This window comes from Acinetobacter sp. BIGb0102 (genome assembly GCF_003815055.1).
Classification (GTDB): Bacteria; Pseudomonadota; Gammaproteobacteria; order Pseudomonadales; family Moraxellaceae; genus Acinetobacter; species Acinetobacter vivianii.
This window is the reverse complement of sequence record NZ_RKQE01000018.1, coordinates 115343-161308: the sequence shown is the minus strand read 5'-3', so window position 1 is coordinate 161308 and position 45966 is coordinate 115343. Positions and strand designations below refer to the sequence as shown.

43 protein-coding genes and 1 rRNA gene (1 of these 44 running past the window's edge) are annotated in these 45966 nt (G+C 40.5%); 16 read left to right on the top strand and 28 right to left on the bottom strand.

Translation table 11 applies throughout. The annotated features are described in order from the left end of the window. Positions 1 to 192 precede the first annotated feature (192 nt). Positions 193 to 307, top strand: a 5S ribosomal RNA gene (rrf, locus tag EC846_RS18220). 72 nt (positions 308 to 379) lie between these two features. On the opposite strand, the gene EC846_RS18215 is transcribed toward rrf, so the two are convergent. The 6 genes from EC846_RS18215 to ribF all read right to left on the bottom strand — a co-directional run bounded on the left by EC846_RS18215 (position 380) and on the right by ribF (position 6819). Beyond that, positions 380 to 925 carry a type 1 glutamine amidotransferase domain-containing protein gene (locus tag EC846_RS18215; RefSeq protein ID WP_123775998.1) on the bottom strand — a complete coding sequence of 182 codons (546 nt, stop codon included), beginning with the start codon at positions 923 to 925 and terminating at the stop codon, positions 380 to 382. A gap of 325 nt (positions 926 to 1250) precedes the next feature. Then, positions 1251 to 1793 (bottom strand): NADPH-dependent FMN reductase, encoded by a 543-nt coding sequence (locus tag EC846_RS18210; RefSeq protein ID WP_123775997.1) that lies wholly within the window; start codon positions 1791 to 1793, stop codon positions 1251 to 1253. Positions 1794 to 1898: 105 nt separating this feature from the next. Continuing rightward, positions 1899 to 2381, bottom strand: coding sequence for an FKBP-type peptidyl-prolyl cis-trans isomerase (locus EC846_RS18205; protein ID WP_005228218.1), 483 nt, complete (start codon positions 2379 to 2381; stop codon positions 1899 to 1901). A gap of 1 nt (position 2382) precedes the next feature. Continuing rightward, the gene (gene lspA / locus EC846_RS18200; RefSeq protein ID WP_171067036.1) at positions 2383 to 2913 is read right to left on the bottom strand and encodes a signal peptidase II; all 531 of its coding nucleotides are present in this window, start codon (positions 2911 to 2913) and stop codon (positions 2383 to 2385) included. A 4-nt stretch (positions 2914 to 2917) separates the two neighbouring features. Further along, positions 2918 to 5755, bottom strand: coding sequence for an isoleucine--tRNA ligase (gene ileS, locus EC846_RS18195; RefSeq protein ID WP_123775996.1), 2838 nt, complete (start codon positions 5753 to 5755; stop codon positions 2918 to 2920). Between the two features lie 62 nt (positions 5756 to 5817). Next, on the bottom strand, positions 5818 to 6819 hold the full coding sequence (ribF, locus tag EC846_RS18190; protein ID WP_123775995.1) for a riboflavin biosynthesis protein RibF: 1002 nt from the start codon (positions 6817 to 6819) through the stop codon (positions 5818 to 5820). Positions 6820 to 7026: 207 nt separating this feature from the next. Here ribF and EC846_RS18185 point away from each other — a divergent pair, with 207 nt between their 5' ends. Next, entirely contained in the window at positions 7027 to 8160 is a 1134-nt protein-coding gene (locus EC846_RS18185) for a TDT family transporter (RefSeq protein WP_123775994.1), read from the top strand. A gap of 62 nt (positions 8161 to 8222) precedes the next feature. Beyond that, the gene (locus EC846_RS18180; RefSeq protein WP_123775993.1) at positions 8223 to 8789 is read left to right on the top strand and encodes a 5'-nucleosidase; all 567 of its coding nucleotides are present in this window, start codon (positions 8223 to 8225) and stop codon (positions 8787 to 8789) included. 117 nt (positions 8790 to 8906) lie between these two features. On the opposite strand, the gene EC846_RS18535 is transcribed toward EC846_RS18180, so the two are convergent. From EC846_RS18535 to ubiG, 12 genes are all read right to left on the bottom strand, one after another. Then, positions 8907 to 9335, bottom strand: coding sequence for a hypothetical protein (locus EC846_RS18535; protein ID WP_228200692.1), 429 nt, complete (start codon positions 9333 to 9335; stop codon positions 8907 to 8909). 364 nt (positions 9336 to 9699) lie between these two features. Beyond that, positions 9700 to 10311 (bottom strand): TetR/AcrR family transcriptional regulator, encoded by a 612-nt coding sequence (locus tag EC846_RS18170; protein WP_123775992.1) that lies wholly within the window; start codon positions 10309 to 10311, stop codon positions 9700 to 9702. Positions 10312 to 10553: 242 nt separating this feature from the next. Next, positions 10554 to 11354, bottom strand: a complete 801-nt coding sequence (locus EC846_RS18165; protein WP_123775991.1) for an ATP-binding cassette domain-containing protein — start codon at positions 11352 to 11354, stop codon at positions 10554 to 10556. 13 nt (positions 11355 to 11367) lie between these two features. After that, the gene (gene ssuC, locus EC846_RS18160) at positions 11368 to 12171 is read right to left on the bottom strand and encodes an aliphatic sulfonate ABC transporter permease SsuC (RefSeq protein ID WP_005255857.1); all 804 of its coding nucleotides are present in this window, start codon (positions 12169 to 12171) and stop codon (positions 11368 to 11370) included. Next, positions 12168 to 13343, bottom strand: coding sequence for an FMNH2-dependent alkanesulfonate monooxygenase (gene ssuD, locus EC846_RS18155; protein WP_004773423.1), 1176 nt, complete (start codon positions 13341 to 13343; stop codon positions 12168 to 12170). The genes ssuC and ssuD overlap by 4 nt, the downstream gene beginning before the upstream one ends. A gap of 32 nt (positions 13344 to 13375) precedes the next feature. Next, positions 13376 to 14362: an aliphatic sulfonate ABC transporter substrate-binding protein gene (locus EC846_RS18150; RefSeq protein WP_123775990.1), complete on the bottom strand. Its 987-nt coding sequence runs from the start codon at positions 14360 to 14362 to the stop codon at positions 13376 to 13378. A 12-nt stretch (positions 14363 to 14374) separates the two neighbouring features. Further along, a complete protein-coding gene (locus tag EC846_RS18145) occupies positions 14375 to 15367 on the bottom strand; it encodes a sulfonate ABC transporter substrate-binding protein (RefSeq protein ID WP_123775989.1) in 993 nt (330 codons plus the stop codon). 306 nt (positions 15368 to 15673) lie between these two features. After that, positions 15674 to 17035 (bottom strand): amino-acid N-acetyltransferase, encoded by a 1362-nt coding sequence (argA, locus tag EC846_RS18140; RefSeq protein ID WP_004773417.1) that lies wholly within the window; start codon positions 17033 to 17035, stop codon positions 15674 to 15676. A gap of 112 nt (positions 17036 to 17147) precedes the next feature. Continuing rightward, a complete protein-coding gene (locus EC846_RS18135; RefSeq protein WP_004773416.1) occupies positions 17148 to 17531 on the bottom strand; it encodes an RcnB family protein in 384 nt (127 codons plus the stop codon). A gap of 181 nt (positions 17532 to 17712) precedes the next feature. Further along, positions 17713 to 18459, bottom strand: a complete 747-nt coding sequence (locus EC846_RS18130) for a YciK family oxidoreductase (protein ID WP_004773414.1) — start codon at positions 18457 to 18459, stop codon at positions 17713 to 17715. 30 nt (positions 18460 to 18489) lie between these two features. Then, a complete protein-coding gene (locus EC846_RS18125) occupies positions 18490 to 19191 on the bottom strand; it encodes an HAD family hydrolase (RefSeq protein ID WP_171410055.1) in 702 nt (233 codons plus the stop codon). After that, positions 19188 to 19901, bottom strand: a complete 714-nt coding sequence (ubiG, locus tag EC846_RS18120; RefSeq protein WP_004773410.1) for a bifunctional 2-polyprenyl-6-hydroxyphenol methylase/3-demethylubiquinol 3-O-methyltransferase UbiG — start codon at positions 19899 to 19901, stop codon at positions 19188 to 19190. The genes EC846_RS18125 and ubiG overlap by 4 nt, the downstream gene beginning before the upstream one ends. 492 nt (positions 19902 to 20393) lie before the next feature. On the opposite strand from ubiG, the gene EC846_RS18115 reads away from it, so the two are divergent. Next, positions 20394 to 21014 (top strand): thiol:disulfide interchange protein DsbA/DsbL, encoded by a 621-nt coding sequence (locus EC846_RS18115; RefSeq protein ID WP_004773408.1) that lies wholly within the window; start codon positions 20394 to 20396, stop codon positions 21012 to 21014. A 50-nt stretch (positions 21015 to 21064) separates the two neighbouring features. On the opposite strand, the gene EC846_RS18110 is transcribed toward EC846_RS18115, so the two are convergent. Both EC846_RS18110 and EC846_RS18105 read right to left on the bottom strand, forming a co-directional pair. Beyond that, a complete protein-coding gene (locus EC846_RS18110) occupies positions 21065 to 21700 on the bottom strand; it encodes a TetR/AcrR family transcriptional regulator (protein WP_004773406.1) in 636 nt (211 codons plus the stop codon). 107 nt (positions 21701 to 21807) lie between these two features. Beyond that, the gene (locus EC846_RS18105; RefSeq protein ID WP_004773404.1) at positions 21808 to 22458 is read right to left on the bottom strand and encodes a TetR family transcriptional regulator; all 651 of its coding nucleotides are present in this window, start codon (positions 22456 to 22458) and stop codon (positions 21808 to 21810) included. Positions 22459 to 22770: 312 nt separating this feature from the next. On the opposite strand from EC846_RS18105, the gene EC846_RS18100 reads away from it, so the two are divergent. From EC846_RS18100 to EC846_RS18085, 4 genes are all read left to right on the top strand, one after another. After that, positions 22771 to 23796: a flavin reductase family protein gene (locus EC846_RS18100; protein WP_123775988.1), complete on the top strand. Its 1026-nt coding sequence runs from the start codon at positions 22771 to 22773 to the stop codon at positions 23794 to 23796. A 33-nt stretch (positions 23797 to 23829) separates the two neighbouring features. Next, positions 23830 to 24972: a fatty acid desaturase family protein gene (locus EC846_RS18095; protein WP_171410058.1), complete on the top strand. Its 1143-nt coding sequence runs from the start codon at positions 23830 to 23832 to the stop codon at positions 24970 to 24972. Between the two features lie 97 nt (positions 24973 to 25069). After that, complete coding sequence (gene rph, locus EC846_RS18090; protein WP_123775986.1) at positions 25070 to 25786, top strand: ribonuclease PH; 717 nt, start codon at positions 25070 to 25072, stop codon at positions 25784 to 25786. A 318-nt stretch (positions 25787 to 26104) separates the two neighbouring features. Continuing rightward, on the top strand, positions 26105 to 28285 hold the full coding sequence (locus tag EC846_RS18085; RefSeq protein WP_123775985.1) for a phosphocholine-specific phospholipase C: 2181 nt from the start codon (positions 26105 to 26107) through the stop codon (positions 28283 to 28285). Positions 28286 to 28347: 62 nt separating this feature from the next. Here EC846_RS18085 and EC846_RS18580 read toward each other — a convergent pair whose 3' ends face one another. Beyond that, positions 28348 to 28584, bottom strand: a complete 237-nt coding sequence (locus tag EC846_RS18580; protein ID WP_062846421.1) for a hypothetical protein — start codon at positions 28582 to 28584, stop codon at positions 28348 to 28350. 191 nt (positions 28585 to 28775) lie between these two features. Here EC846_RS18580 and EC846_RS18075 point away from each other — a divergent pair, with 191 nt between their 5' ends. Beyond that, positions 28776 to 28964, top strand: a complete 189-nt coding sequence (locus EC846_RS18075; protein ID WP_004773394.1) for a hypothetical protein — start codon at positions 28776 to 28778, stop codon at positions 28962 to 28964. Here EC846_RS18075 and nadC read toward each other — a convergent pair. Beyond that, positions 28961 to 29806, bottom strand: a complete 846-nt coding sequence (nadC, locus tag EC846_RS18070; RefSeq protein WP_123775984.1) for a carboxylating nicotinate-nucleotide diphosphorylase — start codon at positions 29804 to 29806, stop codon at positions 28961 to 28963. The genes EC846_RS18075 and nadC overlap by 4 nt on opposite strands. A 427-nt stretch (positions 29807 to 30233) precedes the next feature. On the opposite strand from nadC, the gene ampD reads away from it, so the two are divergent. Beyond that, a complete protein-coding gene (ampD, locus tag EC846_RS18065; protein ID WP_123775983.1) occupies positions 30234 to 30827 on the top strand; it encodes a 1,6-anhydro-N-acetylmuramyl-L-alanine amidase AmpD in 594 nt (197 codons plus the stop codon). A gap of 62 nt (positions 30828 to 30889) precedes the next feature. Further along, on the top strand, positions 30890 to 32440 hold the full coding sequence (gene murJ, locus EC846_RS18060; protein ID WP_171410054.1) for a murein biosynthesis integral membrane protein MurJ: 1551 nt from the start codon (positions 30890 to 30892) through the stop codon (positions 32438 to 32440). A 155-nt stretch (positions 32441 to 32595) separates the two neighbouring features. Here murJ and EC846_RS18055 read toward each other — a convergent pair whose 3' ends face one another. The 6 genes from EC846_RS18055 to EC846_RS18030 all read right to left on the bottom strand — a co-directional run bounded on the left by EC846_RS18055 (position 32596) and on the right by EC846_RS18030 (position 40036). Next, positions 32596 to 34461, bottom strand: a complete 1866-nt coding sequence (locus EC846_RS18055) for an acyltransferase family protein (protein WP_171410053.1) — start codon at positions 34459 to 34461, stop codon at positions 32596 to 32598. 217 nt (positions 34462 to 34678) lie between these two features. After that, positions 34679 to 35368 (bottom strand): FKBP-type peptidyl-prolyl cis-trans isomerase, encoded by a 690-nt coding sequence (locus EC846_RS18050; protein ID WP_123775980.1) that lies wholly within the window; start codon positions 35366 to 35368, stop codon positions 34679 to 34681. A 47-nt stretch (positions 35369 to 35415) separates the two neighbouring features. Further along, positions 35416 to 36123 (bottom strand): FKBP-type peptidyl-prolyl cis-trans isomerase, encoded by a 708-nt coding sequence (locus tag EC846_RS18045; protein ID WP_123775979.1) that lies wholly within the window; start codon positions 36121 to 36123, stop codon positions 35416 to 35418. Positions 36124 to 36300: 177 nt separating this feature from the next. Further along, a complete protein-coding gene (locus EC846_RS18040) occupies positions 36301 to 38484 on the bottom strand; it encodes a polysaccharide biosynthesis tyrosine autokinase (RefSeq protein WP_123775978.1) in 2184 nt (727 codons plus the stop codon). A gap of 17 nt (positions 38485 to 38501) precedes the next feature. Further along, positions 38502 to 38930: a low molecular weight protein-tyrosine-phosphatase gene (locus tag EC846_RS18035; RefSeq protein ID WP_123775977.1), complete on the bottom strand. Its 429-nt coding sequence runs from the start codon at positions 38928 to 38930 to the stop codon at positions 38502 to 38504. Positions 38931 to 38935: 5 nt separating this feature from the next. Continuing rightward, a complete protein-coding gene (locus EC846_RS18030) occupies positions 38936 to 40036 on the bottom strand; it encodes a polysaccharide biosynthesis/export family protein (protein ID WP_123775976.1) in 1101 nt (366 codons plus the stop codon). A gap of 650 nt (positions 40037 to 40686) precedes the next feature. Here EC846_RS18030 and wecB point away from each other — a divergent pair. The 5 genes in view from wecB to EC846_RS18005 are tightly spaced (at most 34 nt apart) and all read left to right on the top strand, a layout consistent with a single transcriptional unit that may run on beyond the window. After that, the gene (gene wecB / locus EC846_RS18025; RefSeq protein ID WP_123775975.1) at positions 40687 to 41817 is read left to right on the top strand and encodes a non-hydrolyzing UDP-N-acetylglucosamine 2-epimerase; all 1131 of its coding nucleotides are present in this window, start codon (positions 40687 to 40689) and stop codon (positions 41815 to 41817) included. 34 nt (positions 41818 to 41851) lie between these two features. Beyond that, positions 41852 to 43111 (top strand): UDP-N-acetyl-D-mannosamine dehydrogenase, encoded by a 1260-nt coding sequence (gene wecC / locus EC846_RS18020; RefSeq protein WP_123775974.1) that lies wholly within the window; start codon positions 41852 to 41854, stop codon positions 43109 to 43111. 7 nt (positions 43112 to 43118) lie between these two features. Continuing rightward, entirely contained in the window at positions 43119 to 44342 is a 1224-nt protein-coding gene (locus EC846_RS18015) for a lipopolysaccharide biosynthesis protein (protein WP_123775973.1), read from the top strand. Further along, positions 44335 to 45429, top strand: coding sequence for a glycosyl transferase family 1 (locus EC846_RS18010; protein WP_123775972.1), 1095 nt, complete (start codon positions 44335 to 44337; stop codon positions 45427 to 45429). The genes EC846_RS18015 and EC846_RS18010 overlap by 8 nt, the downstream gene beginning before the upstream one ends. Then, a protein-coding gene (locus tag EC846_RS18005) for an O-antigen polymerase (RefSeq protein WP_123775971.1) crosses the window boundary here: on the top strand, positions 45423 to 45966 show its 5' end (the start). Its footprint extends 710 nt past the window's final position; only the first 544 of its 1254 coding nucleotides appear in the window; the start codon lies at positions 45423 to 45425; its stop codon lies off the right edge, out of view. The genes EC846_RS18010 and EC846_RS18005 overlap by 7 nt, the downstream gene beginning before the upstream one ends.

Genomic DNA, 45966 nt, shown 5'->3' with positions numbered 1-45966 from the left:
CTCGTGAGGCTTGACTATACAACACCCAAACAGTTGTTGTATTCAAGATAAATTCAATACATAACTTGATTTAGTGTAGAAACTAGTTACAATACCGACTCAATTAACTAATCCGTTAATAACTCTTTGGACCGTAAGTAAGGCATACGATGAATACATCGTGATTAAGACCCGAAAGCACCACAACAGTTTGCTGGCGACAATAGCAAGAGTGAACCACCTGATCCCTTCCCGAACTCAGAAGTGAAACCTCTTAGCGCTGATGGTAGTGTGGCACTTGCCATGTGAGAGTAAGTCATCGCCAGCTTTTAAATCTAAACACCCCTAACCTGACGGTTAGGGGTGTTTTTTATTGCGTAGAAAAATAAGATTGGAAGTTTTATTCTTGATTCAGTTCTTTCAAAATAGCTTCATTAAACTGCGGGATATCATCTGGACACCGTGAGGTAATGAGAGGCCAGTCATTGGTATTACAACGATGTACGGCTTCATCTACCCAGTGTGCACCTGCATTTTCTAGATCTAAACGAATACTTTTATAGGAAGTCAGATTTTTATCCTTAATCCGTTCTGCATTTATCAGTGCCCAAGGTGCATGACAGATTGCAGCAATAGGCTTGTTCTGATCAGTGAAATATTGAATGATGGCATGCGCGTTTTCATTTAGGCGCAATGTATCGGCATTTACCGTACCACCTGGAATAATCAAAATATCGTAGTCTTCTACAGAAACCTGATCTAAAGAGGCTTGTGGGGAGTAACTTGACCCTAATGCCTTATCACTTTTCACCGTTTGCACAGCGTCAAATGTTTCTGCAGCATGAATGACTTCAATGCCTTTTCCTTTTAAAAACTCAAGTGGTTGAATCAATTCATCATGTTCAACACCTACATTTGATGTGATGATCAATGCTTTTTTAACCATTGTTACGACCTCAAACTCATTTTTATTTTAGGGTAACAAGCTAAAAACATGAAAAATGTAGGGCTTTCTGGGGCAGATTGTATCTTGCGGGATACGAAGTCAAGTTCTGTTACATGCTTTAAATAGGCAAAAAAGAAGCCCCATCATCCTGACGGGGCTTCTTCGTATTCAGCTTATGTCGTTGATATCCTATTAACGACCACTTCCTGTGTGTTTTATTATTCTCAATGAGACTTCCTGTCTCTCTATGTTTTGTATATTAAAGATAAAGCAGAGTAGAGAATAGAGGTGAAAGTAGCTTGTCTATGTACGCTTAGGCTTACATCTACACAATATTATATTTCTGCAATTTGCTGATAAGTGCAGCCAAGCCTTTGGCCTCAAACTCATTGGCTTCAAACGTTTCTTCTTTATTACGTTTAAAAATATCACGGATTTCAAGAACAGCATTGCTGTCTACCAAGCCGATATAGGTCGCGACCTGACGGAGTTGATCAATTGAGCGAGAGCCATTGGTTGCACCATAGCCTACATAAGCAGCAGGCTTACCTTGCCATTCCTTCGCCACGTAATCCAATGCATTTTTGAGTGCTGGGCTGTAGCCATGATTATATTCAGGACTAATAAAGATAAATGCATTGGCAGCCGTAATTTTATCAGCCCATTGTTGTTGCTTAGGTTGGTCGTAAACGCCTGTCGCTGGCGGATGAGCGCCTGCAAATATAGGTAATGCCCATTCTTTTAGATCGACAATTTCTGTTTGAATATCAGCTAATGAAAGTTCATTAATGGCTTGGTTGACCCAATTAGCGATTTTAATTGCAGTTCGGCCTTCACGGATGCTACCGACGATAATATAAATGAGCATATTTGTATTCCTCTGTATTATTGCTTTGAATCAAAATGAATGTCTTTTAATGATCTTATACTTTTATTCAGGGTTAAAAAAAGCTCTCATTTGAGAGCTTTTGTGTTACATCAATTTAATGCCTTGCTGTCCAGCAGGGGTGACCTTAAAGATTTCCACTTCAAAGGTAATATTTTTGCCTGCCAGTGGATGATTAAAATCGATTTCAGTGGTGTCATCATTAACCGATTTTACAATTCCAAATAAGGTTGCTTTGGCTTTATCTTCAAATTCAATCATATGACCAACGATTGGACGTTGTTCAAATTTAACTGTATCGAAGATCTGGATATTTTCAGCATTCCAAGGCCCAAAAGCATCTTCAGGTGGTAAATGTACAGTACGACGATCGCCTGCACGTAAACCAAATAAAGCCTTTTCAAAGCCTGGTAACAGATTACCATCGCCAATGACCAGACTTACGGGCTCTTCACGACTACGCGTATTATCAATTTCAACACCATTTTCGATTGAAACTGAAAAGTGTAAGTCGACTTTTGAGCCGTCCTGAATACGAATCTCTTCGTTTGGGTGGATAATTTCGTTCATCTTATACATCCGCATTTTGGTTACGTTTCTTCTCTAAGAAGAAAGTATCGATCAGCAGCAAGATCGTTCCCAAAGTAATGGCACTATCTGCAAGGTTAAATGCTGGGAAATGGCTGTTCTGGTAATAGACATGGATAAAATCGACCACATAACCCAAGCTGACACGGTCAATCAGGTTGCCAATTGCTCCACCGAGAATCAACGCAATCGCCATAGGCAAAACGATCATTTTCTTTGGCATGCGCATGAGCCAGAACACAAAAATAACCGACACAATGCCTGCTAGAGACGTAAAAAGATAACGTTGCCAGCCACCCGCATCAGATAAAAAGCTAAATGCTGCGCCATGATTGTGAAGTAATGTCCAGTTTAAAAAAGGCAGAACTGGAACAGGATCAGCATAATTTAAATGCGAACTTGCAATCCATTTGGTCCATTGATCCAGCACAATGGCAAGGACAGAAAGTCCAAGCCACATTAAGTTGTGCGGGTAAAACTGGAATAAGCCTTTTTTTGCGGGGCTTGTTTGCACAGAATTATGCATATTTTCTCACTTCGCCACTGCCAGTGACATTGATAATACAACGAGCGCATAAACCAGCATGACCAACGTGTGTATTTACATCTGGTAGCACATGCCAGCAGCGTACACATTTTTCACCATCCGCAGCTGAAACTTGGACACGTAACCCTGCAAGGTCAGTGCTTTCACCTTGTTCAGCATAAGGATGCACAATGACTTGAGAGGTGATCAAGACAAAGCGTAATTCATCAGCCAATTGGTTCAACAATTTCTGTAATGCTTCATCTGCCCAAAGTTCAACTTTTGCAGATAAGTTACTGCCAATCAGTTTAGCGTTACGTGCTGCTTCAATCTGTTTATTTACTGCTGATTTTACGCTAATCAATGTTTGCCAATCTGCTTCAGACAGTAAATTTGCTGTTGATGCGGTTGGAATGTCATACCATTCAGCGGTAAACACATATTTTTCAGTTTGTTCTGGAATTAATGGCCATGCTTCTTGCGCTGTAAAGCTTAGAATTGGCGCCATCCAGCGCACAAAGGCTTGAACGATATGGTACAGCGCTGTTTGTGCAGAATGACGTGCCTGTGAATCTGCCTTGGTGGTGTATTGACGATCTTTGATGATGTCGAGATAGAAACCGCCCAAATCGTTGATACAGAAGTTGGTGAGGGCATTGGTGACAATATGGAAGTTCATCTCTTCATAGGCTTGCTGAATGGTTTTTTGAACCTCAGCAGCACGTTGCAAGATGTATTGATCCAATGCAATCAACTGGTCCACTGGCAGCGCATCTGTTGATGGTTTGAAGCCATTCAGGTTGGCCAGCAAGAAACGTAAGGTGTTACGGATACGACGGTAACCATCTGAAGCACGGCTAAAGATTTCTTTACCAGCCGTCATTTCATAACGGTAGTCCGCAGAAGCGATCCAGAAGCGTAAACCATCTGCACCCATATCTTTAATAATGTCTTGTGGGGTAATGATATTACCTAATGATTTAGACATTTTACGGCCTTTCTCATCGACCACGAAACCGTGGGTGAGCAAGCCTTTATATGGCGCACGTTCATTGATTGCAATTGATGTCAGCAATGAAGACTGGAACCAGCCACGGTGTTGATCTGAACCTTCAAGGTACAAATCAGCAGGATCTTGCAGGTCTTCACGTTCACGTAACACAGCATAGTGTGTTGTGCCAGAGTCAAACCAGACATCAAGCGTGTCACGGATTGCATTGTAGTTCTCGGCATCTGCACCAATGAAGTCACTTGCTTCACGGTTATACCAGCCATCGATCCCTTCTTGCTCGATCAGCTTAGCCACTTCTTCAATCAGTTCAGGCGTACGAGGATGCAATTCATTGGTATCTTTATGAACGAAGAATGGGATTGGCACACCCCATGTACGTTGACGTGAGATACACCAGTCAGGGCGACCTTCAATCATGGATTGAATACGGCTTTGACCCCAATCAGGCACAAATTCGATGTCATTTTCAATCGCGTTTAATGCATTTTGGCGTAGACCATTGGCATCCATGCTGATAAACCATTGTGGTGTCGCACGGAAGATAATTGGTGTTTTATGACGCCAGCAATGCGGATAGCTATGTTTGATTGGCTGATGCGCCCATAAACGTCCTACTGCACCCAATGCTTCAATGATTTGTGGGTTGGCTTTATAGATGTGCTCACCTGCAAAAATTGGCGCAGTTGGTAAATAAACACCATTGCCGCCTACAGGATTTTCAACTTTCAATTGATAGAGCAAACCAACTTTATAGTCGTCTACACCGTGGCCTGGAGCGGTATGTACTGCACCTGTACCACTGGTTGCAATCACGTGCTCGCCTAAAATCACAGGCACTTGACGATCAGTTAAAAGCGGATGTTGCAAAAGAAGATTTTCGATTGCAGCACCTTTGAAATCAGCAAGTACAACTGGGTTTTCAAGCTTATAACGCTCGATTGCTGATTCCACCAGATCTTTGGCAAGAATAAAGTTTTGCGTACCACGGTCAGTCGTAACCTGTACCAGTTGATAATCGATTTCAGCATGCAACGCTACGGCTTGGTTTGCAGGCAAAGTCCACGGTGTCGTGGTCCAGATCACGATATCAGTCGCATCTTTAACATCTACATTCAAACGTGTGCTGAGATCTTTCAGATCAACCACGGTGAAGCCGACATCAATGGCATCTGATTTTTTATCTTCGTATTCAACTTCAGCTTCAGCCAGAGAAGAACCACAGTCCATACACCAGTTTACTGGTTTTAAACCTGGCTCAATATGACCTGCTTTGGCAATAGCACCGAGTGCACGTACGATATCTGCTTCTTGTTTGAAGTTCATGGTGAGGTATGGATTGTCCCAGTCACCAAACACGCCCATACGTACAAAGTCTTTTTTCTGTAATTCGACTTGAGTGTATGCATATTCACGGCATGCTTTACGGAAGGTAGATGCATCAACTTTGACGCCAACTTTACCGACTTTTTCTTCGACTTTAAGTTCGATTGGTAGACCGTGACAGTCCCAACCTGGCACATACGGTGCGTCAAAGCCATCTAAAACGCGGCTTTTGATAATGATGTCTTTTAAGACCTTATTAACAGCATGACCTAAATGGATTTGACCATTGGCATACGGAGGGCCGTCATGAAGTACATATTTTTTCTTGCCAATACGCGATGCACGAATCTGCTGATAAATGTTGTCGGCATACCACTCTTCTAACCATTTGGCTTCACGCACAGCCAAGTTTGCCTTCATGGCAAATTCAGTCGCTGGCAAATTGAGTGTGGCTTTATAATCCACTGCATTTTCAGGAGTTTGCTTATCGCTCATGCAAGTTTTCTTCCAGTTTGATCAGTTTGTAAACTGACATGTATTACAAATGAAAATTAAATTTAAAAAGGAAATTCTGATGTGCTACTACGATAATCTCGTAACTTTTGCACATCATCATTAATTCCGGCTTTGAGGGCTTCAAGCGAAGGGTAATTCAGCTCACCATGTAAATAGTGAAGGAAGGTTACCCGCATCAATAAGCCATACAGATTAGCAGAAACATCGGGGAAATGTACCTCTAACCGCCATTCAGGTTGGACTTGTTTGATGGCTGGGCGTGTCCCCACATGACCTGCACCAAATAAACTGTCGGCTTGATAGCCAGAGATGCCATTAAGAGCAGGATCTGTATGTTTTATTTTTGCTGTAAGAGAAGCATTTTCACACACTACTTCGACCGCATAAATCCCGTTTAAGCACGGTTTATGACGGTTTAAACGAACATTAATCGTTGGAAAATCAAGGGTGCGACCAATTTGATCGCCATACTGGACACGGCCAGTGATGCTATACGGGCGACCTAGTAATTTTGCAGCTAAAGCCAGATCACCTGCTTGTAGGACCTGACGAATACGGGTTGAACTCACCCGTTCACCATTCAAGGCGATGGTATTTAAATTGGTAACATCAAAGCCATAGTTGCGTAGAAATTCGCTGTTGCCTTGACGATCTTTGCCAAAATGGAAGTCATCTCCAAGAACGAGACTTTGTGCATTGAGTTTTAATTTGAGTAAATCTGCAAATTCAGTGGCATTTAAGCTTCTGAAATATTGATCGAACTTCGCGACCGCAATGTAATCAACACCAAGCTCAGTTAAATATTCTACTTTTTCACGTAATGAGCTAATGCGTGGTGGAGCATCATAACCTTTAAAAAATTCAAGTGGTTGTGGCTCAAAAATCATCACCAATGTTTTTAAGCCTTGAGCAGAATCCAACGTTTTGAGTTGAGCAATCATCGCTTGATGGCCGAGATGGACACCATCAAAATTGCCGATCGTTACCGCAGTCGGAGGTAACTGAAAATCTGGCGATAATGCGTTGAGACGAAGCAACTTCATGGGCGTTAAATACAGTGATTTTTGCAAAGGCTATATATTGCCATATTCTCAGCGTTTCGTCTTGTTGTTGTGTTTTTACACAGAAAAATTTCAGGATTTAGAAGTTTTATATCAATAAAATTGATTCATTAAATAAAAATAAATCAATTTTTCTTATTTAAAAGCTCAATTAAAATTGCTTTATAGTCGCTTTACATAGAGATCGAGATGAAAAAGCCGTTTTATCAGCTGGAACAGACGAAAGATGTGATTCGTCATTTTACCCCGAACTGGTTTACTGCCACCATGGGCACAGGTGTTGTGGCTATGATTTTAACACAGCTTCCTTTTGCTTCGTCTCTTATGTTCACACTTGCGACTAAATTGTGGCAATTCAATATTCTGTTATTTACAACTTTTACTGTGCTGTATGCCTTGCGCTGGATCTTGTTTCCAAATGAAGCGAAACAGATTTTTAGCCATCCCAATATGAGTCTGTTTTTGGGTGCGATACCAATGGGTTTAGCAACAATTGCCAATGGTTTTCTCAGTTTCGGGACACATTTATATGGTGATATTGCCATACAGATTGCGACTTACCTTTGGTACATCGATGTAATTCTTGCCGTTGTAATTGCTTGGGTGGTGCCATTTTGCATGTTTAGCTGTCAGGATCATCAATTACAACGCATGACCGCCGTATGGCTGCTGCCGATTGTGGCATGTGAAGTTGCTGCCAGCTCAGCAGGTCTTTTGTTGCATCATTTAGCAGCCGATCAACATGCCTTGACGATTTTGATCACAGGCTATGTGTTGTGGGGAATTTCTGTGTTACCTGCATTTGCGATCTTAACGATTTTGATGTTACGTCTTGCTTTGCACCAATTGCCCGAGAAAGAAGTCGCGATTTCTAGCTGGCTATGCTTGGGCCCGATTGGGACAGGGGCGTTAGCGTTATTATTACTCGGTGAGCAAGCACCACGGATCATGCAAGCGATGGGTTTTGAAGGCTTGGCTACCTTGTTGCCTGCTTTGGGAATCGTGGCGAGCTTGGTGTTATTAGGCTTTGGTGTGTGGTGGTTCGGTATTGCGATTTTGACCACACTGCGCCATGCCCGCACAGGAATTCCCTTTAACTTGGGTTGGTGGGGACTCACTTTCCCGTTCGGCGTATTTATTCTGGCAATTTTTAATCTGGCGCATCAACTACACATCGGTTTCTTACAGTATACGGCTGTGGTTTTAAGTCTGTTGTTGGTTGGGTTATGGGCATTGGTCATGAAGAAAACGGTGGCAGGGGCGTATAGCGGCCAGTTATTTTTCTCTCCTTGTTTAGTCGCCTTGCAGCAGAAGATGCAATAATATCAAGGTGTGTGTAAGCACACCTTTTTTGTGTCTCTATTTTGATTTGAACGAGTCTTTTTATGAATGCTGATGTTGCCCTGATTATGGCTTTGCCGAATGAATCTAAAGGTTTGTTTGAACAAGCTGGTATTGACGTTCATTACAGTGGAATTGGCAAAATTAATGCAACATTTAAAGCCTTTGAGGTCATTCAAAAAACGGGCTGTAAAACCCTCATAAATTTAGGCAGTGCTGGAAGTTCTCACTTTGATGCACATAGTCTGGTTGAAGTCACGACTTTTGTGCAGCGTGATATGGATGTCTCACCGCTTGGTTTTGCTGTGGGTGTGACGCCAATGGATGATGATATTCCTGCTGAAATTTACACGCAGCCGCATTTTAAGTCTTTACCAAAAGGAATTTGTGGTACGGGTGATTCGTTTGAAACTGGTTTGCCCAAAGTGGGCTGTAATTTGGTGGATATGGAAGCCTACGCCTTAGCTAAAGTGTGTCAAAAGCTCGGGGTACGCTTGATTTCAGTCAAATATATTACTGATGGTGCAAACGATACGGCTCATCTGGATTGGGAAGAGAATCTGTTGCTCGGCGCACAAAAATTATTGGCGTTGTATCAGGCGCATTTTTAAATGCAAAGATCTAATGCTGTAGTGTGCATGGATGGGATTTTTTATTTATAAATTTATGAAAATAAATAAATTTATATATTTTAATTGTATGGTGAGCCTTCTGTTAAATGAAGTAAATTATGATTCTAAATGAATGTGTAAAAAGTAAAAATTTCCCATGTTTTCCCAAAAAAATTGATAGTTTGGACCTCCTTCATCGGGACTATTTGGAATAACATTAGGATGACCTAAGATTTCATAACTATTTGTAGTATTTTCAAAATTTAAAGTACATAAGTATTCTTTCAATAATTTGGCACCTAAGCTCGCTTGAGATTCATTCAAAACCATATCTAATTGATTTATTAGACTATTAGTTTGTATTACTAATTCTTGTATAGATATTTCTTTAAACTCTGTATTAACAATCCATTTTCTAAATGAATAATCTTCCCTTGTTTGTTGATTAAGAATACATGCAAGTAACTCATTAATATTGTCTACGTAGTAAAACAAATTCAAGCAAAAAAATTGAATATAGCTTGCTTGTTCAGTATGAATATACAAATGTAAAAGATGATCTCCATAGTAAATAGGATTTTTACTTCTGTTATCTTACTTATTTGGAAGTCTAATTTTTTCATATTGAGTAACTGGGTTTTCCTAAAATTAACATAACACGTGTTATAAGAAATACTTAAAAATTTATATTTAGCACTAATATCTTAGTTAATACCGTTTCAGGCTTAAGCGTACTGGAACGGCTTTTTTGTGATTATTCACGTTCCACTTATGTTTCTTAATCAATGTTCCACATTTTTGATTAGTTCAGTTGAATAATCACCTTAACCATTTAACACTTAAAAAGCGACTTTGTTAGTCGCTTTTTTTCTTGTATTTGAATCGCTAAGGTAAAGCGTGTGAAGAAAATTTAACGTGGCAATACGCCGTATAACATCACATGTACAGTATGTTCGATTGTACGTTGAAACATACTACGATTACGTAAGGTTTTCCCTGTGACCATTTCAATCTGGGTTGAGAAGTCCGCGTAATTCTGTGTAATGGCCCAGATATTCAGAATTAAAAGTTCTGGATCAATCTCTGCCGACAATTTGCCTTGTTCTTGCCAGGTTTGAATGACTTTAGCTTTACGTTTAAACAGCTTTTTCAAAGGGCCTTTTAAGATCGGCAAAATATGTGGTGCACCTTGAATGATCTCAAGTGCAAATAAACGTGAGGCTTTTGGCTGGTCACGTGAGCTTTCGATTTTTTGAATTAAATAATGCGTGAGTGCTTCTGTGGGTTCAAGTTCTGACTCCAATGTCTGTAAAGGCGCCAGCCATTTTTGCAGAACGGTGGTGAGCACTTCGACATACAGTGACTCTTTATTTTCATAGTAGTAGAAAATATTGGATTTATGCATATTTGCGAGCTGTGCAATCTCATCCAGACTTGCGCCACTAAACCCATAGACGGAAAAAACATCTAGGGCAGCATTCAGCAGTTGATTGCGCTTTTGTGTACTTTTTTTCTGTTCCATCTGCGAGCTTGATTCAAAAAATGTCATTGACATTGTAAGATAAATTGTCGGATTTGTGCACAGTAACACAATTTTTTTATCGAAAAAAATATACTTTTCAGGCCAATGTTGGGGATGTATTTGATAATTATTGAAATCTAAAAACGGCCATACATATTTTGTAAATAATTCATATGCTGGTCATCCATTTGAATTGGTATTTTTGATGATTTGACACATTTTTTAGAAAAAATAATGCGGTTTTAGGTCGCTAAAACCGCATCAAGGACTTGCTGTTCGAGTTGTGCAAAAGCAATACTCTTTTTACGTGGACGAGGCAGATTCACCTGAAAACTATGTGCGATATGACCTTGATCTAAAAGAATAATTCGATCAGCCAACTGGACTGCTTCACTCACATCATGTGTGACCAGAATTGCGGTAAAGCCTTGTTCTTTCCAAAGGCGTTCAATCAGGTTTTGCATTTCCAAACGGGTCAGGGCATCTAAGGCACCTAAAGGCTCATCCAAAAGTAAAATACGTGGTGAATGCGAGAGGGCGCGAGCCAGTGCCGCACGCTGACGTTGCCCGCCTGAAAGCTGTGCAGGCCATTGCGACGCCTTTTCTTTTAAACCGACTTTCTCCAGTAAGGTCGCTGCGAGTTGGTGCTGGTCTTTTGGTAGACCGAGTTGAACATTTTGCAGAACACTTTTCCACGGCAACAGGCGAGGATCCTGAAACATTACCCGAATGTCTGCATTGGTGATGCCTTCACGAAAATGGCGTGCAGACTGGAATTTGATTTCACCATAACTGGCTTTTTCAAGTTGGGCAATGAGACGGAGCAGGGTACTTTTACCACAGCCACTGCGTCCGACAACGGCAATAAATTCACCTGCCTGAATATGCAGATCAAGATCTTCGAGAACCTTGACCTCACCATAAAACTTATACAATTGCTCAATCAGAATATCTGCGCCATTGGCAGGTGCCTGAGCTGTTTCTGGTTCAGTGACAGGTTGAACCAGATTATTGTCATAGAAATTTAGATTTAAATTACTCATCTTTATCTCCCTTTTATTTCTGGTAGCCTGCATGCCAGCGTAATAAATAACGTTCTAAACCTTGAGCCAATACATCTGCTAATTTGCCCAGCAGTGCGTAGAGTAAAATACCGACCAGAACGATATCGGTCTGTAAAAATTCGCGTGCATTCATGGTCATATAACCAATTCCTGATTGTGCAGAGATCGTTTCAGCCACAATCAAAAGTACCCAGACCAGCCCTAAAGAGAAACGTAGGCCGACTAAAATGGAAGGCATTGCACCCGGTAAAATAATTTCTTTATAGAGCTGCCAACGGCTTAGCCCGTAGCTTTTACCCATTTCAATCAGTTGAGGATCGACAGAACGAATGCCGTGATAGGTATTGATATAGATCGGGAAAAACACACCCACAGCAACCAGAAACAGTTTGGCAGTTTCATCAATACCGAACCATAAAATGACCAATGGAATCAGCGCCAATGCAGGGATATTACGGATCATTTGCAATGTGGTATCGAGCAGGGTTGAAGCAATCCGTGATGAGCCATTTAATAGACCTAAAATCAGTCCCAAACCCCCACCAATGAGTAAACCAAGTAGGGCACGGCCAGCACTGACTTTAACATGCAGCCAAAGTTCTCCACTGAGCAGTAAGTGCCAGAAAGCACTCACCACAGCAGTTGGGGCTGGTAACACCCGATTTTGTAGTAAACCTGCGCTTGAGGCAGCTTGCCAAATCAGAATCAGTAAAATTGGAAATAACCAAGGCAATAAACTTCTGCCTATTTTTTGTGTTCCACGTGAAACATTATTGACGGAGACTTTGGTGCTCATGCAGTCTCCTTAGCCAAGGTTTTAGGTTCCTTGACTTCAGGCACATAGTTATTGGCAATGATTTCACCAAATGGGCCTGTTAAATGTGGTTGCGCCAGTTTCTCTCGGGTTTTAAGTGGTAATAATGGGAACACCAGTTCAGCAAAACGAATGGATTCTTCCAGATGCGGATAACCTGAGAAAATAAAGGTATCAATACCTAAATCAGCATATTCCTGAATACGTGCCGCGACAGTTTCAGGATCGCCGACCAAGGCGGTTCCTGCACCGCCACGCACAAGGCCAATGCCTGCCCATAAGTTTGGAGAGACTTCAAGTTGGTCTTTACGTCCGCCGTGAAGTGCAGCCATACGCTGTTGACCGACTGAATCCATTTGAGCAAATTTTTTCTGCGCCGCGGCAATGGTGGCATCATCCAGATATTGAATCAGCTCATCTGCCGCCGCCCAAGCCTGCTCGTTGGTTTCACGGACAATCACATGTAAGCGGATACCATAATTGAGCGTACGACCTTTGGCCGCTGCTTTGGCACGTAAATGTTCAACTTTTTCTTTTACCGCAGCAGGTGGCTCGCCCCAAGTCAAATAAGTATCGACCTGTTCTGCCGCCAATTCGGTTGCCGCTTCTGATGAACCACCAAACCACAGTGGGGGATAAGGTTGCTGTACAGGTGGGTAGAGCAGTTTGGCGTCATCGACACTGAGGCGTTCGCCGTGAAATGTAAATGATTCACCAGTATGTGAGCGAGTCAGAATTTCACGCCAGATTTTCACATATTCAGAGGCTGTCTGGTATCGGGTACTGTGATCTTCATATAGACCATCACCCTTTAATTCCTGTTCATCACCACCCGTTACCAGGTTGAGCAAAATACGGCCATTGGAAAGTCGGTCAAAAGTAGCAGCCATACGTGCAGCAAGTGCTGGAGTGGTAATGCCGGGACGCAATGCGACAAGGAATTTAAGTTGTTTGGTGGCATCAATCAGACTGGCAGCAGTAATCCACGGATCTTCACAAGAGCGACCTGTCGGAATCAGAACCCCTGCATAACCGAGATTATCCACGGCAACGGCAATTTGTTTCATATAAGCATGATCGACCTGACGAGCACCCTTGCTGGTGCCTAGATAACGACTGTCACCATGAGTGGGAATAAACCAGAAAATATTCATGTCGATGTTCCTTATAAAAATGAAATCAATGTTTATTGGGCAGACCAGACACTATGCTGAATATCAATATGCACAGGGATAAGCTGCTCTTGTTTAAATAAATCGGCGATTTGTTGCTGACTCTGTACGACCTCTGGTGTGAGGATGTGTACAGGTGATGGTTTTGGACGTTTGTCTAAAACACGTTGCGCTACGGGAAGGCTCAAGCCAGTACTTTGTGCGTAAATCTGTAGCGCCTGATCTTGATGTTGCACGATCCATTGATCAGCAAGGTTGATGCTTTTGATGAGCTTTGGCGCAGAATCAGGATGCTTTTTAATATAGTCAGGATTACCAATATAAAAAGAATACGTGGTTGGAAAAGCAGAGCCATCTACCAAGGTTTTGGTATGACCTTGAAGTTCGGCTGTACCTAGGTAGGGTTCCCAAATGGCCCATGCATCGACAGCCTGTTTGTCAAATGCTGCACGTGCATCGGCAGGCGGTAACCAGATAGGCTGAATGTCTTGCCAGGATAGACCCGCTTTTTGCAGGGTTTTAGCCAACAATTCGTGTGCACTTGAGCCTTTTTGTACCGCGATACGTTTGCCCTTTAAATCTTGCAAGGTACTGATTTTATCGTTGGCATGTACCAAAACAGCCTGTCCCGTCGGTGCAACCACTTCATAAGCTACATAGCTCAATGGTTTAGCCGCAGCCTGAGCAAAGATCGGTGGCGTATTGCCGACATAACCAAAATCAACTGCCCCGACTGCAAGTGCTTCAAGCATCTGTGGGCCCGCAGGGAATTCACGCCATTCAATTTTGGCATTCGGAAATTCTTGCTCAAATAGCTTTTGTTGTTTGGCAACCAACAAACTGAGAGAAGATTTCTGGAAACCGATCGAGAGTGTTTTTACGGCTGTATTTTCAGTTGTTGAAGTTGCTTTCTCCGTATGCTGTTCGGGTTTCTGGCAACCACTCAGCGAAAATGTAGAGATCAGTACACCCAGAACAGAAACTTTAGATAACAACTTCATGGTGATCCTCAATTATTTAACTTCGTTCTTCAATAAGGCATCTTGGATCACAAGCTGCTTTGGAATCAGTTTCTGGGCAAAAAATGCATCAGCTACATATTGCTGTTCTTTGGCGACCTTTTCAGAAATAGGTTGAACTCCAAAGCCCATACGTGAAATTGACGTTTTTAAAATGTCGAATTCAAGTGCAGTCGGTTTTTCTAATAATTTTGCAGCATCATCAGGATGGGCCTTCACCCAGTCCGTTGTTTGATTGAGTGTTGCCACTACCGTATTTAACACCTGCGGATGACTTTCAGCGAACTGGCGATCAGATAGATAGAATTGATGGTTACTTACAAGATGCTCACCATTGGCAATGACACGTGCATGAATCTGATGTTCAGCCGCAGCCAAGAATGGATCCCAGATCACCCATGCATCGACAGCACCTTTTTCAAATGCAGCGCGTGCATCTGAAGGTGGCAAATAAACAGGCTGGATATCATTTAAGGTGAGATTATTTTCTTCTAGCAACTTGAGTAACAGGTAGTGCACGTTAGAGCCTTTATTCAGGGCAATGCGTTTACCTTTTAAATCCTGAACGGATTGAATCGGAGAGTCTTTTTGTACAATCAAGGCTTCTGCGCTTGGTGCAGGTGGCTGGTTGGCAACATAGATCAGATTCGGATTGGCGGCTTGCGCAAAGATAGGTGGGGCTTCACCAGCCTCACCCAATACCACGCTGCCAACATTCAAGCCTTCTAATAATTGCGGGCCAGCGGGAAATTCGACCCATTTAACTTGTACACCTTGAGCAGCAAGGGTTTTTTCTAATTCACCTTTTGCTTTGACGATCGGCAAGATGCCATACTTTTGAAAGCCGATATTTAATGTTGTGGTTTCTTGTTTTGTTGTACCTTGCTGCTCAGGTTTTTTTGCACAGCCTGTCACACCCATTAGACTGGCAAGACTTGCCGCAATGAGAGTAGATGTTGCCCATGAGCGATTGATTGAAACAGCCATGTTGGTTGTGCTCCCCGAAAAATCAAAAGATTTAAATAAGATGAGCAACTAAGCTAAAACTTTTTTTATTGCATAAAAAATAACTAATCAGGCTTTGCTTATGATGAAAAGTGCAAAATAGAAGAACGAATAATCTTATCTGTAGATTGAATAAGAGAAAGTGATTTGTTTTTCATTAAGATTATGTTTTTTAATTAAATTTTAGATATTTTAATGTTTGTTCAAATTTTTATCGAAATTGTCTTAAGCAGAGATCATGATGATAAGGAGATATTCTTATCAAAAATAAAAATATCTCCAACGGCCTTATTTTGCAGGCAAGGTTTTCTTAAAGACCAGTGAATTACGCTGATAGTTATATAACTCTTGGCGGGCATTGGGTAAATCATCCACACTGGCAGGGCTAAAGCCTTGTTCCAGAAACCAGTGAGCGGTTCGGGTGGTGAGTACGAAGAGCTGTTGTATTCCTTGTTGCTTGGCTTTGCTTTCAAGGAATTGCAAAATCTGGCTACCGCGATTTGATTTACGATAACTGGCATCGACAGCCACACAGGCAATTTCAGCAGAACGGATTTCATTAGTTTCCGCAGGAATTGGGTACAGTGCTGCACAAGCCAGAATCATACCGTCACGCTCAATCACCGCAAAATGTTCAATTTCACTTTCAAGGCGTTCGCGTGAGCGATAAACCAGAATGCCTTCCTGTTCGAGCGGGCGTAACAGATTGATCAAGCCACCAACGTCATTGATATTGGCAATACGGACTTCTTCATAGTGGGCATCGGTAATCAAGGTGCCGACACCATCACGGGTGAACAGTTCTTCAATCAGTGCGCCGTCATAGGCATAAGAAATCAGATGTACGCGATGTACGCCTGACAAGGACGCTTGTTGAGCCTGTTTGAGATGTAAGGCAAATTCTGGATATTGTTGTTGGTTTTGTTGAATATACGGTTCTAGTTGATGCGGATTTAATTCACGTAATAGCTGCTGCTGTTTATTCATCAGGCCTTGCTTTTCGCCTAGGAAAATCAGCTTATCCGCTTTTAAAGCAATAGCCGTTTTGGTCGCAACTTCTTCTGCCAGTAAATTAAAGACTTCCCCAGTGGTTGAATAGCCCGTGGGTCCGAGCAGGACGATGTTGTGATTATCGAGATGGCGTTGAATGGCATCGGTATCTACAGAACGGACTTCACCAGTGAGCTGGAAGTCGATCCCATCACGAATACCATAAGGTTTGGCAGTCACAAAATTACCAGACACCACATCAATGCGAGCACCATACATCGGTGAATTGGCCAATCCCATAGACAGCAGGGCTTCAATTTCTAAACGGATCGAACCCACAGCATTCATGACGCCACGTAAAGACTCACGTGTGGTAATGCGATGGTTTTGGTGAAACGGAGTCTCAATATGACGTTCGAGCAGATTCTGATTGATTTGCGGACGTGCGCCGTAAACGAGAATCAAGCGGATGCCCAGCGAGTGCAACAAGGCAATATCATGAATAATATGTTGGAAATTTTCGTGTTGAACTGCTTCGCCTGCAAACATCAGGATAAAGGTTTTATCACGATGGGCATTAATATAAGGTGCGGAATGGCGAAACCAATGTACATAATCTTGTGTTGTACTATGTAAAGTTTCAGTCATTTGGGTCGCCATGTGAATCTCAGAGATGTACCAATTGATCTGATTTTAACGAAAAAAATGAAAAGATAAATCTATTCTGAAAACAACAACCCAACTTTAATATCATTCGCCTTTTAAAAAGTGCTTAGAAGCCCATGATACGAATAATACTGTTATCCTCTGAGTTGACTAAAATATAGTCGTTGTTGATCTTGTACCATTGTTCGTTACGGCTCGGTCGAGGAAGGTTATTGTCTTTGTAATCGACTTTATAACCATTACCACGATAATGTTGTGGCATGACATAACCTGCCTGCCAGCGATGTTGCTTTAGACGCTCCACACCACGTTCTTCGCGCATACGGCGTTCACGTTGACGATTTTCACCATCTGGACGATCAAAGCCACGACCATTTTGCCAGCCGCCACCACGCGAGTCTTCGTCACGATCATGCGGACCTGCAAAACTCCCCATGCTACTGAACAGGGTCGTCGAACCTAAAACCAAGATAATGAAAAATTTTTTCATGATGCACCTTATTGACTTCGGATGTCTCTCATGTGAACTACTGTACGTTAAAAATGCAGAGAAACTGTGAAGATCAATTCATTGTTCCATTAAAAACATGAAGATTCTTCGCTCATTTCTCTGAAAAAAGCAGTTTTAACGTCAGTGTCCAATGTTATTTAGAATTATTTTAATGTGTGAATTAAGCTTGAGCATCAATACTTTGGCCATTCATCTCCAGACTATCGTCACCCATCAGGTACAGGTAGGCTGGCATAATGCTATCTGGGGTTGGAAGTACTTTTGGATCTTCCTCCGGATAGGCCTTGGCACGCATCGCTGTACGTGTGCCACCTGGATTGATGCAGTTAAAACGAATATTTGGATAAGTATTTTCTGCGGCAAAGATTTTGCTCATGGCTTCAGTTGCAACTTTAGACACTGAATAAGCGCCCCACAATGCACGTGCTTCGCGGCCGACACTTGAGCTGGTGAATACCACAGAGGCGTGTTCAGATTTCTCTAACAACGGCAATAAAGCTTGAGTCAGGGCAAAAGGCGCACGTAAATTGACTGCCATGACATCATCCCAGACATCGACTGGATATTCTGCCAGTTCAACACGATCACCCAGCATGCCTGCGTTATGCAAGATGCCATCAAGACGACCAAATTGCTGTTCAAGCGTATTGACCAGAAGCTCGTAGTCATGCGTTGAAGCGGTTGAAAGCTGCAAAGGTAGAATTGCAGGTTGAGGTGCACCCAAACCTTCAATTTCGTCATAAATCACTTCAAGTTTATTCAAGGTACGACCGTGTAGTACAACGGTTGCACCATGAAGGGCATAACTCATAGCAGCAGCACGTCCAATACCATCACCAGCACCGGTGATCAGGATAATACGGTCTTTCAGCAAATCTGGACGAGGTTGATATTCTGAATATTTCATTGTTATGCCTCCTGTTTTTATCATCAATATTTAACCCATCATACCCTGATTTTCTGACAAAACAGTGATTTTCTGTTTGAGCAGTTGGTGTAATTCGGGGATGGTGTGAATAATGGCATCTGCCTGCCATGCCGCCAGATCATCACGTGATTCTACGGGTAAATAACCATAGGCTGCCAGAATGGTATACATATCTGCATTGCGACCTGCATCGATATCACGTGGATGATCGCCCACATAAATGATGTCTTTGGCATCAAGATTGAGCTTTTGTGCAGCGAGATACATTGGTTCTGGATCGGGTTTGGTTTTGCTGACATCTTCCGGGCAAACCAAGACTGCACAACGCTCTGTCAGGTTTAATGCTGCGAGCAGCAGCTCACTTAAACCTCGAGGTTTATTAGTCACAATACCCCACGGAATTTGATGTGCTTCGAGTTCTTCCAGTAAAGGATACATGCCTTCAAACAGTTCGGTATCCACAACGATATTGGCACCATAGGTATCTAAAAAGCGCTGACGATGTGCGAGGAAAACCTCATCGGTGATCTCTAATTCTGGATAAACCAGTTTCACCATGGCACGTGCGCCTTCAGACACCTGAGTGCGAATTGCTGCAGCATCTATGACAGGACGTTGTTCATCACGGCACATTTGTTGAATGATACGGATAAAGTCTGCAGCGGTATCGATCAACGTACCATCAAGATCAAATAAAACAGCTTTCATCATGCACCTGTATTTGTCGTATGAACCATGTAATTCACATCAACATTTGGCGCTAACCAGTAATGTTTGGTGATCGGGTTGTAATGTAAACCTGTCATTTCTTTCAGGCTAAGTCCTGCATTGCGGATATCGTGTGCCATTTCTGAAGGACGAATGAATTTATGATAGTCATGCGTTCCTTTTGGCAATAAGCGAAGTACGTATTCAGCGCCGATAATGGCAAATAAATAAGATTTTGGATTACGGTTAATCGTCGAGAAGAACACATGACCGCCTGGCTTAACCAAAGCCTGACAGGCTTTGACGATTGAAGCAGGATCAGGTACATGTTCCATCATTTCCATACAGGTCACGACATCATATTGACCTGCCTGTTCTTGTGCCAGTTGCTCAACTGGAATCTGACGGTATTCAATATTTTCAACATTGTCCTGCTGTGCATGCAAACGTGCCACAGCAAGTGGCGCTTCGCCCATATCAATGCCGAGTACATCCGCACCACGACGCGCCATGCTTTCTGCCAGAATTCCGCCACCACAGCCAACATCAAGTACTTTCTTGCCAGCCAGACCGCCAACACGTTCATCTACCCAGTTTAAGCGTAAAGGGTTGATTTGATGCAACGGGCGGAATTCAGAATGTTGATCCCACCATTTGGCAGCCAATGCTTCAAATTTTGCGATTTCTTGCGGGTCAACATTCAATTGCGACATGGAAGAGCCTCTATCAATATTTTATGGAGTTGTAATGATGATCGAATCCTTAGTTAAAACATTAAACTAAGCAGAGTCTTGCCGAGTTTTCATCTTATTTCAGGATAGACCTTCGGTTCGACTTACTTTTCTTTCGGGAAAAGTAGGCAAAACCATTGTCATCTGCAAAACCTGAGGGACGAATAGCAAAGATTAATAATCTTTGCCGTACCGTAAGGTGAAAGCTATGCTTGAGCAACAAACTACGCACTTTGTTTGTCTTGCGCTAACCCAAAGCTTTAAACGCTTTGGTTCGCTCAGGTTGCAGATGACGATATCGAGTATCTAATTTCAGATAATATTTTGAGTCTGAATTTAGTCTAGTGTAGCGATTCTGGCAAAAAAAGCGATAAATCCAATAAAAAACTTCACAGAAGCAAAACGAATTGCTCGTGTTTGTTTTATATTAAGCATATAAACTTACGAAAAATGCTTAGAGGAAAAGCAAAGTCAATGAAAAAGTTAGTATTAAGTGGTTTGAGTGTAGCTGCATTGGCATTTTCAATGAATGCGATGGCAGCAGATTTTGTGGCTGGTAAAGACTATACCGTTATTGCAAATCCAGGCAAAACTGTTGCGCCAGCAGGCCAGCTCGAAGTGCGTGAGTTTTTCTGGTACGGTTGCCCGCACTGCTTTAAGCTTGAACCACATATGCAAGCGTGGTTGAAGCAGATTCCAAAAGACGTTTATTTCCTTCGTACACCAGCAGCAATGAATAAAGTATGGGAACAAGGTGCCCGTGGTTATTACGTTTCTGAAGCATTGGGTGTGCGTAAAAAGACCCATATTCCGCTTTTCCATGCGATTCATGAAGGTGGTCAGCAAATCTTTGATCAGGCTTCTCAAGCAAAATTCTTTGCGCGTTACGGCGTACCTGAGCAAAAATTTAACAGCATGTTTAACTCTTTCCCAATCACTGCAAAAATTGCCGAGTCAAATAAACTGGCGCAACAGTACCAGTTGACGGGTGTTCCTGCTGTGGTTGTGAATGGTAAATATGTGGTTCAGGGTGAAGATGGTAAAGTCACTCAAGTGGTGAACTACTTGTTGGAAAAAGAGCGTAAAGCAAAATAATTGATGCATTTTCAAATAAAAAAGGACTGCCGCGACAGTCCTTTTTTTATTTAGTCTTGATCTAGCTGGAAGTCTTTTAAATCAATCTGAACTTTCTGTGTCGGAAGTGATAAGGCCTGATTGACGTACAGGTTAATTAACTTTTCACGTGAACCAATCGAGCGCTGGTAATAGCTTGAATTCAACAATAATGCTGCGCCGTAGGTCAGCGACCAGATATAAGAAAGATAATCACGAATCGACATATCGTAATTCTGTGATTTTAAATATTTTTCAGTCATGTCTTTTAACGACACGATACGTTGTTGACGGATCGAGTAAAGCTCATCAAATAGATGCTTTAACTTGGATTCAGTCATGGTCAGATGTTCTTCTAACTGATGCAGCAGAATGGTACGACTTGGTGAGGTGAGATGATAGAGCATGTAACGTGGTGCATATTCTTTGACATCTGTATTGTATTTGTCTGAAATTTTTAAGATTTCTTTTTCATTCTGGATAATCAGTTCCAGCAATAATTCATTTTTGCTACGGAAATGTTTATATAAAGTGCCTTTGGCAATATCCAGTTCAGCAACCAGTTCATCTAAGGTCATTTCTTGGTTGTTTTCTAATAACAGCTTTTCTGCAACCTGCAAGATTTTTTCTTTACGAATTAAGAACTGAGTATGACGATCTGGATTCATGATGCTTATAAGCTCCTCATAGTGTTCCACACTGCATTTGCATTAGTGTCCAATGCATCATAACGCGAAGCAATGCTTTTATATATCAAACTTTGGTTTGGATATGGTCAAGCGTTTTCTGGTTCCCAGTTGGAAATCCCACTGAATAATAAGCGCACTTGGGTCGCTGCATTATCAATAAACAGGTTTTGTTGTTCGAGTAAATGATCAATCGTGAACTGTTTTGGCAAATTGATCCAAGTCATGGCCCACGTAAATGACATATTAATCAAAATCGTAGAAAGGACCTGTAAATGCTTGGCTTCCTTGATGTGTTTGAAGGTTTCGAGCTTGCACAGATCAATGGCTAGATCTTCGATCAGAAACTCAATTTCCCGTGCAATCGCAATACGTACGGTTTCAGATCCACCCCAGCGTTCCGCAATCATAAATTGCCATTGCTGCGGGCTGTGATTAACCGCCTGTACGAATAACTCAATGCTGGTGCGGGTTTTGGCTGAACCACTGTGTAACAGATAGCTTTGCCCCAATTGATGAATCAGGCTTTTTAAATGCAAAGAGACCTGATCAACCAGCTCTTGTCCGAGCGCATCCATGTCTTGAAAATGACGATAAAACGCCGTTGGTACCAAACCAACTTCACGTGCAACTTCACGCAAGCTAATGCTACTAAATGAGCGTCCTGCGGTACTCAGGTGGAGGGCTGCATCCAGTAAAGCCTGTCGACTCTGTTGTTTTCGTTCATCTCTAATCGACATGAATAAGATCCATTAAAACCATACCAAAGAGTCTAGCAAAAAAAACAGAAACTTTTTAGTCTTCGTACATTGCTAAATACAGATGTTTTTGATCTTTACATGCGCAACAGATGTGCAAAAGATAAGCAGAATCTAAGAGAGGCGTTTTATTTTCCCCGTATTTTGAGTGGCTTATAACGAGTATAAAAAATATTCAAAAAATTAGTGAACAAGTGTTGACTCAGTGAACACAAATAAATATAGTGTACACATGTTCACTACATGAACATTTGTTCACTCAAAATAAATAGCCAGATACAAAACGAGGAACGTATGAACGCAGAGTTAAGTTATCAGCCACATTGGATTCGAGAAGATTTCGTTGATTTTATCTTGCAAAAGATCAAGCCAACCTTCGCCTGGAAACGCATTCTTGCGCAAGTCACTGCTGTGCAGCCGCTGAGCGAAGATATGGTTTCACTCAGCTTAAAACCAAATCATAATTTTGATATTCGCCAAGTTAAAGCAGGCCAAAGCGTTTTAATTACCCTAATGATTAATGGGATATATCAGCAACGTAGCTATTCCATTATTGAGGTCACGCCACAAGGTGACATCCGTCTAGGCATTAAAGTTCAAGGTTTGGTGTCTAAAGCAGCACAACAATTGCGTGTTGGAGACAGCTTCGAGATTTCTCAGCCGCAAGGGGATTTCGTCTTACATCAAGGTCAGAAACCTGCATTACTGATTGCTTCAGGTTCTGGTATTACTGCAATTTATTCTTTATTAAAACAAGCATTACAACAGCAGGTTGAACAAGTGCACGTGGTGTATTTTAACCGTGCTGAAGTATTGCATCAGGATATCTTGGCCTTGGCTGAGCAATACCCACAACTGAATTATCATTTCTTTAATACGGCGCAGCAAAAACAGCATTTAGATGCAGCATTGTTAGAGAAACTCGTCCCTAATTTTAAAGATATCCAAGCCTATGCCTGTGGTCACCACAGCATGATGAAACAGGCACAACAGATTTATACGCAGCATGGGGCGGTGGAGAACTTTCATCAAGAATTTTTCCAACCCGTCCAAGTCGAGCATTCCAGTGAAGCTCAACCGATTACGTTTCGTCGTGCGCAACAAAATTTTATTGCAACGACCAATCTCCTGAGTAGTGCAGAGCAAGCAGGTTTACGTCCACAACATGGTTGTCGTATGGGCGTGTGTAACCGCTGTAGCTGTACCAAAGTCAGCGGTGTGACCCAGAACGCCCTTACTGGCGAAATTGATGATCAACCGAACCGTCCAATCAAGTTATGTGTGAGCCAGGCGTTAAGCCCAGTCACGATTGACCTATAAAAACAAAGATATTTGAGGATCAACACAATGAATATGGCATTAGAATTTAAAACCGTATCAAAGTCCGCACATTTAACTCCAGAACAAGTGGAAGAATTTGGTCGCCGTGTAGAAGAAATTCGCTTAGAAGTAATGAAGAATTTAGGTGAAGAAGATTCAAAATATATTTATAAAGTGCGTAATTTTGTGCGTTATACCGAAATCGCATCCCGTGGTATGTTGATGTTCGGTGGCTGGATTCCACCCGTATGGTTGCTGGGGACAGCCATGCTGGGTGTGTCTAAAATCGTCGAGAATATGGAACTGGGCCATAACGTAATGCATGGTCAGTTTGACTGGTTGAATGATCCAAGTTTACGTGGTGAAGATTACGATTGGGACAATACCTGTTCGGGCAATGACTGGCGATATACCCATAACTATATGCACCATACTTATACCAATATTGTCGGTAAAGATCACGATGTGGGTTATGGCATTTTACGTGTCACAGAAGACCAGAAATGGGAAGTACGTCATTTGGCAAATATCCCATTGGCACTTCAGCTCATGTTCTTTTTTCAGTGGTATGTGGGTGTACAAAACCTGCATCTGGAAGATGCGTTGGTTTATAAAACCAAAACATGGAAACAGGTTTGGGCAGATGCGGCTGAGTTCCGTAAAAAAGCCAAACGCCAAGTGTTAAAAGATTATGTGTTCTTCCCAGCGATTGCCACAGTAAACTTTATTCCAGTATTGGCGGGTAATGCAGTCGCAAACATCATGCGTAACTTATGGTCGTCAGCAGTGATTTTTAATGGTCACTTTACTGAAGATGCTGAAACCTTTGAAGCAGACAATACTGAGAATGAAACCAAGGCACAGTGGTACCTTCGTCAGATTCGTGGTTCAAGCAACTTCACAGGTGGGAAGTGGATGCATTTTATGAGTGGTAACTTGAGCCACCAGATCGAGCATCATTTATTCCCTGATATGCCTGCCAATCGTTATGAACAGGTTGCACCACAAATCAGAGCATTATGTGCCGAATATGGAGTGAACTATAACGAAGCCAACTTCATGAAGCAGTTCTGGACGGTGTGGGTGCGTTTGGCTAAATGTTCATTGCCGAATGATTTATCCGCGCAACTGGCACAAGGCTGGAGCAATCTGAAAGCGAAGTTTAGATTTGCTTAATTGGGTGAATTGTAACGAATAAGTAAAACTGAAAGCACGTGTAATTGAGCTATACTATGGCGCAATGATATTTGAGCCATAGTTTTAAGGAATCGTTATGCGTATTGACCAAAGAGCATTAGACCAATTACGTGAGGTAAAAATTACCCGTAACTATACCCGTTACGCAGAAGGCTCAGTTTTGGTTGAGTTTGGTCATACTAAAGTGTTGTGTACTGCGAGTATTGATAACTCGGTACCACGCTTCCTGAAAGGTCAGGGTCAAGGCTGGGTAACAGCTGAATATGGCATGTTGCCACGCTCAACGCATACGCGTAGCGATCGTGAAGCGGCTCGTGGTAAGCAAACGGGTCGTACTCAAGAGATCCAGCGTCTGATTGGTCGTAGCTTACGTGCAATGGTGGATTTGAAGAAGTTGGGTGAGAACACCATTACCATCGACTGTGATGTGATTCAGGCAGATGGCGGTACCCGTACTGCGGCGATTACGGGTGCAGCGGTGGCTTTGGTTGACGCAATGAATGTATTGCTCAGCAATAAAAAGATTAAACAGGATCCATTAAAGAGTTTAGTGGCAGCAATTTCGGTGGGTATGTATAAAGACGAAGTACTCCTCGATCTATGCTACGAAGAAGATTCAAATTGCCAAACGGATTTGAACGTGGTGATGACACAAGCGGGTGAATTTATTGAAATTCAGGGAACGGCAGAAGACAAACCGTTTACCCGTCAACAGAGCAATGCCATGTTAGAGCTTGCAGAAAAAGGAATCGCGGAATTGATTCAAAAGCAACAGCAGGCACTCGGTTGGTAAGTTCCAGTTGATAGTGCGGGCGGTCTGGTGTGTTTAGACCGCCTTTTTTTTATTTTGTTTTTCTGTCATCAAACTGCGATCAAATCATCATCTAAATGTCATTTATATTGTATTGACTATCTGCACTGATATTTTAACGGATAGTAAAATGCGAAATTTCTTTTTAGCGTTACTGAGTAGTAGCTGCTTTTTACTCAGTGCCTGTAATGATAGTGATCAAGGCGATAACAATAATTCCACGCCAAATCCACAGCCGCCCACCACAAGCTGCAAAATTCACTGCGCGCCCTAATCAATAACAATAAGGAAGTTAATAAGATGAATCGTCGTGACTTTGTATTAAATTCAACCAAAGCGTTGTTTGGTACGGCTGCATTGACCAGTTTTCCAATGAGTATTCAAAAAGCACTTGCGATTGATGCCAAGGTAGAAACAGGCACCATCAAAGACGTTAAGCACGTGGTGATTTTGACTCAGGAAAACCGTTCTTTTGATAATTACTTTGGCACCCTGAAAGGTGTACGTGGTTTTGGTGACCGTTTCACAATTCCACTGAGCCAAGGCCGTAAAGTCTGGGAACAATACGACGCCAATAAGAATAAAGTCTATCCCTATCATCTGGACAGCAGCCGCGGCAATGCACAGCGTGTCAGTGGCACGCCACATTCATGGACTGACGGGCAATACGCGTGGGATCATGGTCGTATGGGCAATTGGGTGCAATACAAGCAACCGCAATCTATGGGTTATTACAAACAACAGGAAGTTGAATTCCAGTTTGCCTTAGCCAATGCTTTTACTTTATGTGACGCCTACCACTGTGCGATGCATACCGGAACCAACTCCAACCGTATGTTTATCTGGACGGGAACCAATGGCCCAACAGGAGCGAATGTTGCCAGTGTGGTCAATGATCTGGACTCGATTGGAACATCTCTCACAGGTTATGACTGGACTACTTATCCTGAGCGCTTACAGGAAGCGGGCGTGAGCTGGAAAGTTTATCAAAACATGCCAGACAACTTTACCGATAACCCATTGGCAGGATTTAAAAAGTACCGCCGTGCCAACGAATTATCAGGCAAGCCAGTCAATAACAGTACGATTTGCCCAGCTTATGATCCAGCCATTGATGCCAGACAACCTTTGTATAAAGGTATTGCCAATACCATGCCAGATGGTGGTTTTCTCGGTTCATTTAAAGAAGATATTGCCAAAGGGCAGCTACCACAGGTGAGCTGGCTGGTGGCGCCTGCAACTTATAGCGAACATCCTGGGCCTTCAAGCCCTGTGCAAGGTGCATGGTATATTCAGGAAGTGTTGAATGCGCTGACTGAGCGCCCAGAATTGTGGAGCCAGACAGTTTTCCTGATTAACTTTGATGAAAATGATGGTTTCTTTGACCATGTGCCTTCACCAAGTGCGCCTTCGATGGATATTTCAGGTGAAGTCTATGGTAAATCGACATTAAGTAAGGAACAAATGTCTTATGAGTATGCGACGCATGCCAAAGCATCCAATGGACAACCGAATTTTACCGATCCAAAAGTGAGTAATGGGGTTGGGGTCTATGGGCCAGGGATTCGTGTGCCAATGTATATCATTTCACCGTGGAGCCGCGGTGGCTGGGTCAATTCACAGGTTTTTGACCATTCTTCCGTGATTCGCTTCCTAGAACAATGTTTTGGCGTACAGGAACCAAATATCAGCCCATATCGACGTGCGGTATGTGGTGATTTAATGTCAGCGTTTAACTTTAAGACCCCGAATTTACTGCCAATGCCAGATTTGGCGGGGAAGAAGAGTAAAGCTGAAGCAGATGCCATCCGTAAAGCACAGGAGCGTTTGGGGCAGGTGAGCCGTCCAGAAAGTCAGACCTATCCTGTGCAGGACATGGGTATTCGTCCATCTCGTGCCTTACCTTATATTCTGCACACTAGTGCTAAAGTGGACGTTGTAGCGAAAACTGTCAAACTGATGTTCTCGAATACGGGTTCGCATGCAGCCGTGTTCCATGTCTACGATAAATTGAATCTGGATGCGGTGCCGCGCCGTTATATGGTTGAGGCAGGCAAGCAACTGGATGACATCTGGCAGACTCAAGATAATCGCTATGATCTATGGGTGTTGGGGCCGAATGGTTTCCACCGTAGTTTTACGGGCAATTTGGCTCAAGCGACACAGATTCAGGCATTGCCAGAGATTCGGGTCTGTATGGAAGAGTGTGATCCAAAGCTGTTCTTAAAAGTACGTAATGACGCAGCACAGGTTGCAAAACTGGTCATCAAAGCCAATGCTTATTTACCGAACAAGCTCTGGCAGATTGAAACAGCGGCTTCTGAAAAAGAACTTGGCTGGGACATGAGCGAGTTTGGCGGCTGGTATGATTTCACCGTCACCATTGAAAATGATCCAAGTTATAGCCGTCGTTTTGCTGGACGTATTGAAACCAATGAAGACTCCATTTCTGATCCATATATGGGCTTTATTGAGCTATAAATTGTAGGTTTAGATGAGAAAAAGCAGTCTAGGTGGATACTTAGGCTGCTTTTTAGATTAAATTAGTGCAATAAAAAATAAAGACACAATATTATCAGTAGCATCAAACTGAAAAAACCAGCCACAAATACTTCAGTACTGTCAAAATCCACCCGTTGCCCAAGACGATAACCGCGGACTACTCCATAACCGATGCAACGGATTAATCCTTCAAAAATAATTTCAAAGATTACATTAATAAATACAAAGCGGAAAAACTTAAAAAGTAAGTGGAATAAAGCCTCAAATATGCTGTCCATCATTATTATTTTAATCAATAGTGTTGCTGAGCATTATGAGCTTACACAGATCGAAATGAAAGCAAACATATAGCTATCATCTTCAACAGAATCTCACTGAGTGTTTTCATGCTGTTACATAGCACTCAGATTTGGCTCATGTTCGTTTGATACAGTGAGCAAAAATTGAAAGTAAGAGATTCGGGGTAAGGATGTTACAAGTTTTTCTCGTGTTATTAACCGCAGTAACGTTTGTTTTAATGGCGGCAGATCCACGACCAACTGATTCGACCGAAGCCAAATCAGCGTGGCAAGTTGAAACAACAGAAGTTTCTAAAAAAACAGAACTCTTGGCTTCACAAAAGCATGAGTCTCAAGACAAAGAGACAGATCAGGCTTAAGCGTTAAAACGCATGGATAAATCAACCGCTCTTACATCTTTGGTCAATACACCCATTGAAATATAGTCGACCCCTGTGGTCGCCACTTCACGTAAATTTTCGATGGTAATATTGCCAGATGCTTCTAGCTTGCAGCGACCTGCAACATGTTTAACCGCATCAATCATTTGTTGCTGACTAAAATTATCCAGCATTACGATATCCGCACCAGCTTCAAGTGCCTGATTTAATTCATCCCAAGTTTCAACTTCAACTTCGACAGGTTTTCCTGGCGCGATTTGGTGTGCTTTGGTGATGGCTTGGGCAATACCGCCAGCAGCCATAATATGATTTTCTTTAATCAGGAAAGCGTCAAATAAACCTAAGCGGTGATTTTGACCACCACCGATTGCTACGGCATATTTTTGCGCGATACGTAGTCCTGGTAAGGTTTTACGGGTATCCAGCAGTTTGGTATGTAAACCATCAAGCTGTTTGACATAGCTAGCGGTTTTAGTCGCAACCGCAGACAAGGTTTGGATAAAGTTTAAAGCTGGACGTTCTACTGTGAGTAAGCTGCGCGCTGAACCAGCGAGTTTTAAAAATGCTTCATTTGCACCAACCACGTCGCCTTCTTGCTTTAACCATGTCACTTGCACGGTATTGTCATAGGCTTGAATCAAGGCATTCACCCAAGGTTGGCCTGCCAATACCATCTCTTCACGACTAATAATGGTTGCTGTGGCTTGCTCATCGACTGGTGTAAGCATGGCGGTAATATCGCCGTCCCCAATATCTTCTTGTAATGCTTGTTGGATATTGATTTGAATAGATTGTTCAAGCAAAGATTGAGGAATACTCATACCAGTTCCAGTATATTTTTGACCAAAAAACGTGTGCGATATAATAGGGTCTATTGACATTTCAACCATGCATTGCGTTATTGGCTAAAACGACATAAACAAGGCATGAAATGTAGGCAATGGCGCCACCCTTGTCAAGTTTCATAACGCTGTTTATGGCGGGTTTAGCCATAACCCTCTGGGACAGGAATATTTTTTGCCGCTCCTACGTTATAACTTGACTCATTTAGAATGACTAAATTTCGCAAGTCATGCTTTGTATCGTCTAAAAATATTCTCTGTCGCAATGAGAGCTATAGCTCGTAAGGTGAAATGTTAATAGGCCCTAATACCCTCCCTGTAAAAAATAAGTATTTCATCTCGATTATTCTGGATAAAGCATGGCAGAATGGCATCTATAAAGATTAAATTGCTGATTCGAGTCACAATGCAACACGCTAGATTTGCTCAAGTACAAGAGGGTGTATTGGTGGGGGCGACCCAGATTGTGTCGCCTAATTTCAATACACGTCCTGCTGGAACTGATATTCAACTGATCGTTATTCACAATATCAGTTTGCCGCCTTCCCAGTTTGGTGGGGGCTATATTCAGCAATTTTTTCAGAATCAATTAGACTGGTCGCTACATCCTTATTTCCAGACCATTGAAGGGATGCAGGTCTCGGCACACCTGTTGATTTTGCGGACAGGTGAAGTGATTCAGTTTGTGAATTTTAATGATCGTTCTTGGCATGCAGGACGTTCGAGTTATCTTGCACAGAAAGAATGTAATGATTATTCGATCGGGATCGAGCTGGAGGGCAGTGATGATTTGCCTTTTGAGCCAGCACAATATCAAGCATTGGTTGAGGTTGTGAAAACCTTACAACAGACCTATCCAAAAATTCAAAATCATATCGCAGGCCATTCTGACATTGCGCCAAAACGTAAAACCGATCCAGGCGAACATTTTGATTGGCAATTATTTCGAAATTTGCTTGCTCAACAGAAGTTAGCCGAAAAAACATCGATAGATTTATAATTTCACAACGAAATCTGTTGGGACTTTCATTACAATAACGCTTTTTAAAAGATAAGCCGTAGGTGAATGCGATGGCATTGTGGCGATCGACTGTAATTGTCAGTGCAATGACAATGTTATCTCGGGTATTGGGTTTGGTACGTGATGTCGTACTACTCAATGTATTTGGTGCGGGTAAGGACTTCGATACCTTTGTTGTTGCCTTTCGTATTCCCAACTTTTTTAGGCGCTTATTTGCAGAAGGGGCTTTTTCTCAGGCCTTTATTCCTGTTTTAACTGAATATAAAACTAGCCGTGCCCATGCCGAAGTCCAGATTTTAATTAGTCGAGTATTTGGTTGCCTGCTTACGGCTATGTCCTTACTGACCTTTGTGGCGATGGTTGCTGCACCAGCGATTATTTATCTCTACGCACCTGGTTTCCATAACGACCCAGAGAAGTTTGAGCTTGCGGTCGATATGTTCCGCCTGACCATTCCGTATCTGATGTTTATGTCATTGACGGCTTTTGCCAGCAGTATTCTCAACAGTTACGGTTCTTTTGCCTCACCTGCATTTTCACCTGTACTACTCAATGTTGCGATGATTGCAGGGGCATGGTGGCTGACGCCGTATATGGCGGAGCCGATCATGGCTTTGGGTTGGGCTGTGGTTGCGGCGGGTGTTCTACAGCTGGCGATTCAGATTCCAGAATTATGGAAGAAGAATTTGCTGATTCCACCTAAAGTTGATTTTAAACATGAAGGGGTGGATCGCATCTTAAAATTGATGCTGCCTGCCTTATTTGGCGTATCCGTTACCCAGATTAACTTGTTGCTGAACACCATTTGGGCATCATTTATGCAGGATGGTTCGGTCTCCTGGTTATACAGTGCCGAGCGTATGACTGAGTTACCATTGGGGCTGATTGGTGTTGCGATTGGTACGGTCATCTTACCTTCGCTCTCTGCACGTCATGCAGAGCAAGATCAAGCTAAATTTAGAGGCATGATTGATTGGGCTGCGAAGATTATTATGTTGGTGGGAATTCCTGCGAGTATTGCCTTATTTATGTTATCGACGCCGATCATTCAAGCGTTATTCCAACGTGGTGAATTTACTTTAGAAGATACCAGAATGACAGCCTTGGCACTACAGTGTATGAGTGCAGGTGTGATTTCATTTATGTTGATTAAAGTCTTTGCACCTGGCTTCTATGCCCAGCAAGATACCAAAACACCTGTTCGAGTGGGGTTAATGGCGGTTGCAGCCAATGCCATTTTAAACGTGATCTTTATTGGCTTGTTTAAGTTGATCGACTGGCATGCAGAACATATGGCTTTAGCTTTGGCGTCTTCTGGTTCTGCTTTGGTGAATGCGGGCATGCTGTATTTCTACCTGCATAAACGTAATATTTTCCGTTTTGGTGCGCATTGGAAAAAATTGGCATTTCAATATGCAGTGGCCAATATCGCGATGATTGCAGCACTGTGGTATGCATTAACCTGGTATCAGGGGGATGTTTCACAATGGTTACGCGTTGCTGAAGTGATCGGTTTATGTGTGGTGGGGGTAGTTGCTTACCTAGCCGGATTGCTGGTGACCGGATTTAGACCAAGGCATTTAAAGGCTTAATATGTAGAATTTTTTAGGTGCTCTAAAAATAATTATATGTTATTTTTTATAGAGTAGGGTTCTAATAATATCATAATTTTAAATATAAACAACTAGAATGATTTAATAGTAATTTAAATTAAACCATTCTAGTTGTCTGAAAAAATTATTGTTTTTTAATCTTTCTTGTTTTCAATTTCATGGATAATATACTTCCAAAATAATTCAGAACCATATCCAGATAGATGACTTCCATCAGACATAAATATAGATTTTCCATTAACTGAATAGTTGCAGTTATTATTTTGACAAATAGTATTTTTTATATTAATGAAATGTACATTTTTATGTTTTGATACTATACTTAATAAGATTTTGTTAATAGTATTGGATTCATCACTAGGCTCTGAAATAGTAGTACAATTACGGTCAATACCAGTTAATAATTTGGACTTTAAGCAAATTGGAATACTTTTATCTTTAGGTTTAGGCACAGCACCTACGATATATATATCTTTATTTTCCCCATATAAAGTGAGAAGTTTGTCTAGTTGACTCTTAAGATCTTCATGATAATTTCCAGTCAGATGACAATTAGGCGTTGTGCATTCTAATGATCCTGTTAGAGGGCGTTCCCAGGACTGAGCAATAATAATTTTTTTATTTTCTAATAGCCCTAACTTATAGTTGTTTTTGCAATTATCTTTCCAATCTTTATAGTTTCCTTCTCTTACATTTATACTATCAGGGAGAGATAAGCATGTAGCATACCAAGAAATTTTTACCTTTGTTTTATAAAGGTTTATTCCTCTAGTATAATGATTTGAATGACTATCACCAAGTAATAAATAGTTGTAATCTTTAGTGGTATTTAAGAGACTTATACCTTCTTTTACAATAAAATTATTTCCTGTACCACCATGTATTAAAGAGTTTGCAACTAGACTTTGTCTCTGAATCATACCTTGTGATTTAAATAAATATAAGCCTATCAATACAGGTGTTAAAATTATAATAGTATAGATAAAAATAGATTTAGCTATTGATGGTGAATTAAATTTTCTTTTTTCTATAATTAAATAACTTAAATAACCTAAGATAAGAGATATAAGAATTCCGAATAGCTTGTATTTATTATCTATTCCGAAATAACTGTAAGAGGCGGCTATAGGCCAATGCCAAAGATAAATTGAATATGACCATAATCCTATCTTTTGAAATATGATATTGTTTGTTATTAAACTGTTTTGTCTTTGTGCTTGAATTATTAGCCATGTACCGATTGTTGGAAATAACGCTAAATACCCAGGCCAAAGATTATGTTCAGATATAAATATATAAGAAAGAACTATTAAAGAAACTCCTAGTAACTCTAGAGTTTTCCCAGATATAATTTTCTTTCTTTCTTCTAACTTAAGTGGATAAAGAAAAGCTAATCCACCTAAAATCATTTCCCATGCTCTTGTGGGCAATAAAAAATAGGATTGATCAGGCCAAATTTGTGTGGCATATATACTAATAAATAATGATATAAAGAAGAATATTAAAATAATTCTCTTAAGTATACTTAGAGAAAAAAGTCTTTTAAAAATTAGAAGTACTATAGGGTATAATATATAGAATTGCCATTCTGCCGACAGTGACCATGTATGTAATAAAAAATTATCTCCTGTATCAAAGTAGCCACCACGCATACTGAACATGATATTGCTAATAAAAAGCATACTAGTAGCAACATCTCGACCCACAGTCTTGTAGTCCCATGGAGCTAAGAAAAACCATCCAAGGGTGAGTAAAGCTAAACATAAAATGAATAAAGGTGGAATAATACGATTAGCTCTTGCTATGTAAAATTTAATTAAAGAAAAATTATTATTTTCAAGTCCTTTAAATATTATTCCAGTCATTAGAAAGCCAGATATAACAAAGAAAACGTCAACTCCAGCAAATCCACCAGTTAAAAGTGAAGGATAAAAGTGAAAGATAACTACAGCGATTACAGCTATTGCTCTTAATCCATTAATGTCTTTTCTAAAATTCAAAGTAATGTCTCAATGTTAAGATTTGCACATAATATGCGATAAAAAAACTTATTGCTACCTGTGTTACTTAAGTTATATACCTATAAGAAATGACCATTTATTTAATAAACTTTATTCCTTGTAATATTAATTAACTTAATATTTAGGCTTATTCATTAAGTAATTAAACTTAATATAAATTTTTGATAAATAAAAACTATCATTAAATATAAAGTGTTCATTTATCTTTAATCTGTAATAATTCAATATCAAAAATTAAAGTACTGTTTGGCCCAATGGCATCACCTGAGCCCACATCCCCATAAGCAAGATTGGCCGGAATAAAGAAGCGTGTCTTACCGCCTACCTTCATGGTTTGCACACCTTCGGTCCAGCCTGCAATCACCTGGTTTAGCTTGAACTCTACAGGATGATTCCGGGCGATCGAACTGTCGAATACGGTACCGTCCAGTAAACGACCTTCATAGTTCACTTTCACTGTAGATGTCGCTTTTGGAGACTTGCCTTGACCTGGTTGGAGTACTTGGTACTGTAAACCTGACTTGGTGGTCACGATTCCGGCTTTTTTACCATTTTCAGCTAAAAATGCTTTCCCTGCCTGATCATTTTTTTGAGCCTGCTCCTGAAACTCAACCAGCTGCTTGGCTTCCAGACGCTTTTTATATTGACCTAGTACATTGGCCATTTCTTCGTCCGTCAAAGTGGCTGGCTTACCTTGCATGGCTTCCTGTAAGCCTTGTACAAAAGTCTCGATATTTAAATCTTTAAGTGTTTCGGCATTGCCTCGACCCATCAGATAACCATAACTATAACCGAGTTGATCTTTCTGTGGACTCTTTGTTGAAATGGGTGCTGCTTGAACCGTTCCGATGGTTGAGGCAATTAAAATCAGGCCTAATCTTTTCATTCTATCTTCCAAAAAATAAAGGAGGGCACCAGCCCTCCTTAAATCATTTATTTTACCGCGATTAATTCTACATCAAATACCAATGGGCTATTTGGTGGAATTGAACCAGGGACACCTTGTTCACCGTAACCTAGATTTGCAGGAATATAAAGCGTTGCCTTACCACCTTCTTTCATTAGCTGTAGACCTTCAGTCCAACCTGGAATCACTTGATTCAGTGGGAATTCAATAGGTTCGCCACGGTCATAAGAACTGTCAAATACTTTACCGTCTGGAAGCTGGCCTTTGTAGTGCACTTTTACGGTAGAGCTTGCAGTCGGTTGCTTACCTGTGCCTTCTTTGGTGATTTTGTATTGTAAACCCGAAGCGGTGGTTTTCACGCCTTCTTTCTTCGCATTTTCTGCCAGAAAGCTGCTATTGCTTGCTTCAGCTTTCTTGCTTTCATCCATTTGCTTTTGTTGCAGTTCTTTCTGGAACTCTATATAAGCTGCCTGAAGTTCTTCTTCTGTATATGCAGCAGGTTTTTGTGCATGGGCATCACGGAAACCTGTAATAAATGCGCTTGTTTCTAGTTCAGGTGGCGTTTGCTTAGCCACTTCATAGCCGAGTGCATAACTGATTTTCGCGACAGGCGCTGCATTTTTATCAGCTTTTGCCCCAAGTTCAGTCGCTGGGTGTTGAGTTGCATAATAGACAGGAACGAGTGCTGCACCGCCTAATACGGCTGCGACAACGAAAGGTAAAGCTTTACTCATGAGATGTCCCAAAGTGAGATTGGAATAAAAAATATGGCAATGATCTTAGCATGTCTAAGCTGAGGCATTGAAGAATTCAGCGCAAAAATGCGTGGGTTTTTTATAAGATTTATGTGTTTAAGCATAAAAAAACCAGATCACGGGATCTGGTTTTTTAGCAATCAAATTAAAGCTTGCTTAGTCATCTTTATTGGCTTTATAAGCGTATGAATAGTTATAACCATAACCGTAACCCGCACTTGAGCGTTGAATGTCATTCAGGATAAAGCCATTCACTTTCACATTGGCCTGTTCAAAACGGTTCAGACTCAGTTCAAGCTCTTTCATTTGTGATTTTGCATAACGCGCAACCAGTAAATTCACACCCGCATATTGCGAAATAATAATACCATCGGTCACTGCCAGAATTGGTGGCGTATCGATAATGATATGGTCATATTGCTGGCTCAGCTGTTCCATTAAGGCTTTAAATTGTTCAGAACCTAACATTTCAGAAGGATTCGCCGGGTTTTTACCACGTGCAATCACACTCAGACCAGCGACATCGGTTTGGTGGATGACTTGGCTAAGGTCTGCAAGACTACTTAAATACTCGGACAGTCCTGGCTTAACCTCGAGATTAAAATATTTATGTATATAACCACGACGCATATCGGCATCAATCAACAACACCTTTTTATTACTTTGAGCCAAAATTGTTGCCAGATTGGTGGAAATAAATGATTTACCAACTTCTGGTGACGGTCCCGCAATCATGATGATATTGTTTTTGGCATTGGCTAAAGCGAAATGAATTGCGGTCCGGATACTACGTAAGCTTTCTACTGCAATATCGTCATTATGTTTAACTGCCAAAATTGGAATGGATTTCTTCTTCTTCAAGATACTCATCCGGGTTTCTTGAACAGGGGAGCGCGGTACCGTCGCATACACAGGCAAATCAAACTCGTTCTCGATTTGTGCTGAATCTTTGACACCCGTACGTAGCATATTACGTAACAGTGCAATCAAGGTACCCACAAAACCACCGAGGAAGATTGAAAGTATTAGAATTTGTAGCTTTTTCGGTTTAATTGGCTCTACAGGTTCAACCGCGGTATCCACAATACGCACATTACCAATTTCACCCGCTTTGGCAATACGTAGTTGTTGATATGAGTTGAGTAAAGCCGTATAAAGCTGGGTTTTGACTTCAACTTCACGATACAGTTGCAAATATTGACGCTGAATATCCGGCAAGCGTTTCAAGGTACTGTTTAATTCAGCAATTTGTTTATCAATTGCAGTGATCTGCGCATTGATTTCCCGTATCGCTGGATGTTGAGCCGTATATTTGGCTGCCAGATCTGCCTGTTGCTGTTGTAATTCGATTTTTTTGGTTTCAAGGGTAATACTTTGGGTCAAGTACAGTTCAGATTCTTTGGTAACATCAACGGTATTATATTGTTGACGGAATTTGTTAAATACCCGTTCCGCATCATCCAGTTGTTTCTTCAGGTCCGGCAGTTGTTCATCCAGGAACTTTAAGGTTTGCGCGGTTTCAGCAGAACGGCGCTCGACGTTTTGTGCACTATAAGCCGCCAAGATTGCATTCAGCACTTTAGTAATATGCTCTTTGTCCTGACCTTGATAATTTAAGCCCAAAATTCCGGTTAACTTACCTTTTTCTGCGACTGAATAATTGGCATTAATTGCCTGAACTGCTGCAGGTAAGGAACTCTTCTGGATCAGATAATGCGTATCAAAAGTGTCTTTCGTAAAAATCGCAAGCTTCCAGACACCGTAGCGGGTACTGAGTTGATTGAGTTGATTCAATGGTGCAGTTAAGATGACTTCGTCTGTTTTGACATCGGTTAAGCTAAAATTCTGATTTTTAAAACTTAAGCTCAGTTTTTTATCCAGATAATAATTAGGTACATCGAATTGACGGATATCAAACGATTTTTGCTCATCATGAAAAGTGACTGCCTTGGGACCATATTCAGTCGCATAATCGGCTTTATTAAATAAACGATGAGAGAAAGTATCTTCGGGACTTGAAATATCCAGATCGAGATGTAAAGCCTCAATGACCGAACCGAGGACCAGACGTGACTTTAAAATTTCGATTTCAGATTGAGCCGGTGATTTCTGCTCAATCATTTCGGAAAGATTACCCAATAAAGCAGCAGATGCACCTTTGCTGTCTTCCACCTGTACTAAAGCATCAACTGAATAGGTATCGGGGGTGGCACGCAGGTACAGTAAAGCAAGCACCAAGCTTAGAATAATACACAGTGCAATGAGCTTCCATTGTGCGATCAGAGCAAAAAAAAGCTCTCTCAGGTCAATTGTATCTTCGGTATTGCTATTTTGGCTCATAATCTTAATCTAAAAAGTTAAATATAGTTTTTCCAGTCCGTAACGCACTGTTGAATCAGTTGACAGGTCTCATCAAAAAAAGCTTGATCATGTTGATAAGGATCAGGGACGTTTTTGTTTTGCCAGTGTCCTAACCGAAAAATCTTTCCTTTTGCAAATGGCCACATTTGTTCAATATGTTTCTGCTGATTATGGCTCATGACTAAAATCAGGTCCGCCTGCTTGAGGTGCTCTGCATTGAGCTTTTTGGCAATATGCGGGCTCATATCAATCGCCAAACGTTGCATGCACAGTTGCGCTTTATCATCGGCCGGATGCCCGATCAGTCCGGAAATACCTGCTGATTCAACGTGTAAATCCGGGTGCTGCTGTTTTAGGAAGTACTCTGCCATTGGACTACGGCAAATATTGCCGACGCAAACCACTAAAACCCTTTTAATCTCCATATTAATTATTGTCCTAAACGATCTATGTTATATAAGGCGCTTGAGAACGGGATAATCTGATTAACAACACGTTGCCAGCGGGTTAAGCCAGTCGCATCGACATAAACAATATCATTACTGCGCAACTTAAACTGGTTGGCCAAACCGAAGTCTCCCAAACTTACCAAATTCAAATGATAAAGTTCGGTATGGCGATCATTGGGATTGGTACGGAGCACATAAATCCGGCTGGCGCTGGCAGAAAGCGGGTTGAGGCCTAAACTTTCACCTAGAGCATCACTTAAAGTCATGCCCTGATCACGCATGGGGAGGGCCTGGTTCTTACCGGACTCACCCATCACATAAATTTTCTGGTTTTCGCGGTTACTGACATAAATCGTATCATTCGGTTGGACTAACAGCTTATGTAAAGAATAACCTGCTTTTTCCAAGGCAATGGTATTCAGATCATAAGTCTGGCCATTACGGATCAACTGAATAAAGGTGTTATCTCCCTTATCTGTGACCCCCCCAGCCATACCTAAAGCGGTATAAATACTGATGGGCTGATCATTCAGGTAGAATTGACCACCTTTGACTACACTGCCTTGGACTGAATAACGTTGCCCTTGATAAGACAGTACCCGTACAATCACATCAGGAGTCTTTAAGTATTGTGCAAACCGGTTACGTAAGTCCGTATTCAGTTGTGTCAGCGTTTTCCCGGAAGCTTTATAACGTCCAACCAGAGGCACCTGTACATAACCATTGGAGTCAATCGGATAGCCATTGGCCTGGATTGATTGATCATTGGTTAAATTATTGACTGGTGGTGTGATTTCAGGATAAGCCCAAAGCTGGATTGAGAGGATATCGCCTGGACTTAGACGATAGGCCTGCTGCTGTTGTTTGAAGAGCGTTGAGTAGTTGTTACGATAATCGATCTGGGCGGGTTGAATCGCAGGTAAGGTGTCCTGGGTAATTCTGATTACATTGACATTGGTACCCTGATCTGTCGTGTATACGCCTTCATTAGGAAGATCATAAGTTTGTAAGCCAGATGTAACAGCACAAGCTGTAGCACTAAGACTAATCGCAAGAATGGAAAAAAGTTGATAATGCTTCACACTCGACCCTTGAATAGTTATATCTGTTGTCAAACAACAACATATCTTTGGACTTGGAATTGGGCTCATTCTAGCCGAAAAAATTTAAAAAAGCATAGCAGAAACATTTCGGTTTGTATGTTTAGTTTATCTGAAAAAGCTTGGACGAAAACCTGAAAGCTCTATACTGAAATCTTTAAATCAGGAGTAGAATCGGCTGTTAAAAACAATCATACAATTCAAATGGGGGCAAAATTAAAAATCTGCTATAGTACGCCCGTTTCGCCGAGTTAGAGGAATAACCTTGCTTTCATTACAGTGACGAAGGTGGTCGAAAGGATTAGGAAATGAGACATTCGTGACATAATGATTAAAAGTCAAATCACTACAATGTATTAGAAAAGTTAAAGAATTTTGCTTTGACACATTGAAGTGATAGAAGTTAAACGGCAGAAAATAAGGTTTTATCTATATTTAGTAGAAGCTATTGATTGATAACGCATGTGATCTGTCTTAAATCTTGATGCGAATAGATTTATTGAATGAAGCCCAATTTTTATATCATCGTTATTTCAAAATGACATGATATGAATGGGGCAGTCAGAATGAAAACTTTATGGTTTAAATAGCTAAACCATAAACAGAAAGTCATACATAAAAGGGTGAATTGGGTGAAAAAGGTTTTATTAGTATTTGGTACACGACCAGAAGCAATTAAAATGGCACCTTTAGCATTAAAATTACAAGCAGATAATCAGCATTTTGAAACTAAAGTTTGTGTAACGGGACAGCATCGTCAAATGTTAGACCAGGTTTTAGAGCTTTTTAATTTAAAACCTGATTTTGACTTGAATTTAATGAAGCCAGGGCAAACGCTCTCGGATGTCACCTCCGGTGTTCTTAAAGGTCTGGAACAGGTATTTGAAACGTGGACGCCTGATCTTATCTTGGTACATGGCGATACTGCAACGACATTTGCAGCTTCTTTGGCAGCGTACTATCACAAAATCAAAATTGGTCATGTCGAGGCTGGTTTGCGTACAGGGGATCTTTATTCTCCTTGGCCAGAAGAAGCCAATCGTCAATTAACCGGTGTGTTGGCAGACTACCATTTTGCCCCAACCCAATCTTCTTATCAAAACTTAATCAAAGAAAATGTTAATCCTGCACGAGTTGTGGTGACAGGAAATACAGTGATTGATGCTTTATTACAAGTCAAGGCAAAAGTGGAGCAGGAACAGCCACTGATCCAGAAGTTCGAACAGGAATTTGACTTCTTGGACCAAAGTAAAAAATTAATCTTGGTGACAGGACATCGTCGTGAAAACTTTGGTCAAGGCTTTTTAAATATTTGTTCAGCCTTGGCTAATCTTGCCAAAAAGTATCCAGATATCCAGATTGTGTATCCTGTGCATTTAAACCCAAATGTACAGCAACCTGTGAATGAGCTTTTAGCAGGTATAGAAAATATTCATCTGATTGCGCCTCAGGACTATTTACCTTTTGTATATTTGATGAATCGCAGTTACCTGATTTTGACTGATTCCGGTGGAATTCAGGAAGAAGCGCCTTCCTTAGGAAAACCCGTTTTAGTCATGCGCGATACAACCGAGCGACCTGAAGCAGTTGAAGCAGGGACGGTTCGATTGGTGGGCACTGATGTAAATACGATCGAGCGCTCGGTAATTGAGTTACTTGAACAACCTGATCTTTATGGCGAAATGGCTGAAGCACATAATCCTTACGGGGATGGCACAGCCTGCCAACAGATTATTGATTTTCTGAAAATAAAGCTAGTTTGATTTTTAACCGTTTAATTTTGAAAAAGTATTGATTATGAGTAACTCATTTAAGCATATTTGTGTGATTGGTCTTGGCTATATTGGTTTACCAACTGCGGCTACATTTGCTGCACATGGTGTACGGGTTACAGGTGTAGATGTAAATCAGCATGCTGTAGACATGATTAATCAAGGGAAGGTTCATATTGTTGAACCAGATTTAGATGCTTTGGTTCGTGACGTCGTTGCTCAGGGCAAATTGTCAGCTCAATTAACACCTACTGAAGCTGATGCTTATATTGTTGCGGTTCCTACTCCGTTTAAAGATGATTATCAACCGGATTTGAAATATATCGAAGCCGCAGCAAAAGCTTTAGCACCTTTTTTAAAGCCTGGTAACTTAGTGATTTTAGAATCAACCTCTCCTGTAGAAGCGACTGAGCAGATGTCGGCTTGGCTTGCTGAGGCGCGTTCAGATTTAACCTTTCCTCAAACGCATGGCGAGCAGGCAGATATTTTAGTTGCCCATTGTCCTGAGCGTGTATTGCCAGGAAAAGTCTTGCAAGAGCTGATCAGTAATGACCGTATTATTGGCGGGATGACACCACGTTGTTCAAAAGCTGCCTGTGAACTGTACAAAACCTTTGTAAAAGGTGAGTGTATTGAAACTAATGCCCGTACAGCAGAAATGTGTAAATTGACGGAGAACTCGTTCCGTGATGTCAATATTGCCTTTGCAAATGAACTTTCAATTATTTGTGACAAGTTAGATATCAATGTGTGGGAATTGATTGCACTGGCTAATCGTCACCCGCGTGTGAATATTTTACAACCAGGTCCAGGTGTAGGTGGGCATTGTATCGCTGTTGATCCGTGGTTTATCGTTGCTAAAACGCCTGAGCAAGCACGTTTAATCCGTACTGCACGAGAAGTGAATGATGCAAAACCTGAATGGGTGATTGATCAGGTCAAGATCAAGATTGCTGAGTTTTTACAGGCGAATCCAGCTAAAACAATTCAGGACGTTACGGTCGCTTGTTACGGTTTGGCATTTAAACCGGATATCGATGACCTGCGTGAAAGTCCAGCGTTAGAAATTACTAAACAGTTAGCAGAACAAGGGTTAAATATTTTAGCTATTGAGCCAAATATTGATGAGTTACCTGTGAACTTACCATCAAATGTTCAACTTATCCAATTAGAGGATAAGGATAAAGCGGATATCCATTTAATTTTGGTTGATCATAAAGACTTCAAAAATACTTTATCGGCTAATAGTAAGTATTTAATTGATACAAAGGGTTTAGTTAAATAAATCTCATATGAGTTTTTTAAAAAAAGCTGTTAAATTTGGCAGTGGAGTAGTACTAGCACAGTTAATCACTGCTGCTAGTATTCCTTTATTATCAAGGCTTTACTCTCCAGAAGACTTTTCTCTTTTTGGGGTATATTTTTCAATATCTTCTATTTTAGTTGCTTTTGTAACATTGAGGTTAGAGACTCTGTTACCTAAAGAGCAAGATGAAGGAATAGTTTATAAACTTAATATTATCATTAATATTGTTTATCTAACACTAATCCCTTTATGTTTGATTGCAGGTTTTTCTCTCTATATTGTTAATAGTCAATTATATTTTAAAGATTTATTTTGGATTTTCTTTATTGTCTTTGCAGCTATAACTTTTAGTTTGTTTAATACTATTAATATATTAAATGTTAGAAGAAATGAAATGTCTCTAGTCAATAAGGCTAGAATCAGTCGTAGTATTATTTCTATTTTTTTTCAGGTAATTCTAAGTACAGTAAAAGGCGGTTTATTTCTCGGGGAAGTGTTAGGGCGATTTTTGGGTTTAATGTATCTTGCTAAAAAAGATTATTTTAAAATTAACTTAAAAATGGCTTTGAATTTTGTAAGGGAAAAGATTAATTATATAAAATATGCTTTAACAGCAAATTTTTTTAATATATTAGGTTTGAATATATATCCTATTTTAACTTTAAAATACTATGATCCAGTTATGGTGGGTAAATTCTTTTTCGTGCAAAAGATATTAAGTGCTCCCGTGACTATGATATCACAATCTGTGTCTATAGCTTTGCTAGGTGATTTTAAAAAAATTATTGAAGAAGATAAGTTTTTACTTATAAATAAAATGAATAAAATTAGTTTTATATTTTTCTCTATAAGCTTGGTTTTATTCTTTTTATGTGCCTTTTTCTTGGAATATATGGAGAGCTTTATATTTGGGTCACAGTGGATAGGTGTTTATAAGTATATTTATATGCTAATCCCTTTTTTAGTGGGCCAAGTCGCTTTTACACCTTTTTCTCAAATTTTATTGTTGGTGGGGGGGGAGAAGAAGCAATTAATATGGGATCTTACTAGACTTATTTTGGTGTTTTTATCTGTATTTACTCCTTTAATTTTTAATATGCAAAACTCCTTTGTTGTGAGTTTATGTATATATTCTATAGCAAATTTTTTCATGTACCTAATACACTATTTTTTATTGATAGGTGCTATTAAAGGATTTAAAGATGAATGATGTATTGATGGTGTTGAAAACACAAAGCTTAAAAACAGATCAAAGAGTACTCAAAGAAATAAGGTCTTTAAAAAAGTATGGGGCACAAGTAGATGTTTTTGTGGCTAAAAATTGTAATATGACACAAGAACAGTTAGGATGTAAAATATATGATATTAATATTCTAGGTGGAGCTGCAACACAAAATATATTTCTGCAAATTATTGGGATTCTCCAGTTTTATATTAATTTTTTGTTTTTTCTTTTAGGTAAAAATTATAAAAAAATATGGGTTTGTGACCCAATAATGTTTGGTATTGTCTATTTAATAAAGATTATGAAGCCTTCGACTATAGTCATTTGGGATCATCATGAACTTCCGCCAAGCTGGTTTATGAAAAATAAGCTTTTAATGTATTTTTTTAAAAAAGCTTATTTAAAGGCAGATATCATTATCCATGCTAATGAGCCAAGACAAAAGTATTTAGAAAATAAATTAGGGGCCAATGCTATTTATAGTTACATTATTAGTAACTATCCAGAAAAAGTAGTTTATGAAGAAGCTTTTCTTGATCAAGCAGGTGAAGACTGGCTTTCAGAAAATGAAAAATTTATCTACTTGCAGAATAGTTTGCAAGATAATCGATATGGTCAAGAGGTTATAAAAGCTGCGATAGCGTGTGGTTATAAGGTATTTCATGCCGGTAAAATAGACTCTAATTATATAGAAAAGCATAACTTAGATCCAAAAAATATATACTTTGCTGGTTATCTCAGTATCGAGCAAATTAATCGTGTTTTAAAAAAATGCTGCTTTACGATTGTTTTATATAAACAAAACTCATTGAACCAGATTTTTTGTGATGCTAATCGTTTATATCATGCAATGTCATTGGGTGTTCCACTTATTGTTGGAAATAATCCTACGCTTGTAGAAGCAACTGAAGGATATAAAAACTTTGTTTGTCTGGATGATGATGGTCGTGATTCTGAATCATTAAAATTAGCTATAACTAAATTGCTAAAGGGAATGAAGGAGAGAGAGTCAAAAAGTTTTTATTGGGCTTCTTATGATTCTATTTTTATGCAGGTAGTTGAAAAATGTTAGATATAATAATTTATATAATTTCATTTATATCACTTTTTTGTCTCTTTAGTTTATTCTACCTAAAAAGAAGCGTATTGGTTTTTATACCGGTGGTGTTAGGAGTTTTGTACTATTTCCCCGCATTCTTTGATGTTTTTTATGGAAATTATATATATAGTAACCATATCATAAGAGATGCCAACTTATTTGCATTATATGTAAATTTTAATCTTTTTTTCTGTGCTTTTTTTATTTATCGATTTGTAAAGTTAAATAATAATGTTATTTCTATTTCTGGTAATGATTATAATTATAAGACAATAAAAACATTTTTTGTTATTCAGTTAATATCTTTGGTTTTTTTAATTTATGGTGTTTATGTAGCAACTGGTGGTAATATTTTATCTTATAGCTGGGCTACAAAGAATGAATTAGAGGGGGGGAATTTTGCTTTTGTAATTTCTTCCTACCTTTTTATTGTCTCTTCTGGGGTAGTGTTTTTAAGCTGGTATCTAAAATATAGAAAAGTATTTTTACTTTCTATTGCTCTAGTTGTTC

Excerpts from the sequence above, each read along its gene's own strand:
- EC846_RS18215 (WP_123775998.1), bottom strand. The coding sequence starts at position 925 with ATGGTTAAAAAAGCATTGATCATCACATCAAATGTAGGTGTTGAACAT.
- EC846_RS18210 (WP_123775997.1), bottom strand. The coding sequence starts at position 1,793 with ATGCTCATTTATATTATCGTCGGTAGCATCCGTGAAGGCCGAACTGCA.
- EC846_RS18205 (WP_005228218.1), bottom strand. The coding sequence starts at position 2,381 with ATGAACGAAATTATCCACCCAAACGAAGAGATTCGTATTCAGGACGGC.
- ileS (WP_123775996.1), bottom strand. The coding sequence starts at position 5,755 with ATGAGCGATAAGCAAACTCCTGAAAATGCAGTGGATTATAAAGCCACA.
- ribF (WP_123775995.1), bottom strand. The coding sequence starts at position 6,819 with ATGAAGTTGCTTCGTCTCAACGCATTATCGCCAGATTTTCAGTTACCT.
- EC846_RS18185 (WP_123775994.1), top strand. The coding sequence starts at position 7,027 with ATGAAAAAGCCGTTTTATCAGCTGGAACAGACGAAAGATGTGATTCGT.
- EC846_RS18180 (WP_123775993.1), top strand. The coding sequence starts at position 8,223 with ATGAATGCTGATGTTGCCCTGATTATGGCTTTGCCGAATGAATCTAAA.
- EC846_RS18170 (WP_123775992.1), bottom strand. The coding sequence starts at position 10,311 with ATGGAACAGAAAAAAAGTACACAAAAGCGCAATCAACTGCTGAATGCT.
- EC846_RS18165 (WP_123775991.1), bottom strand. The coding sequence starts at position 11,354 with ATGAGTAATTTAAATCTAAATTTCTATGACAATAATCTGGTTCAACCT.
- ssuC (WP_005255857.1), bottom strand. The coding sequence starts at position 12,171 with ATGAGCACCAAAGTCTCCGTCAATAATGTTTCACGTGGAACACAAAAA.
- ssuD (WP_004773423.1), bottom strand. The coding sequence starts at position 13,343 with ATGAATATTTTCTGGTTTATTCCCACTCATGGTGACAGTCGTTATCTA.
- EC846_RS18150 (WP_123775990.1), bottom strand. The coding sequence starts at position 14,362 with ATGAAGTTGTTATCTAAAGTTTCTGTTCTGGGTGTACTGATCTCTACA.
- EC846_RS18145 (WP_123775989.1), bottom strand. The coding sequence starts at position 15,367 with ATGGCTGTTTCAATCAATCGCTCATGGGCAACATCTACTCTCATTGCG.
- argA (WP_004773417.1), bottom strand. The coding sequence starts at position 17,035 with ATGGCGACCCAAATGACTGAAACTTTACATAGTACAACACAAGATTAT.
- EC846_RS18135 (WP_004773416.1), bottom strand. The coding sequence starts at position 17,531 with ATGAAAAAATTTTTCATTATCTTGGTTTTAGGTTCGACGACCCTGTTC.
- EC846_RS18130 (WP_004773414.1), bottom strand. The coding sequence starts at position 18,459 with ATGAAATATTCAGAATATCAACCTCGTCCAGATTTGCTGAAAGACCGT.
- EC846_RS18125 (WP_171410055.1), bottom strand. The coding sequence starts at position 19,191 with ATGATGAAAGCTGTTTTATTTGATCTTGATGGTACGTTGATCGATACC.
- ubiG (WP_004773410.1), bottom strand. The coding sequence starts at position 19,901 with ATGTCGCAATTGAATGTTGACCCGCAAGAAATCGCAAAATTTGAAGCA.
- EC846_RS18115 (WP_004773408.1), top strand. The coding sequence starts at position 20,394 with ATGAAAAAGTTAGTATTAAGTGGTTTGAGTGTAGCTGCATTGGCATTT.
- EC846_RS18110 (WP_004773406.1), bottom strand. The coding sequence starts at position 21,700 with ATGAATCCAGATCGTCATACTCAGTTCTTAATTCGTAAAGAAAAAATC.
- EC846_RS18105 (WP_004773404.1), bottom strand. The coding sequence starts at position 22,458 with ATGTCGATTAGAGATGAACGAAAACAACAGAGTCGACAGGCTTTACTG.
- EC846_RS18100 (WP_123775988.1), top strand. The coding sequence starts at position 22,771 with ATGAACGCAGAGTTAAGTTATCAGCCACATTGGATTCGAGAAGATTTC.
- EC846_RS18095 (WP_171410058.1), top strand. The coding sequence starts at position 23,830 with ATGGCATTAGAATTTAAAACCGTATCAAAGTCCGCACATTTAACTCCA.
- rph (WP_123775986.1), top strand. The coding sequence starts at position 25,070 with ATGCGTATTGACCAAAGAGCATTAGACCAATTACGTGAGGTAAAAATT.
- EC846_RS18085 (WP_123775985.1), top strand. The coding sequence starts at position 26,105 with ATGAATCGTCGTGACTTTGTATTAAATTCAACCAAAGCGTTGTTTGGT.
- EC846_RS18580 (WP_062846421.1), bottom strand. The coding sequence starts at position 28,584 with ATGGACAGCATATTTGAGGCTTTATTCCACTTACTTTTTAAGTTTTTC.
- EC846_RS18075 (WP_004773394.1), top strand. The coding sequence starts at position 28,776 with ATGTTACAAGTTTTTCTCGTGTTATTAACCGCAGTAACGTTTGTTTTA.
- nadC (WP_123775984.1), bottom strand. The coding sequence starts at position 29,806 with ATGAGTATTCCTCAATCTTTGCTTGAACAATCTATTCAAATCAATATC.
- ampD (WP_123775983.1), top strand. The coding sequence starts at position 30,234 with ATGCAACACGCTAGATTTGCTCAAGTACAAGAGGGTGTATTGGTGGGG.
- EC846_RS18050 (WP_123775980.1), bottom strand. The coding sequence starts at position 35,368 with ATGAAAAGATTAGGCCTGATTTTAATTGCCTCAACCATCGGAACGGTT.
- EC846_RS18045 (WP_123775979.1), bottom strand. The coding sequence starts at position 36,123 with ATGAGTAAAGCTTTACCTTTCGTTGTCGCAGCCGTATTAGGCGGTGCA.
- EC846_RS18040 (WP_123775978.1), bottom strand. The coding sequence starts at position 38,484 with ATGAGCCAAAATAGCAATACCGAAGATACAATTGACCTGAGAGAGCTT.
- EC846_RS18035 (WP_123775977.1), bottom strand. The coding sequence starts at position 38,930 with ATGGAGATTAAAAGGGTTTTAGTGGTTTGCGTCGGCAATATTTGCCGT.
- wecC (WP_123775974.1), top strand. The coding sequence starts at position 41,852 with ATGAGTAACTCATTTAAGCATATTTGTGTGATTGGTCTTGGCTATATT.
- EC846_RS18015 (WP_123775973.1), top strand. The coding sequence starts at position 43,119 with ATGAGTTTTTTAAAAAAAGCTGTTAAATTTGGCAGTGGAGTAGTACTA.
- EC846_RS18010 (WP_123775972.1), top strand. The coding sequence starts at position 44,335 with ATGAATGATGTATTGATGGTGTTGAAAACACAAAGCTTAAAAACAGAT.